This window comes from Sphingomonas sp. (assembly GCF_035998645.1).
In the GTDB taxonomy this organism is placed as follows: Bacteria; Pseudomonadota; Alphaproteobacteria; order Sphingomonadales; family Sphingomonadaceae; genus Sphingomonas.
The window spans coordinates 1-57186 of the sequence record NZ_DASYHL010000003.1 but is presented as its reverse complement, the minus strand read 5'-3'; the positions used below and the strand labels follow the sequence as shown (position 1 = coordinate 57186).

The 57186-nt window shown below is 66.1% G+C and carries 52 protein-coding genes (1 of these 52 only partly in view); 24 read left to right on the top strand and 28 right to left on the bottom strand.

The features are described 5' to 3' along the window. Nucleotides 1–581, bottom strand: the 5' portion of a protein-coding gene (gene fsa, locus VGN66_RS04285; RefSeq protein WP_327517625.1) for a fructose-6-phosphate aldolase. It extends 73 nt beyond the left edge of the window; only the first 581 of its 654 coding nucleotides appear in the window; its start codon is at nt 579–581; the stop codon falls past the left edge of the window. A gap of 89 nt (nt 582–670) precedes the next feature. Here fsa and VGN66_RS04280 point away from each other — a divergent pair, with 89 nt between their 5' ends. From VGN66_RS04280 to VGN66_RS04260, 5 genes are all read left to right on the top strand, one after another. After that, nucleotides 671–1339 carry a DUF2490 domain-containing protein gene (locus VGN66_RS04280; protein WP_327517624.1) on the top strand — a complete coding sequence of 223 codons (669 nt, stop codon included), beginning with the start codon at nt 671–673 and terminating at the stop codon, nt 1337–1339. 45 nt (nt 1340–1384) lie between these two features. Next, a complete protein-coding gene (locus tag VGN66_RS04275; protein WP_327517623.1) occupies nt 1385–3550 on the top strand; it encodes a primosomal protein N' in 2166 nt (721 codons plus the stop codon). Between the two features lie 63 nt (nt 3551–3613). Continuing rightward, complete coding sequence (locus VGN66_RS04270) at nt 3614–5188, top strand: hypothetical protein (RefSeq protein WP_327517622.1); 1575 nt, start codon at nt 3614–3616, stop codon at nt 5186–5188. Nucleotides 5189–5242: 54 nt separating this feature from the next. Then, the gene (locus tag VGN66_RS04265; protein WP_327517621.1) at nt 5243–6757 is read left to right on the top strand and encodes a trypsin-like peptidase domain-containing protein; all 1515 of its coding nucleotides are present in this window, start codon (nt 5243–5245) and stop codon (nt 6755–6757) included. 1 nt (nt 6758) lies between these two features. Further along, nucleotides 6759–7229 (top strand): GNAT family N-acetyltransferase, encoded by a 471-nt coding sequence (locus VGN66_RS04260; RefSeq protein WP_327517620.1) that lies wholly within the window; start codon nt 6759–6761, stop codon nt 7227–7229. Between the two features lie 6 nt (nt 7230–7235). On the opposite strand, the gene ada is transcribed toward VGN66_RS04260, so the two are convergent. Then, complete coding sequence (gene ada / locus VGN66_RS04255) at nt 7236–8273, bottom strand: bifunctional DNA-binding transcriptional regulator/O6-methylguanine-DNA methyltransferase Ada (RefSeq protein ID WP_327517619.1); 1038 nt, start codon at nt 8271–8273, stop codon at nt 7236–7238. Nucleotides 8274–8376: 103 nt separating this feature from the next. On the opposite strand from ada, the gene purE reads away from it, so the two are divergent. Next, on the top strand, nt 8377–8862 hold the full coding sequence (purE, locus tag VGN66_RS04250) for a 5-(carboxyamino)imidazole ribonucleotide mutase (protein ID WP_327517618.1): 486 nt from the start codon (nt 8377–8379) through the stop codon (nt 8860–8862). A 10-nt stretch (nt 8863–8872) separates the two neighbouring features. Further along, nucleotides 8873–9940 carry a 5-(carboxyamino)imidazole ribonucleotide synthase gene (locus VGN66_RS04245; RefSeq protein WP_327517617.1) on the top strand — a complete coding sequence of 356 codons (1068 nt, stop codon included), beginning with the start codon at nt 8873–8875 and terminating at the stop codon, nt 9938–9940. 1 nt (nt 9941) lies between these two features. Here the strand turns inward: VGN66_RS04245 and VGN66_RS04240 are convergent, their stop codons facing one another. From VGN66_RS04240 to VGN66_RS04230, 3 genes are all read right to left on the bottom strand, one after another. After that, a complete protein-coding gene (locus VGN66_RS04240) occupies nt 9942–10115 on the bottom strand; it encodes a DUF1328 domain-containing protein (RefSeq protein WP_082737790.1) in 174 nt (57 codons plus the stop codon). A gap of 118 nt (nt 10116–10233) precedes the next feature. Beyond that, nucleotides 10234–10533, bottom strand: coding sequence for a hypothetical protein (locus tag VGN66_RS04235; RefSeq protein ID WP_327517616.1), 300 nt, complete (start codon nt 10531–10533; stop codon nt 10234–10236). A gap of 28 nt (nt 10534–10561) precedes the next feature. Beyond that, on the bottom strand, nt 10562–13396 hold the full coding sequence (locus VGN66_RS04230) for a pitrilysin family protein (protein ID WP_327517615.1): 2835 nt from the start codon (nt 13394–13396) through the stop codon (nt 10562–10564). A 202-nt stretch (nt 13397–13598) separates the two neighbouring features. On the opposite strand from VGN66_RS04230, the gene clpB reads away from it, so the two are divergent. The 5 genes from clpB to VGN66_RS04205 are packed head-to-tail and all read left to right on the top strand — an operon-like array spanning nt 13599 to nt 19107. Beyond that, the gene (clpB, locus tag VGN66_RS04225) at nt 13599–16178 is read left to right on the top strand and encodes an ATP-dependent chaperone ClpB (RefSeq protein WP_327517614.1); all 2580 of its coding nucleotides are present in this window, start codon (nt 13599–13601) and stop codon (nt 16176–16178) included. Next, nucleotides 16175–16900, top strand: a complete 726-nt coding sequence (locus tag VGN66_RS04220) for a 2OG-Fe(II) oxygenase (protein ID WP_327517613.1) — start codon at nt 16175–16177, stop codon at nt 16898–16900. Before clpB ends, VGN66_RS04220 begins: the two co-directional genes overlap by 4 nt. Before the next feature lie 30 nt (nt 16901–16930). Further along, entirely contained in the window at nt 16931–17866 is a 936-nt protein-coding gene (locus VGN66_RS04215; protein ID WP_327517612.1) for an aspartyl/asparaginyl beta-hydroxylase domain-containing protein, read from the top strand. A gap of 4 nt (nt 17867–17870) precedes the next feature. Further along, entirely contained in the window at nt 17871–18494 is a 624-nt protein-coding gene (locus tag VGN66_RS04210) for a sulfotransferase family 2 domain-containing protein (RefSeq protein ID WP_327517611.1), read from the top strand. A gap of 10 nt (nt 18495–18504) precedes the next feature. Beyond that, nucleotides 18505–19107 carry an aspartyl/asparaginyl beta-hydroxylase domain-containing protein gene (locus VGN66_RS04205; protein ID WP_327517610.1) on the top strand — a complete coding sequence of 201 codons (603 nt, stop codon included), beginning with the start codon at nt 18505–18507 and terminating at the stop codon, nt 19105–19107. Between the two features lie 17 nt (nt 19108–19124). Here VGN66_RS04205 and VGN66_RS04200 read toward each other — a convergent pair whose 3' ends face one another. The 6 genes from VGN66_RS04200 to xseA form a co-directional block, all read right to left on the bottom strand. Then, nucleotides 19125–19349, bottom strand: coding sequence for a hypothetical protein (locus VGN66_RS04200; RefSeq protein WP_327517609.1), 225 nt, complete (start codon nt 19347–19349; stop codon nt 19125–19127). Between the two features lie 57 nt (nt 19350–19406). Next, nucleotides 19407–21416, bottom strand: a complete 2010-nt coding sequence (locus VGN66_RS04195) for a tetratricopeptide repeat-containing sulfotransferase family protein (protein WP_327517608.1) — start codon at nt 21414–21416, stop codon at nt 19407–19409. A 140-nt stretch (nt 21417–21556) separates the two neighbouring features. Beyond that, complete coding sequence (locus VGN66_RS04190; protein WP_327517607.1) at nt 21557–24610, bottom strand: TonB-dependent receptor domain-containing protein; 3054 nt, start codon at nt 24608–24610, stop codon at nt 21557–21559. A 186-nt stretch (nt 24611–24796) separates the two neighbouring features. Then, on the bottom strand, nt 24797–25645 hold the full coding sequence (locus tag VGN66_RS04185; protein WP_414713190.1) for a M23 family metallopeptidase: 849 nt from the start codon (nt 25643–25645) through the stop codon (nt 24797–24799). A gap of 44 nt (nt 25646–25689) precedes the next feature. After that, nucleotides 25690–25893 carry a DUF2093 domain-containing protein gene (locus tag VGN66_RS04180; RefSeq protein ID WP_414713189.1) on the bottom strand — a complete coding sequence of 68 codons (204 nt, stop codon included), beginning with the start codon at nt 25891–25893 and terminating at the stop codon, nt 25690–25692. A 31-nt stretch (nt 25894–25924) separates the two neighbouring features. Then, on the bottom strand, nt 25925–27316 hold the full coding sequence (gene xseA / locus VGN66_RS04175) for an exodeoxyribonuclease VII large subunit (protein ID WP_327517605.1): 1392 nt from the start codon (nt 27314–27316) through the stop codon (nt 25925–25927). On the opposite strand from xseA, the gene purD reads away from it, so the two are divergent. Together purD and VGN66_RS04165 are read left to right on the top strand one after the other, a co-directional pair. After that, nucleotides 27315–28583, top strand: a complete 1269-nt coding sequence (gene purD / locus VGN66_RS04170; protein ID WP_327517604.1) for a phosphoribosylamine--glycine ligase — start codon at nt 27315–27317, stop codon at nt 28581–28583. The genes xseA and purD overlap by 2 nt on opposite strands. Nucleotides 28584–28712: 129 nt before the next feature. Further along, nucleotides 28713–28844 carry a hypothetical protein gene (locus VGN66_RS04165; protein WP_327517603.1) on the top strand — a complete coding sequence of 44 codons (132 nt, stop codon included), beginning with the start codon at nt 28713–28715 and terminating at the stop codon, nt 28842–28844. On the opposite strand, the gene VGN66_RS04160 is transcribed toward VGN66_RS04165, so the two are convergent. Further along, nucleotides 28841–30148 carry a hemolysin family protein gene (locus VGN66_RS04160; protein ID WP_327517602.1) on the bottom strand — a complete coding sequence of 436 codons (1308 nt, stop codon included), beginning with the start codon at nt 30146–30148 and terminating at the stop codon, nt 28841–28843. The genes VGN66_RS04165 and VGN66_RS04160 overlap by 4 nt on opposite strands. 125 nt (nt 30149–30273) lie before the next feature. Here VGN66_RS04160 and VGN66_RS04155 point away from each other — a divergent pair, with 125 nt between their 5' ends. After that, on the top strand, nt 30274–30951 hold the full coding sequence (locus VGN66_RS04155; RefSeq protein WP_327517601.1) for an OmpA family protein: 678 nt from the start codon (nt 30274–30276) through the stop codon (nt 30949–30951). Between the two features lie 47 nt (nt 30952–30998). Here the strand turns inward: VGN66_RS04155 and VGN66_RS04150 are convergent, their stop codons facing one another. Together VGN66_RS04150 and VGN66_RS04145 are read right to left on the bottom strand one after the other, a co-directional pair. Further along, complete coding sequence (locus VGN66_RS04150; RefSeq protein ID WP_327518555.1) at nt 30999–31427, bottom strand: nucleoside deaminase; 429 nt, start codon at nt 31425–31427, stop codon at nt 30999–31001. Nucleotides 31428–31514: 87 nt separating this feature from the next. Then, entirely contained in the window at nt 31515–31790 is a 276-nt protein-coding gene (locus VGN66_RS04145) for a hypothetical protein (RefSeq protein ID WP_327517600.1), read from the bottom strand. A gap of 171 nt (nt 31791–31961) precedes the next feature. Here VGN66_RS04145 and rpmB point away from each other — a divergent pair, with 171 nt between their 5' ends. Continuing rightward, nucleotides 31962–32252, top strand: a complete 291-nt coding sequence (gene rpmB / locus VGN66_RS04140; RefSeq protein ID WP_224923758.1) for a 50S ribosomal protein L28 — start codon at nt 31962–31964, stop codon at nt 32250–32252. A gap of 95 nt (nt 32253–32347) precedes the next feature. Here the strand turns inward: rpmB and VGN66_RS04135 are convergent, their stop codons facing one another. Further along, the gene (locus VGN66_RS04135; protein WP_327517599.1) at nt 32348–33322 is read right to left on the bottom strand and encodes an esterase-like activity of phytase family protein; all 975 of its coding nucleotides are present in this window, start codon (nt 33320–33322) and stop codon (nt 32348–32350) included. A 348-nt stretch (nt 33323–33670) separates the two neighbouring features. Here VGN66_RS04135 and VGN66_RS04130 point away from each other — a divergent pair, with 348 nt between their 5' ends. The 3 genes from VGN66_RS04130 (at nt 33671) to VGN66_RS04120 (ending at nt 35401) form a co-directional block, all read left to right on the top strand. Further along, entirely contained in the window at nt 33671–34033 is a 363-nt protein-coding gene (locus VGN66_RS04130) for a glycine zipper 2TM domain-containing protein (protein WP_327517598.1), read from the top strand. Nucleotides 34034–34125: 92 nt separating this feature from the next. Then, complete coding sequence (gntA, locus tag VGN66_RS04125) at nt 34126–34821, top strand: guanitoxin biosynthesis heme-dependent pre-guanitoxin N-hydroxylase GntA (RefSeq protein WP_327517597.1); 696 nt, start codon at nt 34126–34128, stop codon at nt 34819–34821. Beyond that, on the top strand, nt 34811–35401 hold the full coding sequence (locus tag VGN66_RS04120) for an urea carboxylase-associated family protein (protein ID WP_327517596.1): 591 nt from the start codon (nt 34811–34813) through the stop codon (nt 35399–35401). Before gntA ends, VGN66_RS04120 begins: the two co-directional genes overlap by 11 nt. An 18-nt stretch (nt 35402–35419) precedes the next feature. On the opposite strand, the gene VGN66_RS04115 is transcribed toward VGN66_RS04120, so the two are convergent. After that, nucleotides 35420–37576 (bottom strand): M3 family metallopeptidase, encoded by a 2157-nt coding sequence (locus VGN66_RS04115; protein ID WP_327517595.1) that lies wholly within the window; start codon nt 37574–37576, stop codon nt 35420–35422. A 130-nt stretch (nt 37577–37706) separates the two neighbouring features. On the opposite strand from VGN66_RS04115, the gene VGN66_RS04110 reads away from it, so the two are divergent. Then, nucleotides 37707–38459, top strand: coding sequence for a protein ImuA (locus VGN66_RS04110; RefSeq protein ID WP_327517594.1), 753 nt, complete (start codon nt 37707–37709; stop codon nt 38457–38459). Then, nucleotides 38371–40377 carry a DUF6504 family protein gene (locus tag VGN66_RS04105; RefSeq protein ID WP_327517593.1) on the top strand — a complete coding sequence of 669 codons (2007 nt, stop codon included), beginning with the start codon at nt 38371–38373 and terminating at the stop codon, nt 40375–40377. The genes VGN66_RS04110 and VGN66_RS04105 overlap by 89 nt, the downstream gene beginning before the upstream one ends. Nucleotides 40378–40382: 5 nt before the next feature. Here the strand turns inward: VGN66_RS04105 and VGN66_RS04100 are convergent, their stop codons facing one another. Both VGN66_RS04100 and VGN66_RS04095 read right to left on the bottom strand, forming a co-directional pair. Continuing rightward, entirely contained in the window at nt 40383–40793 is a 411-nt protein-coding gene (locus tag VGN66_RS04100; protein WP_327517592.1) for a type II toxin-antitoxin system VapC family toxin, read from the bottom strand. Next, nucleotides 40793–41047, bottom strand: coding sequence for a type II toxin-antitoxin system prevent-host-death family antitoxin (locus VGN66_RS04095; protein ID WP_327517591.1), 255 nt, complete (start codon nt 41045–41047; stop codon nt 40793–40795). Before VGN66_RS04095 ends, VGN66_RS04100 begins: the two co-directional genes overlap by 1 nt. A gap of 57 nt (nt 41048–41104) precedes the next feature. Here VGN66_RS04095 and VGN66_RS04090 point away from each other — a divergent pair, with 57 nt between their 5' ends. Then, nucleotides 41105–44425, top strand: a complete 3321-nt coding sequence (locus VGN66_RS04090) for an error-prone DNA polymerase (RefSeq protein WP_327517590.1) — start codon at nt 41105–41107, stop codon at nt 44423–44425. A gap of 67 nt (nt 44426–44492) precedes the next feature. Here the strand turns inward: VGN66_RS04090 and VGN66_RS04085 are convergent, their stop codons facing one another. The 3 genes from VGN66_RS04085 to VGN66_RS04075 form a co-directional block, all read right to left on the bottom strand. After that, the gene (locus VGN66_RS04085; protein WP_327517589.1) at nt 44493–44921 is read right to left on the bottom strand and encodes a hypothetical protein; all 429 of its coding nucleotides are present in this window, start codon (nt 44919–44921) and stop codon (nt 44493–44495) included. A 97-nt stretch (nt 44922–45018) separates the two neighbouring features. Beyond that, complete coding sequence (locus VGN66_RS04080; RefSeq protein WP_327517588.1) at nt 45019–45630, bottom strand: SOS response-associated peptidase family protein; 612 nt, start codon at nt 45628–45630, stop codon at nt 45019–45021. 7 nt (nt 45631–45637) lie between these two features. After that, entirely contained in the window at nt 45638–46642 is a 1005-nt protein-coding gene (locus VGN66_RS04075) for a fumarylacetoacetate hydrolase family protein (protein WP_327517587.1), read from the bottom strand. Between the two features lie 105 nt (nt 46643–46747). Between VGN66_RS04075 and VGN66_RS04070 the strand changes: the two genes are divergently transcribed. Both VGN66_RS04070 and VGN66_RS04065 read left to right on the top strand, forming a co-directional pair. Further along, nucleotides 46748–50125 carry a PAS domain-containing protein gene (locus tag VGN66_RS04070; RefSeq protein WP_327517586.1) on the top strand — a complete coding sequence of 1126 codons (3378 nt, stop codon included), beginning with the start codon at nt 46748–46750 and terminating at the stop codon, nt 50123–50125. A gap of 186 nt (nt 50126–50311) precedes the next feature. Beyond that, on the top strand, nt 50312–51601 hold the full coding sequence (locus VGN66_RS04065; protein ID WP_327517585.1) for an adenylosuccinate synthase: 1290 nt from the start codon (nt 50312–50314) through the stop codon (nt 51599–51601). Between the two features lie 222 nt (nt 51602–51823). Here the strand turns inward: VGN66_RS04065 and VGN66_RS04060 are convergent, their stop codons facing one another. From VGN66_RS04060 to VGN66_RS04030, 7 genes are all read right to left on the bottom strand, one after another. Beyond that, nucleotides 51824–52069 (bottom strand): hypothetical protein, encoded by a 246-nt coding sequence (locus tag VGN66_RS04060; RefSeq protein ID WP_327517584.1) that lies wholly within the window; start codon nt 52067–52069, stop codon nt 51824–51826. 129 nt (nt 52070–52198) lie between these two features. Next, nucleotides 52199–53266, bottom strand: a complete 1068-nt coding sequence (aroC, locus tag VGN66_RS04055) for a chorismate synthase (RefSeq protein WP_327517583.1) — start codon at nt 53264–53266, stop codon at nt 52199–52201. After that, complete coding sequence (locus tag VGN66_RS04050) at nt 53263–53559, bottom strand: hypothetical protein (RefSeq protein WP_327517582.1); 297 nt, start codon at nt 53557–53559, stop codon at nt 53263–53265. Before VGN66_RS04050 ends, aroC begins: the two co-directional genes overlap by 4 nt. After that, nucleotides 53552–54079 (bottom strand): N-acetyltransferase, encoded by a 528-nt coding sequence (locus VGN66_RS04045; RefSeq protein WP_327517581.1) that lies wholly within the window; start codon nt 54077–54079, stop codon nt 53552–53554. The genes VGN66_RS04050 and VGN66_RS04045 overlap by 8 nt, the downstream gene beginning before the upstream one ends. Nucleotides 54080–54328: 249 nt before the next feature. Continuing rightward, complete coding sequence (gene fabI, locus VGN66_RS04040) at nt 54329–55132, bottom strand: enoyl-ACP reductase FabI (protein ID WP_327517580.1); 804 nt, start codon at nt 55130–55132, stop codon at nt 54329–54331. Continuing rightward, on the bottom strand, nt 55129–56070 hold the full coding sequence (locus VGN66_RS04035; RefSeq protein WP_327517579.1) for a YihY/virulence factor BrkB family protein: 942 nt from the start codon (nt 56068–56070) through the stop codon (nt 55129–55131). Before VGN66_RS04035 ends, fabI begins: the two co-directional genes overlap by 4 nt. 9 nt (nt 56071–56079) lie before the next feature. Further along, nucleotides 56080–57024 carry a DnaJ C-terminal domain-containing protein gene (locus tag VGN66_RS04030; RefSeq protein ID WP_327517578.1) on the bottom strand — a complete coding sequence of 315 codons (945 nt, stop codon included), beginning with the start codon at nt 57022–57024 and terminating at the stop codon, nt 56080–56082. Nucleotides 57025–57186: the final 162 nt, after the last annotated feature.

Below are 57186 nucleotides of genomic sequence, written 5' to 3'. Positions count from 1 at the left end.
TTGACCAGCTGACGGATCACCGACGGCGGCGCGGTCATCACGTCGGCACCGAGCTTCGCCGCCTCGAGGATGTGGATCGGGTGACGCACGCTGGCGACCAGAATCTCGGTCTCGAACGCGTAGTTATCGTAGATCAGGCGGATATCGCCGATCAGGTCCATCCCGTCGAACCCGATATCGTCGTGACGACCAACGAACGGCGAGATGAACGTCGCCCCAGCCTTCGCCGCCAGCAGCGCCTGATTGGCCGAGAAGCACAGGGTCACATTGACCATCGTTCCGTCGCTGGTCAGCGTCTTGCACGCCTTCAACCCCTCGATCGTCAGCGGCAGCTTGACCGCGACATTGTCGGCGATCTTCCGCACGATCTCCGCCTCGCGCATCATGCCCTCATAGTCGAGCGCGACCACTTCGGCCGACACCGGACCGTCGACGATGCCGCAGATTTCGGCGACGACCTCCAGGAAGTTGCGCCCCGCCTTGTGGATCAACGACGGGTTGGTGGTCACGCCATCCAGCAGCCCGGCATCCGCCAGCTCGCGAATATCGTTGGTGTCGGCGGTGTCGGCAAAGAACTTCATGCGGGAACTCCGGTGAAATGTGACAGTTGCGTTACGGCGCGCTAAGCGGTGCGCGACTCTTTCGAGCAGCCCTCTAACACTGGACTCCGATGCGCTCCATCCTCATCGCTCTGCCGATCGCTCTCAGCGCCGTGCCGGCATCGGCACAGGGTGCCGACAGCGAACTCTGGCTCACTGCCACCGGCGAGGTTGCGGTTGATGAGAATACCAGCATTGAGGTCGAATCGATCAACCGCTTCAGCGACGATTCCGGCGGGCTGTACGAGATCGAGCTGTCCGCAGGGGTGAAGCGCGAGATTGGCAAGGGCTGGTGGCTTGGTGGCGGTTATGTCCGCGTGGTCAGTTATTCGCGCGGCACGGTGACCCGCACTGAAGACCGCCTGCGCGTTCAGGGCGGCGTGTCCACCGATGCGGGTCCGTTCAAGCTGTCGGGTCGCCTGCGCCTGGAGCGGCGCGAAGCATCGACCGGTGACGAGATCGGCTATCGGCTGCGTCCGAACATCAAGGCCGCGCTCCCGCTGGGGAAGAGCGACTTCCGACTGTTTGCGAGCCATGAGAGCTTCTTCCCGCTCGACGACACCGACTGGGGCGAAAATGCCGGGCACGACCGGATGCGCAACGCGGTCGGCGTGAGCTGGAAGGCGAGCAAGGCGATCGGCGTCGAAGCGGGCTATCTCCACCAGTACCGCCTCCCCCGCAACGGCCGCGCCAGCGCGACCGACCACGCGCTGACACTGACGCTGGGCGTCAGCCTCTAACCAAAGGCTTTCCACACCGCACGGGAATGCCGATATGGGTCGCCCATGTCCCGCGCCCGTGTCATCGTCCTCAACTCCGCGCTCGGCCCGCTCGACTATCGCGTCCCGCGCGGGATGGAGGTCGCGCCGGGGTCGATCGTCATCGCGCCACTCGGGCCGCGCCAGCTGATCGGGGTGGTGTGGGAAGCCGAACGGCTGCCGACCGAGGAGATTGGCGACAACCGCCTGCGCAACCTGCTCGCCGTCGCCGACGCGCCGCCGATCCCCGCGCCGCTGCGCCGCCTGATCGAATGGACCGCCAACTATTATCTCGCCCCGCTCGCGTCGGTGCTGCGCATGGCGCTCAGCTCCACCTCGGCGCTGGAGGGTGGCAAGACCATCGTCGAATATCGCGCCACCGGCGAAGTCCCGCCGCGCATGACCGCGCAGCGCGAACAGGCGCTGGAACGGATCGGCGACCGGCAGGGACTGATCCGCGAGCTGGCGACCATCGCAGATGTTTCCGACGGCGTAATTCGCGGACTGGTCAAGAGTGGCGCGATCGAAGGGGTGACGGTCGCCCTCGACACGCCCTACCCCCTGCCCGACCCCGCATTCGGCGCGCCCGCCCTGTCCGCCGAACAGGCGGAGGTCGCAACGACGCTGCGCACGGCGGTCGATGCGCGCGCCTTCCAGCCCTTCCTGCTCGACGGCGTCACCGGGTCGGGCAAGACCGAAGTCTATTTCGAGGCGGTGGCCGAAGCGATCCGCGCCGGCCGCCAAAGCCTCGTCCTGCTCCCCGAAATCGCGCTGACCGAACCCTTCCTCAAGCGCTTTCACGCCCGCTTCGGCGTCGAGCCGATCGCCTGGCACTCCGGCCTGCGCCAGTCGCAGCGTCGCCGCGCCTGGCGCGCGATCGCCAATGGCGAGGCGCTGGTCACCGTCGGCGCCCGGTCCTCGCTCTTCCTCCCCTACCCCAATCTCGGCCTGATCGTCGTCGATGAAGCGCATGAGACCAGCTTCAAGCAGGAAGAGGGCGTTCACTATCACGCCCGCGACGTCGCGGTGATGCGCGGGCATTTCGAGGGGTGCCCGGTGATCCTCGCCAGCGCCACCCCGGCGATCGAGACGCGGCAACAGGTCGCACTCGGCCGCTACACCGAACTCAAGCTGCCCGGCCGCTATGGCGTCGCGGAAATGCCCGCGATCGAGGCGATCGACCTGCTCGCCGATCCGCCGATGCGCGGCCGCTGGCTCGCCCCGAAGCTGGTCCGCGCAATCGACGCGACGCTGGAGCGTAAGGAACAGGCGCTGCTGTTCCTCAACCGCCGCGGCTATGCCCCGCTGACGCTGTGCCGCACCTGCGGGCACCGCTTCCAATGCCCCAATTGCACCGCGTGGATGGTCGAGCACCGCCTGATCAATCGGCTCGCCTGCCACCATTGCGGCCACGCCATCCCGACCCCGCGCGCCTGCCCCGAATGCGACAGCGAGGACAGCCTGGTCGCGTGCGGCCCCGGCGTCGAACGCATTGCGGACGAAGTCGCCGCGCTGTTCCCCGACGCCAAGACCGCCATCGTCACCTCCGACACGATCTGGTCCCCGGCCAAGGCGGCGGAGTTCGTCGCGCGGATGGAGGCCGGCGACATCGATATCGTCGTCGGCACGCAGTTGGTGACCAAGGGCTATCACTTCCCCAATCTGACGCTCGTCGGGGTGGTCGACGCGGACCTCGGCCTTGAGGGCGGCGACCTGCGCGCAGCCGAACGCAGCTTCCAGCAAATCTGTCAGGTCGCCGGGCGCGCGGGGCGCGGCGAAAAGCCCGGCACCGTCCTGATCCAGACGCACAGCCCAAAGGCACCGGTGATGCGCGCTTTGGTCAATGGCGACGCCGAAGGGTTCTACGCCGCCGAGACGCAAGCGCGGCGCGAGGCCGGCGCGCCGCCGTTCGGTCGCTTCGCCGCGATCATCGTGTCGAGCGAGGACAAGGACTCCGCCCTCGACACCGCCCGCGCGATCGGCCGGAGCGCGCCAAAGGTGGAGGCGATGCAGGTGTTCGGCCCCGCCCCCGCCCCGCTCGCGATGCTGCGCGGCCGCCACCGCTTCCGCCTGCTCGTCCACGCCCGCCGCGCGCTCGATGTTCAGGACGTGATCCGCGACTGGCTCGGCGGCCTTGAATGGTCGGCCAAGGTGCGGGTCGTGGTGGATGTGGATCCGTATAATTTCCTGTGATCTTGCGCGGCGCCACAATCCTGGCCTAGCATCATCACATTGAAAAATGGGGGTTCATTGGGGATGTTCCGCAAATTATTGGTTCTGCTCGCCTTGTTGGTGCCGGTCGCGGCGCAGGCGCAGTGGACGCGCGCCGAATCGACCAACTTTATCGCCTACAGCAACGGCTCTGCCGAAGACTTGAAAGAGCGGGTCGAGGCACTCGAGAAATTCGGCCGCGTGCTTCAGACGATGACCGGAGCGCGGCGCCCCAAGGAAGTGCCGGTCAAGATCAAGGTCTATTTCCTCCCCAGCCAGACCGAGGTGGCAGATTCCCTGCCCTATCCGGCCGGAGGGGTTCTGGGCTATTATAATACGACGATGCGCGGGCCGTTCACGGTCATGCCACGGCAGGACCTCAAGGATGCCGCGACTCGTCGGACCCAGTTCAGCGCGGTCACGGTGCTGCAGCATGAACTGACGCACCATTTCATGTTTCAGTATTTTCCGGCTGCCTACCCCTCCTGGTATGTCGAGGGCTTCGCCGACTATGCCGGTGCGATCGAGATTACAGATGACAATATTGCCAAGATCGGCCTGTTCCTCCCGAATCGTGCCGCCACGCTCAGGCAGCTGGACTGGGTGCCGCTGAAGGAGTTGATGAACCCGATCCCGGGCAAGTCGCGCTTCCCCGGAATCGCCTTCTATTCGCAGGGCTGGATCACCGTTCACTATCTCAACAGTTCGGATGAGCGTCGCGCGCTGCTCACGGACTATCTGCGCCGGATCAATGCCGGTCAGTCGTTCGGTGATGCGCTGGCGGCATTTGGCGATATCGATGCATTCGACCGCGACGTGCGTCAGTACGCCAAACAGAACCGAATTCCCGCCGAAGGCGTGCACTATCCGCAGTTGACTGCCGGTCCGATCACGGTCGAAAAATTGTCGCCAGGCGACAGTGCCCTGGTGAACCTGGAAATGCGCATGAGCGCGGGCGTGCTCCAATCGGGTGCAAAGTCCTTCGCCAGCCGGGTCCGCTCGGCCACGCGGCCGTATCTGTCCGATCCCGATGCGCTGCGCGTACTCGCCGATGCTGAACGGATGGCGGGCAACCGAAATGAATCACTCGCCGCTGCCGATCGCCTGCTCGCGCTCAACCCGGCCAGCCCGTGGGGCAATTATTTCCGCAGCGTCAATGAGGTCGATGCACTGGTCGAGGCCCGATCGACCGATGAGGATGCATGGGACAGCACGAGAACGCGGTTGCGCGCCGCGATGAAGTCGCTGCCCAACGAACCGCGGTTCGCGCGCGCTTTCTACGAAAGCTATTCGCGACGCGGCATACTACCGCCCGCGACGGCGCAGAACGCGCTCGCGCGTGCGCTCGATCTGATCCCGCGCGAAAACTCGCTGCGCTTGCTGGTCGTGCGTGACTATGAAGCGCGCGGCATGATCCAGGACGCAATCGATACGCTCGCCCCGCTCGCCTATGGCCTTGAGGATGAAACGGAAAAGGCGAAGCGCCAGCGGGAGAAGCGCCAGGATCAGTATCGCGAAGCAGAGCAGGAAGACGAGGCGGAAACGCCCCGCGAAATGCTGGTTCGGCTTATCGCGAAGCGCGACGCGACTGCGGCCCCAGCGCCCGCAGCCGCCAAATAGCACGCTTGCGCCGCTCGCCCACTTTGGCGAAGGAGGGCGAGCGGAGGTAATGGCGTGACGCGACTGCTGCTGTTGTTGGCGACCCTTCTCGCCTGGAGCGTGCCCGCGCGCGCGGATGACGACATCTCCGCCGCCGGGCGCGGAGTGGTGCGGATCGTCACCATCGCCACCGTCGAGGGCGAAGTGGTCGGCTTCGGTCATGGCAGCGGCTTTGCCGTCGCGCCCAACCGTGTGCTCACCAACGCGCATGTCGTCGAATCGGCGGAACGCTATCCCGGCAATGTGATGATCGGCGTCGTCCCGTCGGAGGGCGACAAGTCTTTCCAGGGTCGCCTGATCGCGATCGACAGCGACCGCGATCTGGCGCTGATCGAATTCACCGGCATCCGCCTGCCCGCACTGACCTTCTACTCCGGCCCGATCAGCGAGGGAAATGCGATGATCGCGCTCGGCTATCCGGGCAATGTCGATCTTGCCACAGCGCGCACCGCCACGGACTTCATTACCCCGCTCACCCCGATCCGATCGCAGGGCGTGTTTTCAGGCCGCCGCGACCTTCAGGGGGTGAAGGTGCTGCTGCACACTGCGGGGATCGCGCGCGGCAATTCGGGCGGGCCGCTGCTCGATCCGTGCGGGCGGGTGCTCGGCGTCAACGCCGCGCTGACCCGCGCCGACGATGGCGATGCCAGCTTCGGCTTTGCGATCAGCAATGAGGAGGTCGCCGCGTTCCTGCGTGAGGCGAAGCAGCCGATGCCGTCGAACGGCGTCACCTGCACCAGCATCGCCGAGCGGCTGGCGCAGGATCGCACCGCCGCCGAACAGGCGCGCGCCGCCGACGAACAGCGGGCGCGCGAAGCTGCCGGAAAAGCCGCTGCCGACCGTGAGGATGCGATCCAGCAAGCGCGCAGCGAGAACATCGTCACCCGCGAAAACTATATGGCCGGGGCCGCTTTGCTGCTGGTGATGGGCGCCTTCGCGCTCGGCGTCGCCGGACTGCTGCTGACCCGCGAGCAAAAGCGTGAGGCGATGCTGACCGCAATCGGCGGCGGCGCGCTGATCGTCGCTTCGGTCACCACCTTCGTGCTGCGCCCCGCCTTCGATCCCGCCGCCGTCGATGGCGGTGCGCGCGTGGCGGTGCCGCCCCCGGTCGCGCAGCCCGGCGGTCTCGGCAAGATGGTCTGCACCATCGACCCCGTCCGCTCGCGCGTCACCGTGTCCGATACCAAGGATGTCGCGATCGACATCAACCCCGATGGCTGCGTTAACGGTCGCACCCAATATGCCGAGGTCGGACAGAACTGGCAGCGCATTCTGGTCCCGGACGATGAGGCGACCGTGTCGGTGCTCGAATATGCCCCGACGACGCGGACCTATTCGACGACGCGCTACCTGCTGTCGGCCGCGCAGATGGACACCGCCCGCAAGCGCCGCGCCGATGTGAAGGTCAAGGCTTGCTCGACCGACCCGGCCTCGCGCGCCGACCTTGCCACCCGCCAACAGTCGATCCGCACCGCTTTGCCGCAGATCTTCAACGAACGGCTGGTCTATAGCTGCAAGCCGGCGGGCTGAGATGAGCTGGCGCGCAATGACCGTCGCCGATCTTCCGGCGGTTACCGCGATCTCGGCGGCGGTCCATGGACGTTATGGCGAGCCGGTCGAGGTCTATGCTGAACGTCTGGCACTGTGGCCGACCGGATGTTTCGTCTGGCAGCAGGGCGATGCCATCGCCGGCCTGCTCGTCGCCCATCCCTGGCACCGTGCGACCTCGCCCGAACTCGGCGCATTGCTCGGCGCGATTCCGCAGGACGCCGACAGCTTCTACCTCCACGACATCGCCTTGCTCCCCGAAACGCGCGGGCAAGGCGCGGGCAAGGCGGCGACCGCGCTCGTGATCGATTGCGCGCGGGCAACGGGATATCGCGACATCACGCTGGTCGCGGTCAACGGCGCCGAGGCGTTCTGGACGACACAGGGCTTCGCGATCGTAGAAGCTGGCGGCTACGGCCCCGGCACCTACCGCATGCACCGCGCTGTCGACTGAGCGTCTTCAGTCCTCCACTCCCTCCCGCGCCCGCAGCACCTGCTTGCGGCCGATCCCATAGGCATAGCCGCCCATGCTCCCGTCACTGCGCTGGGCGCGGTGGCACGGGATAACGATTGCGACATTGTTCGCCCCGCACGCCGTCCCCGCCGCACGCACCGCACCGGGCCGCCCCACCGCAATCGCGAGTTGCGTGTAGCTCAGCGTCTCGCCCGGCGGGATCGCGCGCAGCGCCTGCCACACCGCCTCCTGAAACGCCGTGCCGCGCACATCGAGCGGCAGGTCGGTGTGCCGCCCGGGCTGCTCGACCTCACCCACTACCCGCGCCGCCAGATCGGCCAGCGCCGCACCGCCAGCAACGATCTCCGCGCGCGGGAAACGCGCGGCCAACCCGAGCGAATCCTCGTCAAACGCGACCCGGCACAGCCCCTTGTCGGTCGCCGCGATCAGCAGCGGCCCGAGGCTCGTCGGTGCGACCGTCCAGCGGATCGTCACCCCCGCCCCGCCATTGCGCCACGCACTCGGCGTCATTCCCAACCGATCGGCGGCGGTTTCGTAGAAGCGGCTGGGCGCGGAATAGCCCGCCTCGTAGATCGCATCGGTCACGCTTTCCTCCGTCTCCAGCGCCGCCGCAGCCCGGCGGGCGCGCACGCCACGTGCATAGGCAGCCGGAGTCACCCCGGTCGCGCGCTTGAACAATCGCTGGAAATGATGCGGGGCATAGCCGACCCGCTCCGCCAGCGCCTCCAGCCCGATCGCCTCCTCCGCCCCCTCGATCAGCGCCACCGCCTTCGCCACCGCCACCCGCTCGCGCCCGACCTCATCGGGCTTGCAGCGCAGACACGCGCGCAATCCCGTCGCCCGCGCACTCGCTGCATCGGGAAAGAAGCGGACATTGGCGCGCAACGGGTGCCGCGCCGGACAGCTGGGCTTGCAATAGATGCCGGTGGTCAGCACGCCTGCAATCACCCGCCCATCATAGGCGCGGTCGCGGCGCTGAAAGGCATCCCAGGCTTCATCGTCACAGAGCATCGCGTCGGTCATGCCCCCCGATATAGCGCATCGCACACACATCGCGTCCCGCGCATTGCGTCCAAAGCGCGACGCCTTTAGGGGGACGCTTTCCCGCAGCTTTCAGGGCAGGCGAATGGCGGACGCACCACTGGTCGGCATCATCATGGGCAGCACCTCCGACTGGGAGACGATGCGCCACGCGGCCGAGACGCTCGACGCGCTCGGCGTGCCGCATGAGACCAAGGTCGTCTCCGCGCACCGCACCCCCCAGCGGCTCTACGACTATGCGACCGGCGCGGCTAATCGTGGCCTCAAGGTCGTGATCGCGGGTGCGGGCGGCGCGGCGCATCTGCCCGGCATGGCGGCGGCGATGACCCACCTTCCTGTGCTCGGCGTGCCGGTCGAATCCAAGGCGCTGAAGGGCATGGATAGCCTGCTCTCGATCGTCCAGATGCCCGGCGGCATCCCGGTCGGCACACTGGCGATCGGCAAGGCGGGCGCGATCAACGCCGGCCTGCTCGCCGCCGCGATCCTCGCCACCAGCGATTCGGACCTCGCCGAGCGGCTCAAGGCATGGCGCGCGCGCCAGACCGAGAGCGTCGCAACTGATCCCGAGTGATTGGCCCCGAATGACCGCAATCCCGCCCGGCAGCACCCTCGGCATCCTTGGCAGCGGCCAGCTCGGCCGGATGATCGCGGTTGCCGCCGCGCAGCTCGGCTATCGCTGCCACATCTATGCGCCCGAAAGCGGCCCGGCGTGCGACGTCGCCGCCGCCTTCACCTGCGCCGCCTATGACGACGAAGCCGCACTCGCCGCCTTCGCGCGCGACTGCGCGGTCGTCACCTATGAGTTCGAGAATGTCGACGCGCACGCCGTCGCGACGATCTCCGCCCATGCCCCGGTCCGCCCCGGCCGCGCCTCGCTCGAAACCGCGGCGCACCGCTGGAACGAGAAGCGGCTGGCGGAGGAATGCGGCGGCCGCCCCGCGCCGTGGCACCCGGTCGCCTCGCGCGCCGATCTCGACGCCGCACTCGCCGCGATCGGCACCCCCGCGATCCTCAAGACCGCGACCGAGGGCTATGACGGCAAGGGCCAGATCCGCCTTGCGTCCGCCACCGAAGCCGATGCCGCATGGGCAGCGAGCGGCGAGCGCGAATGCGTGCTCGAGGGGCTGGTCGCCTTCACCCATGAATTCTCGGTGCTGCTGGTGCGCGGCGTCGATGGCGCCAGCATCGCCTATCCAACGCCGCATAACGAGCATGTCGGCGGGATCCTCGATCGCTCGACCGCGCCCGCCCCTGCCGCGATCCTCGACCAAGCCCCCGCCGCGATCGCACTCGCAACGCAGCTTGCGGATCGGCTCGACCATGTCGGCCTGCTGACCTGCGAATTCTTCGCCACGCCCGACGGCCCGGTATTCAACGAAATGGCCCCGCGCGTCCACAATAGCGGCCATTGGACGATCGAAGGCGCCGAAACCTCCCAGTTCGAGAACCATGCCCGCGCAGTACTCGGCCTCCCGCTCGGCCCGGTCACGCTGACCGGCACTTCGGTCGAGATGCGCAACCTGATCGGCGACGATGTCGACGCCTGGCACGACCTGCTCGCCGAGCCCGGCGCGCACCTTCACCTCTACGGCAAGCACGAGGCGCGCCCGGGTCGGAAGATGGGTCATGTCACCCGCGTGACCCGCTAATTCAGGTCACCTTCTTGTAGATCGTCACGCCCAGGATCAGGAACAGCGCGGCCACGGCCAGCGCGATGAAGAACAGGATCTTGGCGATATCCCAGGCGAACCCTGCGATCCCGCCAAAGCCGAGCAGGCCCAGAACCAGCGCGATAATCGCGAAAATGAATGCAGCACGCAGCATTTGAAGTCTCCCTCTGTCCAGGGGAGAACGCCCCAACCGCCGGGAGTTGCCCGCGCCCACGAAAAAGCCCGCCGCCCTCACGGGCAGCGGGCCATTTCATCTCACGACATCGCCCAAATCAGGCGCGCGTGCCCTCCATCGGGAAGCTGCCGAACGCGCCCGCAGTGACGGTGCCCGTCATCGCGTCGCCATCGACCGTGGCTTCGCAGGTCAGCGTCATCGGCATCGGCACGGTGATGTCGAGCGCCCACATCAGCTTGTCGCCATCGACCTTGCCGTCCTTGATGTCGGTCGTCCCCATCGCGCCGGCATAGCTGCCGGTGAAGCTGTCGCCATTGCTGGTGACGGTCAGAGTCGCCTTCTGGTCGCCCATCGGCGAGTGGGTTACGGTATCCCAGCTTCCATCGACATTCGCCATGTTCGTCTCTCCTATAATCCGTTGCGCCTCAGTTGCCGCCGGCGCCGGGGCCGACGGCTTCGGGCTTCACCACCTCGACAGGCAGGCCGAGGCTGTCAAGCTGTGCCCGAACCTTCGATGCATCGCCGACCACGACCCATACCAGCTTGCTCGGGTCGAGAGCCGCGCGTGCCGCAGCGTCAACCTGCGGGATCGTCAGCGCGCGATATTTTTTCGCGATCTGCTCCTGATAGTCGTCCGGACGGCGCAGAAAGTCGTTCGACTGCATCGCGCCGAGCACCGCACCGGCAGTCTCATACTGACCCGCCTGACGGCGAATCGCACTGACCACCGACCGGTCGAACTCCAGCTTGGTGATGCCCTTGTCGCTGAGATAGCCCTTCAGTTCCTTCTGGATCTCAAGGATCGCCGGGCCCGTCTTGTCGGCCTGCACCGGCGCGGAGACGATGAACGGCACCGCATGTTCCAAGCGGCTGAGGCCGCCGCGCGCGCCGTACGACCACGCCTTGTCCTCGCGCAGGTTCATGTTGATGCGCGACAGGAAGTCACCACCCAGCACTTCGGTCGCGGTGCCGAGCGCGATCGGATCGGCGAACGGATCGACCGAAGTCATCTGACCAGCGAGGATCAGCGACTGCGGCGAATCGGGCCGGTCGATCAACAGAATCTTCGGCGCGGCCTGTTGCGGCTTGGCGGCGAAATCCTTCGTCCCGGCGGCGCCTTCACCCTTCCAGTCACCGAACTTCGCGTCGAACGCGGCCTTCACTTCGCTCAACGGACGGTCCGACACGACGAAGATCTTCGCCTTGTCCGGACGAATCCACGCCTTGTAGTAATTGACCAGATCGTCGCGGGTCAGCTTCTTCACCGCCGCAGCGTCGCCGATGAGCGCGGCGGTCTTCGCATAGGGCGAATCCTTGCCATAGATCAGCGCGGGCATCGCCATCTGCGCCAGGCCGGCCGGATTCGAGCGGACCTGCGCGATCTGCGCGAGCATCTGGTTGCGCACCCGCTCAATCTCGGCCTGCGGGAAGCTCGGATTGCGCGCGATGTCGGCCATCAGATCGAGCGATCCGGTCAGGTTCGGACTTGGCGTGAACATCGAAATAGTCGCGCGGTCGGCACTACTGTCCGCACCCACGCCGGCGCCCAGCCGCTCTTGCGCCTCGGCGATCTGGACCGAATTGCGGGTCTTGGTTCCCTCCTCGATCAGCGCGAGCGTCATCCGCTCGGTGCCGAGCGCCGTCGGAACGTCGGAAGTGACACCCGCGTCGAAGGTGATAACCGCCTGCGTCACCGGCACCGCGTCGCGCTGGGCATAGACCAGCTCGATGCCGTTCGACAGCTTGGTGCGGGTTACCGCCGGGAAATCGATATCCTTGACCTCGGCAACATCGGGCAGCGCGCCGCGCGTGCCCTGGACCACCTCGTCCGCGACCTTGACCTTCTCCTTCGGAGCGCCCGCCGCTTCGGCATAGGCTTCACGCGCGCCGGGTTCGATCATCAGCGAGTAAGCGGGGCGCGACAGCCACTTGGCGGTCACCGCGCGCGCCTGTTCCGGCGTCACCGCCGCCAGCGTCGCGAGCTGCTTCTTATAATAGCCCGGATCGTTCATGTAGAGCGCGCCCGAAGCCAGCGTCACCGCCTTGCCGCCAAAGCCGCCAACCGATTCGAGGCCGCGGATGCGCGACGACGCGGTGCGCGTCTTGTAGCGCTCGAGTTCTTCGGCGGTCGGGCCGTTCTTGAGATAGTCGGCGACGATCTCGTCAAGCCGCTTGCCCACCGTCGCCGCATCGACGCCGGGACGGACATCGGCGGAGATCAGCACCATGCCGGCCTGCGCCATTGTCGAATTGAACGCGCCGACGCCGACCGCCAGCTTCTCCTGCTTGACCAGAATATTGTCGAGGCGCGAGCTGGCCAGGCCGCCGAGCACGCCGATCGACGCGTCGAGAACGGTCGACTCCGCGTCGCGCATGCCCGGCACCGCCCACATGCGATAGATGCGCGTCACCGCGACGCGGTCCTTCATCACCTCCATCTTCGCCTCGGCGAGTGTCGGTACGGTGATTTTCGGCTCCGCCGTCTTGGGGCCAGCCTTGATCGCGCCGAAATACTTCTCGACCAGCGGCTTGGCGGTGGCGGCGTCGATATCGCCGGCCAGCACCAGCACCGCATTGTTCGGACCATAATATTGGCGGAACCAGTTCTTCACATCGTCCAGGCTGGCGGCATCGAGGTCGGCCATCGATCCGATCGTCGAATGGCGATAGGGGTGCCCCTCCGGGAACAGTCCTTCGCTGATCTTGTAGCGCAGCAGGCCATAGGGCTGGGTATCGCCTTGGCGCTTCTCGTTCTGGACGACACCGCGCTGTTCATCGAGCTTGGCCTGCGTCACCGCGCCGAGCAGATAGCCCATGCGGTCGCTCTCCAGGAACAACGCGCGGTCGAGCGCCGCGCGCGGCACGGTCTGGAAATAGTTAGTGCGGTCGACATTGGTGGTGCCGTTGTAATCGGTCGCACCGACTTCCTTCAGCGGTTCGAAAAACTCGCCCGGCGAATTTTCGGAGCCATTGAACATCAGATGCTCGAACAGATGCGCAAAGCCGGTCTTGCCCTTGGGCTCATGCTTCGACCCGACATCATACCACACGGCGACGCCGACGATCGGCGCCTTGCGATCGGTATGGACGATGACGCGCAGGCCATTGGCGAGCACGAACTGCTCATAGGGAATGTCCACGCGCTTCACGAGATCGGCGACAGGCACCGCCGCGACTGCGGGGGCAGGTGCCTGCTGAGCATAAGCTGGGGCACTGAGCACGACCGCAAGTGCGGTCAGGCTGGAAAAAGCTGATTTCATGATGCGGAGCGTTCCCACAATGGAAGGTATCGACCGCAACAACATACCGGCCTGCCGACACCGCGCAACCCTGCGTGACTTTCCCAACTTGCCGCTGACCGATCCGCACGGCAGCATCGGCTCGCGCGAAATACTATTGCGGCGGGGCTTGTGTTGCCAAAATGCAACACCATCTCCCGAACGACAGAAGACAGGGACGATCATGAATCTCGAAAAGTTCACCGACCGCGCCAAGGGTTTCCTCCAGTCAGCCCAGACCGTCGCAATCCGCCTGAACCATCAGCGGATCAGCCCCGAACATCTGCTCAAGGCCCTGCTCGAAGACGAACAGGGCATGGCCGCCGGCCTGATCCAGGCGGCTGGCGGCGATGCCAAGCGCGCAGTCGCCGAAACCGATGCTGCGCTCGCCCGCGTTCCCGCCGTCACCGGCAGCGGCGCGCAACAGGCGCCGGGGCTCGACAATGACGCGGTGCGCGTGCTCGATCAGGCCGAACAAATCGCCGGCAAGGCAGGCGACAGCTTCGTCACGGTCGAACGCATGCTCCTCGCGTTGACCCTCGCCTCCACTACCAACGCCGGACGCGCGCTCGCCGCCGCCGGAGTGAAGGCCGAAGCGCTCAACGCCGCAATCGTGCAGTTGCGCGGCGGCCGCACCGCCGACACCGCCGGGGCCGAGGACCGCTACGACGCGCTCAAGAAATTCGCCCGCGACCTGACGCAGGCGGCGAAGGACGGCAAGCTCGACCCCGTAATCGGTCGCGACGAGGAAATCCGCCGCACCATCCAGATCCTCGCCCGTCGCACGAAGAACAATCCCGTGCTGATCGGCGACCCCGGCGTCGGCAAGACCGCGATCGCCGAGGGCCTGGCGCTGCGCATCGCCAATGGCGACGTCCCCGACACGCTCAAGAACCGCAAGCTGATGGCGCTCGACATGGGCAGCCTGATCGCAGGCGCGAAATATCGCGGCGAGTTCGAGGAGCGGCTCAAGGGCGTGCTCGATGAGGTCAAGGGTGCCGAGGGCGACATCGTGCTGTTCATCGACGAGATGCACACGCTGATCGGCGCGGGCAAATCCGAAGGCGCGATGGATGCCGGCAACCTACTCAAGCCCGCCCTCGCGCGCGGCGAGCTGCACTGCATCGGCGCGACCACGCTCGACGAATATCGCAAATATGTCGAAAAGGACCCCGCGCTCCAGCGGCGCTTCCAGCCCGTCTTCATCGGCGAGCCGACGGTCGAGGACACGATCAGCATTCTGCGCGGGCTCAAGGAAAAATACGAGCTGCATCATGGGGTTCGGATCACCGACGCGGCGATCGTCGCGGCGGCGACCCTGTCCAACCGCTACATCTCCGACCGCTTCCTGCCCGACAAGGCGATCGACCTGATGGACGAGGCCGCCTCGCGCATCCGCATGGAGGTGGAGAGCAAGCCCGAGGAGATCGAGAATCTCGACCGCCGCATCGTCCAGCTCAAGATCGAAGAGATGGCGCTGGCTAAGGAAACCGACGCCGCCTCGCACGATCGTCTGGGCAACCTTCGCCACGAACTCGCCAATCTCGAGCAGCAATCCGCCGAGCTGACCGGTCGCTGGCAGGCCGAGAAGGACAAGATCGCGGGCGAAGCCAAGATCAAGGAAGCGCTCGACGCCGCCCGGCTCGAACTCGAACAGGCCCAACGCGCTGGCGACCTCGCCAAGATGGCCGAGCTCAACTACGGCACGATCCCCGCGCTGACCAAACAGCTGGAGGCGGCGCAGGCCACCACTGGCGTCGCGATGCTGCGTGAGGAAGTGACCGCCGACGACATCGCCGGCGTCGTCAGCCGCTGGACCGGCATTCCCGTCGACCGGATGCTGGAGGGCGAGCGTGAGAAACTGCTCGCGATGGAGGAACAACTCGGCAAGCGAGTGATCGGTCAGGCGGCGGCGGTCAAGGCCGTCTCCACCGCCGTCCGCCGCAGCCGCGCCGGTCTTCAAGACCCGAACCGACCGCTCGGCAGCTTCCTGTTCCTCGGCCCAACCGGCGTCGGCAAGACCGAACTGACCAAGGCGCTCGCCGAATTCCTGTTCGACGATTCAAGCGCGATGGTGCGCATCGACATGAGCGAGTTCATGGAGAAGCACAGCGTCGCCCGCCTGATCGGCGCCCCTCCCGGCTATGTCGGCTATGAGGAAGGCGGCGTGCTGACCGAAGCCGTCCGCCGCCGCCCCTATCAGGTCATCCTGTTCGACGAGGTCGAAAAGGCGCATGGCGACGTCTTCAACATCCTGCTCCAGGTACTCGACGATGGTCGCCTCACCGATGGCCAAGGCCGCACGGTCGACTTCACCAACACGATCATCGTGCTGACCTCGAACCTCGGCAGCCAGTTCCTTACCCAGTTGGAGGACGGACAGGACGTGTCCGCCGTCGAGCCGCAAGTGATGGAAATCGTCCGCAGCCATTTCCGCCCCGAATTCCTCAACCGCCTCGACGAGATCGTGCTGTTCCACCGCCTTGGCCGCAGCGAGATGGCGCCGATCGTCGACATCCAGGTCGTGCGGCTCGGCAAGCTGCTCAAGGATCGCAAGATCACGCTCGACCTGACGCCAGAGGCACGCGACTGGCTCGGCCGTGTCGGTTACGACCCGGTCTATGGCGCGCGTCCGCTCAAGCGCGCGGTGCAGCGCTATCTTCAGGACCCTCTCGCCGACGCGATCCTGCGCGGCGAGGTCAAGGACGGCGCCACCGTCAAGGTAAGCGAGGGCGATGGCGGCTTGGTGCTGACCCCGGCATGAGCGACACCGGCTTCACCCTCGCGCCATCGATCAATGTCGAAGCCCTGGCCGACCGCTTCGCGCGCACCGGCCGCGTGCAGATCGCGCCGTTTCTGGATGAGGCGGACGCGACTGCGCTCGCCGCGCATCTGCTCGCCCGCGATGATTGGCGGCAGGTGATGAACGCGGGCGAGAAGGTGTATGAGTCGGTTCCCGCGGTCCTCGCGACGCTGACCGATGCGCAGCGCGCGCGGTTGGAGGAGGTCATGAACGCGGCCGCGCGCGATGGCTTCCAATATCGCTATCAATCGATCCGGGTGCCCGACGAGGCGGCCGCGCGCGCCGCGCTCGACGATCCACTGACGGGATTTGCGCGCTTCATGGCAAGCGCGCCGCTGCTCGATCTGCTGGCGCGAGTCACCGGCGCTACGGACATCAATTTCGCGGACGCGCAGGCGACGATCTATGACAGGGGCGATTTCCTGACAGGGCATGACGATGGCGTGGCAGGCAAGAATCGGCGGGCGGCCTATGTCTTCGGCCTGACCCCCAAATGGCGCGCCGAGTGGGGCGGGCTGCTGCTGTTCCACGGTGGCAGCGGCGGCATTGCGGAGGGCTATGTCCCGGCGTTCAACACGCTCAGCCTGTTTGCGGTACCGCAACCCCATAGCGTCAGCCAGGTGACGCCCTGGGCCGGCGGGCCCCGGCTGTCGATCACCGGCTGGCTGCGCGCACTCCCTTGATTCACCGCGCCCAATGACGGAACATGCGCCATGCGCCTGAAGCAGCCTTTCCTGAAGCTCCACAAATCCTTCGATTCCGAGCGGCTCGCCGCCGAAATCCGTGCGCTCCCCGCCACGGCATGGCTGCCCCATCCGGGCAATTATCCCGGCAACGATGCAGTCCTGCTGGTCACGCCGGAGGGGCAGATGACCAATGGCTTCACCGGGCAGATGGGGGCGACCGACCATCTGCGCGCTAGCCCCTACATCATGGAGGTGATGGTGGACATCGGCGCGGTCTGGGGCCGCAGCCGGTTGATGGGCCTTGGCCCCGGCGCCAGCGTGCCACCGCATGTCGATGTGAATTATCACTGGCGCACGCATATGCGCATCCACATCCCGGTAATTACCAACCCGCGCGTGCTGTTCACCTGTGGCGACGAGAGCGTTCATATGGAGGCGGGCAGCTGCTGGCTGTTCGACTCCTTCCGCATGCACAATGTCCACAATGGCGGCAGCGAGAAGCGGGTGCATCTCGTCCTCGACACGGTGGATGGCGAAGAGATGTGGGACCTGATCGATGCGGCGCAGAATGGCGCGCCGTCGCCTGCACCGCGAACGCCACGCCCGCTGCGGTTCGAAAAGGTCGACATGAACAAGATCATGTCGCCATGGGAAGTGCGCTGTCATATCGCCTTCCTCGCCGAATATGCGGTGCCCGACCTGCGGCTCGACGGCGTGCTCAACCGGCTTGAGCGGTTTACGGCGGCTTGGACATCGGCCTGGTGCGAATTTGAGACCGACCCCGCCGGACTTCCGGAGTATCGCCGCCTGATCGCAGGGCTGCGCCAGGATCTGATGGCCAGCGGCGGCGGCAGCCTGCCGTTGCGCAATCAGGTTCCCCTGATCCGCGCGCTGACCGAACTGATCTTTGACGTCGCGGCGCCCAACCCGGCGCCGATCGCAACTGTCGCGCTGGCCTCCTGATCCGATGATCATCTCGCACCGCCACCGCTTCGTGTTCACGGCCATTCCCAAGACCGGCACGCACTCGATCCGTCAGGCGCTGCGCGAGCATCTGGCCGAGGGTGACGAGGAACAGGTGCGGCTGTTCGTCGAAAAACGCATGGCCGCGCCCGAACTTGCCCGACTGGGCCATGGCCATATCAGCCTTGCCGAACTGCGCCCGGCGCTGGGCGAAGAGCGGTTCGCCGACTATTTCAAATTCGCGTTCGTCCGCAATCCGTTCGAGCGCTTCGTATCCTATTGCGCGTTCGCTACCAGTCAGCAGGGGACGTTCCAGCACGATCCCCAGGGCGTCATGCGCCATTTCCTGTTCACCGCCCCGCCCCATCATCATGTCGTGTTCCGCCCGCAGCACAGCTTCGTGACGGCGCCGGACGGAACGCTGCTCGCCGATCAGCTCGGGCGGGTCGAAGACATGCAGGGCAGCTACGACGCAATTTGCGCACGCATTGGCATCCCGTCGGTCCCGCTGGGTCGCGCCAACAGCTCCGAGCACCGGGAGTATCGCAGCTATTACGATCAGACGCTGATCGACGGGGTCGCGCGGCTGTATGCGCGCGACATCGAACTGTTCGGCTACGAGTTTTAGGGGCGCCGCGATGTATCCCAACCCCCGCAAGGCCCAATCCATCCGCCGCCTGGGGCCAGTCGATGTGTCCGCGCTGCGCACTGCCGTCGCGTCGATATCAGAGGTGATGTGGGACGCAGAAAATGCGGGAAAGCCGAACCGATTCGAAGCGCTCGATTCGACCCGCCACATCGTGTTTCGCTTTGTCGACGGGATGGACGACTGGCGTCGCAGCCATGACCGGCCGTTATGGGCGGAATGGCGTCCGGTGATCGAACCGGTGCTGAACGCCGCGACCGCGCCTTATGGCTATGCGCGCGGCGCCTTCCCGCGCGTCATGCTCGCGCGGATGCGCCCGGGTGGCGTGATCCGCCCGCATCGCGATGCCAATCCCGCCGCGAAATGGCCGCACAAGATCCACGTCCCGCTCGAAACCAACGACGGCGTGAGCTTCTTCACCGGCGACATCGGACACCATCTCCCGATCGGTGAGGCGGCAGAGGTCGACAATATGGGGGTGCATTCGGTGACGAACGCCGGCGCCACCGATCGAATCCACCTGATTTTTGAATATTATGACATCGACCAGCCCGACCCGGATTGGATCGGCAGGAGCGCCGCACCGCTACCCTGATCGCCCCGCGATGGCGATCAGCTGCCCTTTTCGATGCTGATGACCGGCTTGTTGAACGACTCCTCGGCCGTTCGGCGTGCCGCTTCGGCAATCGCTTCCCACTCCGCGCGCGTGCGGCACGTCGTCTTGGCAAAGCGGGTGCCGGTCTGTTTCTGCTGCTTGCACACGCGCTTCTGAGCGTCCGGCTTGGCCGGATCGTCCGACAGGCCGACGGTGAACAAGGCGATTGTGGCGAGGATCATCGGTCGACTCCGTAACAGTCTGAAAACGCTGACAGGCTAGTCAGTTCACATGCAAGTTCAACCGGCAGCGCCCGGCTCGAGCACCGCCGTGCTGCCATAACCGAATTCGGCCACCCACGGCTCCAGGATCGGCAGAATCTGCGCCAGCTGCGGGCGATAGCGTTCCCACCGCCCCGTCGCACGCGTGTAAATCGGTTCGGTCACCTGCCCATAGCTCGGCGTACGAATGAAGCCGCGCGCCTGTGCCGTGCGCTGATGGTCCAGCACCGCCGGATCCCAGTCCAGTGCCAGAAAGTCGAAGACCGGGCGGACCACGCCCTCGACATCCGCGATCATCGCTTCGTAGCGCACTTCGTGCACGTCGAGCGGGAAGATCCCCCTGCACTGGCGCCAATAGGCCATCACCCGGTCGTACAGCAGGCTCCCGCTCGTCAGATCGAGGAAGCTTGCCATCGCCTGGGTCAGCTTGAAGTTCTGCATGAAGCAGCTCAGCACCACGTCGCACGGATGCCGCATCGCAAAGATGATCTTCGCATCCGGAAACAGGCGATGGATCAGCGGCGCGCGCAGCATCGACAGCGGATTCTTGTCGACGATCAGCTTGCCGCCCGCATCCGGTGCGACGCGCGCCAATTCTTCGAAATAGCGTCCACGCAGCCGCGCGACGTCGCCTTCCCCAATCTCCCCGATGCGGTGGAACGCGCCCAATTCATCGGCGACCTGCGCCAGGATCGGCACTTCTTCCAGAACATGCACCGATTTGTGCCCGAGCAGGATTGTGTCGAGCAGCGTCGTGCCGGAGCGCGGGAAGCCGACCATGAACGCGGGCGATGCCGGTTCGCGCGGCAGGGTGACGGCGGGCCAGCGCTCGAACCATTCCGGGGTGGTTTGCGCCGCGAGCTGCTCGACGTCTGCCTGATAGGCACGGCGATCGACGCCCTGCCCCAGCGGCGACTGCGCCATCGCCCAATGCATCTCTTCGAACGCGGCGAACGCAAGGCCGGTCTCGCCCAGCTGATCGGCGACCTGCCCGACGAAATGGGATCGCACCGCCGGATTGATCGAGGCCGAGCGCGCATCGCGGGCGAGCGGCAGCGCCGCCTCGAGATCGCCCTTGCGCCGCAGCACCATCGCCTTGAGATAGTCGAGATCAGCGCCCTTCGCGCCGCGTGACTCGGCCTGGCGCAACAGCGCCTCAAGCTCCGAAATGCGGTTGCCCTGTTCGAGCAAGATGCCCAGGTTCAGCGATGCCGCACCGAAATCGGGCTTCGCATTCAGCGCGAAACGATAGGATTGCTCGGCGCGCGCGCGATCCTCCAGATCCATGAACGCCAGTCCCATGGCAACGAAGATCTCGGGATTGGTCGCGTCGATCCGCGCCGCGTCGGCATAGGCGACCAGCGCCTCGCGCGACCGGTCGAGCCGGGTCAGCGCGTGGCCGAATTCGAGCAGGACGGCGGGATTGCGCGGATCGAGCCGCACTGCCTCCTGAAACACCACCGCGCTATCCTCATAGCGCGACATGGACGCGAGGACGCGGCCCATATTGGTGTGAATGATCGCGGAGTCCGGGCGCAGAACCCGCGCTTGCTGCAAGGCGGCCAGGGCGGTCTCGAGCTCGCCGAGCTCGTGCCGGACATTGCCAAGGTTGTTCCAGCTGTCCGCATCCTGCGGGTTGGCGTCGACAATCTGCTGATACGCCATCGCCGCCTCCCACAGGCGCCCCAGCGCCTTGAGAATGTCGGCGTGCAGGCGGCGCATCGCGTCCGGCTGACCTTCCGCAGCCGCAAGCGCTTCGGCCTCGACCAGTTCGCCGGCATCAAACAGCGCGCGCGCCAGATTGAAGCGTGATCCGGGATTGTCGCCCCCCGCCTTGAGCGCCCGGCGCAGCAGCGGCACGCCCATTTTTGGTGCGCCCAGCTGGCAATGGGCAATGCCGACGATCTGCAACGCGCCTGGATTGTTGGGCGCGACCTTGAGCACCTGTTCGCCCAGTTGCCGTGCCCCCTGTGGGTCGCCGCGACCGAAAAGGGCCGCTGCCTGTTGCAGAGTCTGCTGGATGTTCATGCTGTTATCCGAACCCGCGCATCGCGATCATGCCAGCGGCTGCGCGCGTGCTGTGTGTCAAACCGATTATGCGCACTCTGCCCCAAAAAAGAAGGGCGAGGCAATCGCCTCGCCCTTCAAAAGGTGTTGGTTCGGTCGGATCAGAACTTGAGCCGTGCCGAGACATAGGCGCGACGCCCGATCACGTCGTAGGTCGACGGATCGGTACCCGACTGCACGTTCGGTGCGTAGGTCGGCGGCTTGCGGTCGAAGGCGTTGTTGAGGCCCAGACGCAGGGTCATGTTCTCGACCTGGCCCTGCACCGCGAAGTCGAAGTACCAGACCGAGCCCGGACCGGTGAACGTCTCGCCGATATACTGGCGCGCCGCCCGGTTTTCCATCGCATCGATGTACCGCACGCGGCTCTGCAGCGAGAGGCCCTTGTTCAGGTTGAAGCCGACATTCATCGTCCCCTTCCACTCCGGGAAGCTGGTGCCGAGACCAGCGCCGAAGTAAGAAGCGGTACCCGCATAGTCGGTCTGCAGACCGCCAAGGCCGGTAACCTTGAAGTCGAACAGATAGTTGAGGAGCAGGTTGAAGTTGATCGACGATTCCGGCCCGACAAACTCGGTCGGCAGGTTGTAACCAAGCTGGAAGTCGATGCCCGAGGTTTTGACCGACCCCTGGTTGATTGCCTGGAAATAACCGGTCGTCGGATCGCCGCCCAGTGCTTCCGGAAGGAAGATCGCGGCGATGTTGTTGTTCGAACGGAACAGACCACCGCAATAGGGATTCGCTGCGTTCAGATTGGGATTGATCTCATTGTAGCCATAGCACGACGCGATGATCTCATTAACATCCGGCGAGAAGATCGTGTCGTTGACCTTGATGTTGTAATAATCGATCGACCCGGTGAAGCCAAGCGCGTTGAACACGAACCCTGCGGTGAAGGCGTCCGACTTTTCAGGCTTCAGGTTCGGGTTGCCCGTCACCGTGATGAATGCCTGTGCGCCCGGCGTCGCGACGAAGGAGTTGATCGTCGCCCCCGACACACCGGTCGCCTGACAGATGGTCGCCGCTGCCGCGCCACGCGTCGCACGGAAGTTCGAGTTGTTCGAGCACGGATCGAAGATCTGCGGGAAGCTGCCACCGCCCGAGAACAGTTCACCAAAGTTCGGCGCGCGCACCGAATGCTGGTAGCTGGCGCGGAAACGCAGTTCGCGCACCGGCGACCAGGTCAGCGTGCCGCCATAGGACCAGTCGTTCGACGGCGATCCGTCGACGCCATTCTGGATGTCATTGAAGTCGCTCTTCGAATGACGCGCTGACAGGGTCAGCTCCAGATTTTCGGCCCAAGGGCTGTCCTTGAGGATCGGAATCGATGCTTCACCGAAGAAGTCGAGGAAGCTGTTGGTACCAAGGTCGGGCGTGCCGGTGTTGAACCCGGCAATCGGACCGAACAGCGCGCCGGGATCGAACTCGTAACGGAAATCGCGCTTTTCGGCGCCGAACACGACCGAGAGAGGACCCGCCGGCAGCTCGGCGAGCTGACCGGTAATGTACGCCTGCGCGATCTTCTGGGTGAAGGTCGTCTTGGTCACGCCCACTTCATCGACGAAATCGACGCACGCCTGCGAGAAGGGCTGGATACCGAACGGGTTGAACCCGCCGGCGCACAGGCTGACGCCACCATCGGGCGCTTCCAGCAGTTCCTGAACGCGCTGAACGTTGACGTTACCCGTGGCGCGCTGGTCGATGACCGTCTTGCCCCACGAGTAATAGGCTTCGTAACGCCAGTTGGGCGCGAACTCGCCACGCAGGCCGGCCATGCCCTGGATGACCTCGTTCTCCGTCTGCTGCTCACGCAGGCCGGTACCGAGGAAACGATAGCCGATGCGCACACCTTCGGCTGCGCCCGAGCCCGTCAGGAGCGGATCGTCACCGGTACGCGAGTTGACCAGCGCACGGAGATCCGCCGACGCCTGCAGGAACGGGTTGGTGACCGGCACGACGAAGCCGGTAATACGCTGGCCCGGAGCAACCAGCGCCGAACGCGCGTTCAGACCCGAGGCAGTGCTAGTGGTGTTGACGATACCGGTGCTGACCGGGGTCGGCGCCAGCGCGGTTGCCGAGTTGTAGTTGGTGTATGCGCCTTGGACGAAGAACTCGAACGCGTCGTTGACCTTGTAGTTGCCGCGCGTGAACGCCGAATAGCGCTCGAGCGGCAGCACGAGGATGTTCACGATGTCAAAGTTGTACGAGTAGAAGTCCGGGAAATAGTTCAGGTTCGGGTTCGCCGGCGAACTCAGGCTGTAGCGGAAGTTCGTGACGTCGACGGGCGAGTTGAACGTGCCGACACCGAACAGGGTACCGTCCGAGTTGAACGCCAGCTGGTTGGTGCGCGGAAGCTGCGCGGTGGGAACGCCATATGCGGTGAAGATCGAGTTGACCGTCGCTTGGCTGTACGGGTTGCTGGCGCTGTTCACCAGCGAGCCGGTCGGGAACGACCCGGTGGTCGAGGTCGCCTGCGCCGCGAACGCGCGCTGTGCTTTGATCAGGCCCTGACGCTCGGCATATTCAACCGACAGCGCGAAGTTGCCGCGGTTGTCCGCGAAATTGCCGCCGATCGTGCCGCTGATCTGATATTCGCGTGCATCCGTCTCGGGAATCGAGTTCGAATAGTTGGCGCGCAGATCGACGCCCTCGAAATCGTCCTTCAGGATGATGTTGACGACACCCGCGATTGCGTCGGCACCATAGGCTGCGCCAGCACCGCCGGTCAGAACGTCGATGCGCTCGATCAGACCCTGCGGAATCGTGTTCAGATCGACCGTCTGGTTCGACGCCGACACCATCGGGCGGCGACCATCGACCAGCACGAGGTTGCGGTTGGCGCCGAGGCCGCGAAGATCGATGTTCGACTGACCGCCATTGCCGGGGTTGTTCGACGTGGTCGTGCCGGCCGGATTGACCTGCGGCAGCGTGTTCAGGAACGTGTCGAGCGTGACGTCGGCGTTCTGAGTGGTCTCAAGGCCGGTGACGCTGGTAACCGGGCTGTTTGCCTCAAGGTTCGGGCGCACGATGCGCGAACCGGTGATGACGATCGCCTCACCCTCGGCCGGAGCCTCTTCAGTCTGAGCGAAGGCCGGACTTGCGACAATGCCGCCGATCAGCAAGGTCGAGGTAAGCAGGCGCCTACGAACATTCGATACCATATGAAGCTCCCCGTTTTTCGGAACACCGCGTTGGATGCCCCGGATTTCACGCGCAACAAAAGCAGCGCAGATCGGGTATCGATACGTCTGTAACGATCCGCCGCACAAGACTCTGTCAAACAGACTGTCGTAAAGTCGCCATGCCGTGACAAAAACGTCACATAGTGGGTGTAGGTCGCCCGCCCCTCAGTCTGCCGTCATCGGCATCGACCCCGCGATGAGCAGCGGATCGATCCGCGCGCTGCCCCATTTCATCCCCCAATGGAGATGCGGCCCGGTCGAGCGGCCGGTGGTGCCGATCGCGCCGATCGTCTCCCCGCGGCGCACCACGTCGCCGACCTTCACGTCGATCCGCGACAAATGCAGAAACGCGCTGTTGAGCGTCATGCCATGGTCGAGCATCAGCAGCTTGCCCTCCAGCGTGAAGTCCTGCTGCGCGGCGAGGATCACGACGCCATCGGCAGGGGCGATCACCGGAGTTCCGCGCGGCCGCGCCACATCGACGCCGGAGTGATAGGAGCCGGGTTCGCCCTTGTAGATGCGCTGCGACCCGAACAGGCCAGAGATGCGCCCGGTCACCGGCCACATGAACTCCTGCCGCCAGCCCTGAACGGTGTTCGACTTGGCGCGCGCGGCATTGATCTGCGCCAGTTCGGCAGGACGGCGGCGCTGGAACTCGGCACTTGGCTGGGCAAAGCGCGGAAGCGTGTTCAGCCGTTCGATCCGCCAGGCGCGCGGCTGGACCGTCAGCGTCTGGCGCAGGCTGCTGCCATCGACGCGGGTCGCGACCAGTTCGGCGCGCGCGGCCGCGTCGCGGTCGAACGCGATCAGAAACCGGCCATCGGGCGCGACGGGGACAGAACGTCCATCAAGTGTCACGCGGCTGGTCAACGCGGGGGCCGTGCCGAGCACGGTGCCACCCTGAATCATCGGGCCATCGAAACGAAAGGCATTACGTGCCTGCGCGGATTGCGACGCGGCGGGCGCGGCAACCGCGCGCGCGATCGGATCGGGCGCCATGTTGCCTGCACCCATCAGCGCGAGCGTCGTGCCGGCGATGATCGTCCCCGCGATCGCCCTCACGTCGTGGCCATCGCCTTCGTCGCGATCTGGGCGGAAGCGTAAGCCTCCTGATCCGCGACACTCCAGTAGCGCAGCGCGTCGAGCGGGATCTTCTCCCCGCTCACCGCGCACACGACATGATCGCCCGACGACAGCACGCGAAAACCGTTCGCCATATAATGAAGCCGCGCCGGACGGGCGGAATTGGACGACATCAGCATGGCAACGCTCACTCTTCGCTTCGGGGTCGGGTCAGAACAGGCCAGGCTGTTCGGGCTTGTCTTCAGCATAGGGCTTGCCGCCGCCACGCTCAACCCGCGCGTCCACAGGGCCGTCGCGGAAGTGGAGCGTCAGCGCCCCGGCGGCGCGTGCGTCGGCCGCGCTGGCGATCACCTTGCCGGTCGCCTTGGCACCGACCCGGACATAGCCGCGCTGCAACAGATTGTCGGGATTGACCGCATCGAGCAGCTTGCTCGTGCCCTCAAGCCGGTGGCGCAGCCCCTCCAGCTTGCGTTCCAGAACGGCAGGGCGCAGCGCCCCGGCAGCGCGGTCGAGCACGCCGCGCGCCACCGTCACCCGTCGCTCCAGCCCGCGATCGAGCCGCGCGCCGATATCGTCCGCCTTTTGCCGCTGCGGTCCCAGCAACGCGTCGCGGCGCGGAAGTACGCGGACCAGCGCCTGCAGCTGCTCGCCGCCGCGTGAATGGTATCGGCGCACGCAACGCTCGGTCCGCAGCGCCAGCGTGGCGATGGCGTTGGCGAGATCGGCGCGCACCGGCACCGCCATTTCCGCCGCAGCGGTGGGGGTCGGCGCACGCACGTCCGCCGCGAAATCGCACAAGGTGGTATCGGTCTCATGCCCGACCGCCGAGATCACCGGGATGCGGCACGCCGCAACCGCGCGCACCACCGGCTCCTCATTGAACGCCCACAAATCCTCGATCGACCCGCCGCCGCGCGCGACGATGACCAGATCCGGGCGCGGCACCGGGCCGTCGAGCGGCATCGCATCGAACCCGCGCACCGCCGCCGCGACCTCCGCCGCCGCACCATCGCCCTGCACCTTGACCGGCCAGACCAGCACGCGCGTCGGGAAGCGATCGGCGAGGCGGTGGAGGATGTCGCGGATCACCGCGCCGGTGGGCGAGGTGACGACGCCGATCACCTTCGGCGCAAAGGGAAGTGGCTGCTTGCGCGACACGTCGAACAGCCCTTCGCCAGCCAGCTGCGCCTTCAGCTTCTCGAACAGCGCCATCAGCGCGCCTTCACCCGCCAGCTCCATCCGGTCGATCACGATCTGGTATTTGGATCGCCCCGGATAGGTGGTGAGCTTGCCTGTCGCGACCACTTCGATCCCGTCCTGCGGGCGGAAGGGCAGCCGGTCCGCCGCGCCGCGCCACATCACGCCGTCGATCACCGCATCGGCGTCCTTCAGCGCCAGATAGACATGGCCCGACGCCGCGCGCTTATATCCCGAAATCTCCCCGCGCAGCCGGACATGGCCGAACTCGCTTTCGACCATCCGCTTCAGCTTTTGCGACAATTCGCCGACACTGAGCGGCGCATCATTGTCCCCCTCCCGCCCCTCGGCTACGAGCCGCCCAGAGATTGAACCGCCATCGATATCGTCGAAGGGATCTGACATGAATGTCCTGTTGCTTGGGTCGGGTGGCCGCGAACATGCGCTCGCCTGGAAGCTCGCGCAATCGCCCCGGCTCGATAGCCTGCATGCGATCCCCGGCAACCCCGGAATCGCCGATCATGCGACCTGCCACGACGTAAGGCTGACCGATCACGCCGCAGTGATCGAATTCTGCCGCGCGCATGCGATCGGCTTCGTCGTGGTCGGCCCCGAAGCGCCTCTGGTCGATGGCCTCAGCGACGCACTGCGTGCCGCTGGCCTGCCGGTGTTCGGCCCGAGCCAGGCGGCAGCCCAGCTGGAGGGGTCAAAGGGCTTCACCAAGGACCTGTGCGCGCGCGAGAATATCCCGACCGCAGGCTATGTCCGCGTCCGCGACCTCGACACCGCGCGGGCGGTGCTGGCGCGCGATTTCGGACGACCGGTCGTCATCAAGGCCGACGGCCTCGCTGCGGGCAAGGGCGTCACCGTCGCGATGAGCGAGGACGAGGCGCAGACTGCCATCGCAGCGATCTTCGAAAAACCCGGCGGCGAAGCGGTGATCGAGGAATTTCTGGATGGCGAGGAGGCGAGCTTCTTCGTCATCACCGACGGCACGAACTTCGTCACCTTCGGATCGGCGCAGGACCACAAGCGCGTCGGCGATGGCGACGTTGGGCCGAATACCGGCGGCATGGGCGCCTACAGCCCCGCACCGGTGCTGACCCCCGTGCTGGAAGCCGAGGCGATCGAAACGATCATCAAGCCGACGATTCTCGGCATGGCCAAGGCGGGCACTCCCTATTCGGGCGTACTCTATGCCGGGCTGATGCTCACGCGCACCGGCCCCAAGCTGATCGAATACAACGCCCGCTTCGGCGACCCCGAATGCCAGGTGCTGATGATGCGGCTGGAGGACGACCTGCTCGAGCTGATGCTGGCGACTGAGGCGGGGACACTCGCCGACCGCGCAGCGCCGCGCTTCAGCGCCGACACCGCGCTAACCGTGGTGATGGCCGCGAACGGCTATCCCGGCACGCCCGAAACCGGCGGCGCGATCGGCGGGATCGCTGCGGCCGAAGCAACCGGCGCGAAGGTATTTCAGGCGGGTACCAAGCTGGACGGCGACACGCTCGTTGCAGCGGGTGGCCGCGTGCTGACCGTCACCGCCACCGGCGCGACCGTCACCGACGCGCAGGCCTCCGCCTATCGCGCGGTCGATGCGATCGATTTCCCCACCGGCTTCGCCCGCCGCGACATCGGCTGGCGCGAAGTGGCGCGGGAGCAGGGCTGACGGGCCCGATCGGCCTTCTCGCGCATTCTGACTTCGGACGTGCGCGGGGAGGCCTGACCGATGGACGAAAAACCTTATGTTCCGCCGGCGGGGATTGCCGAGACATTCGCCTGGGTGACGGTCTCGCACATGGCCCTGATCGCGATCCTCGCCGCGGGTGCAATCACGATACTCTGGTGGGGAAATCGCCTGCGTCGTCAGCGGAAGCAGGCGCGAGAGGAAGCAGAACGCGCGGCTGAGGAACGCGAAGCGGAGAGTTAGTCCGCGACTTCGCTCACCAGCAGCTTGTCGATCTTGTGCCCGTCCATGTCGACGATCTCGAACCGCCAGCCCTGCTCGACAAAGCTCTCGCCCTCATTGGGCAGCCGCTTGAGCACCGCCAGCGCGAGTCCGGCGACGGTCGCATAGTCGCGATCCTCGGGCAGCTCGATCTTGATCCGGTCGGCCAGCGCGTCGGCAGCCAGCTGGCCCGACACTAGCAGCGACCCGTCATCGCGCACGGTAATCGACGGGTTGTCGCCCGCATCGACATCGGACAGGAACTCACCCGCAATCGCCGCGAGCAGGTTGGCGGGGGTCACGATCCCCTCGAAATGCCCATATTCGTCATGGACGAAGCCCATCGGCACCACCGCGCGGCGGAGCGCGCCGAGCGCGTCCATCGCATCGACCTGATCGGGCAGCACCGGCGCCGGTTGCGCCAGCGCGCGCAGGTCGAGCGGACGTCCTTCGATCAGCGCAGTCACGACATCGCGCGCCTGCACCACGCCGATGACCGCATCGACCGAGCCGTCTGCAACCGGCAGGCGCGTGTGCGGGGTTGCGGCCAGCGCCACGCGGATCGCGGTCTCGTCAAGATTGACGTCGATCCAGTCGACATCGGTACGCGGCGTCATCACCTCGCGCACTGGCCGGTCGGCGAGGCGGACGACGCCGGAGATGATCGAGCGCTCATGCTCTTCGATCACGCCCGAATGCGTCGCTTCGGCAAAGATCATGTGCAGCTCTTCGGCCGTCACGCGATTCTCGGATTCGCGGTTGAGCCCCAGCACGCGGAAGACCAGCGCGCTGCTCTTGTCGAGCACCCACACGATCGGCGCGGTGATCCACGCCAGCCACAGCATCGGCGTCGCGACCAGCGCCGCGATCGGCTCGGGCGAGCGCAGCGCGAACTGCTTGGGCACCAGCTCGCCCATGATCAGCGAAGCATAGGTGGTAAAGGCGATGACGATGGCGAAGCCGATTGTCTCCGCCAACTGGGTCTCCACCCCCAGCGCCTCGATTCGTGCGGCCATCGGCATGCCGAGGCTCGCGCCGGAATAGGCGCCGTTGATGATGCCGATCAGGGTGATGCCGATCTGGACGGTCGACAGGAACTTGCCGGGGTCGGACGCCAGGTCGAGCGCGGTCTGCACGCCGCGACGACCGCTGCGCAGCATCGCTTCCAGCCGCGCCTTGCGCGCCGACACGATCGCAAGCTCGGACATGGCGAACACGCCGTTGAGCGCGACCAGTGCGAGAATGATCGCGACATCGATCCAGGGTATGGGGGGAAGTGGGTCCATTGGCCTGCCTCCCCATAGTCGCATTCAGCCCCGTTTCACAACCGGCGATTCAAAACACATCGGTGCGCAGGCGGAACAAGGGCGTTTCCGGGCCGTTTGTCGCGCGAAAGTTCAAGGAGGTTTAAATGCGTATTCCCACCAACTGGGCCGTAATCCCCGCCGTCGCCGCGCTGGCGCTGACCGGTGCCTGCGTGACCGATCCGGTCACCGGCCAGCAGCGGATTTCAAAGGCCGGAATCGGCGCGATCGGCGGCGCGCTCGGCGGCTATCTGCTCGGTGACATCGTCGGTGGCCGCCGTGACCGGACCGAGAAGATCGTCGGCGCGGGCATCGGCGCAGTCGCGGGCGCCGCGATCGGCAACTATATGGACCGTCAGGAGCGCGAGATTCGCGAGCGTACCGCCGGCACCGATGTCGAAGTGATCCGCCGCGGCGACGACCTTATCCTGTCGATGCCATCGGGCATTACCTTTGCGACCGACAGCGCAACGGTACAGGCGCAGTTCCGCCCGACGCTCGACAAGGTCGCTGACGTGCTCGACCGCTACAACCAGACGTACGTCGATGTGTACGGCCACACCGATTCGACCGGGTCGGACAGCTATAACCAGGGCCTGTCCGAACGCCGCGCGGGCGCGGTCGCCGACTATCTGGTGTCGCGCGGCGTCGAGGCCGCCCGCCTCGAAACGCTCGGCTATGGCGAAACCCAGCCGATCGCATCGAACGACTCGGTCGAAGGCCGCGCGCAGAACCGTCGCGTCGAAATCAAGATCGTCCCGATTCGGGAAAGCGACATGCGCTGAACTTGAGAGCAGCTTACCCTCTCTCCGCATTGCGGGGAGAGGGAGACTTACCGGCGCGCGGCGAAGAACTCGCGCAGCAGCGCCGCCGCCTCGCCCTCACCGATCCCCGGATACACGTCCGGGCGGTGATGGCAGGTTGGCTGAGTAAAGAAGCGCGGGCCATGCTCCACCGCGCCGCCCTTAGGGTCACTGGCACCATAATAGAGGCGGGCGATGCGGGCATGGGCAATGGCCCCGGCGCACATCGCGCACGGCTCCAGCGTCACCCACAGATCGCAATCCTCCAGCCGATCGCGGCCCAGCGCCTGCGCTGCGGCGCGAATCGCCAAAATCTCGGCATGGGCGGTCGGATCGTGCAGCGTGCGCGGCGCATTGGCCGCAACCGCGATGACGCGTTCGCCCTGCATCACTACCGCGCCGACCGGCACTTCGCTCGTCTCGGCGGCGGCACGGGCAGCGTCGAGCGCGGCGCGCATGGGTTCGGGCAGCGGGAACATGCGGCCGCTATGCCCGAAGCGGCGGCGGCCCGCCACTGCGCGCCGCCGCCGCTTGGGATATGCAGATCAGTTGGCGACCGGAGTCGGCTGAGCCTTCTCGACCTCGACGGTCGGTACCTGAATCGTTTTGTTCTCCATGGTGATGGTCGGCACCTGGATCGTCTTGTTGGTGGTCCCCATGCCGACATCGCCGACATCGGCAGCGACGCTCGGCGCCTTGCCGCCTTCGAACTTGATCGTCGGGAGCGCACCCGATTGCATGTTGATGTTGAGCATGCCGAGTGACATCAGCACCACGATTACCACGGCCGCGAGGCCCAGAATTGCTAGAAGTCCACGCATCGAGTCCGATCTCCCTGTTCGAATCGTTTGCGAAATAACGCATCATCGACCAAAGGGGTTGCGTGCACGATACGATATGAGGCGATGCACGGTTGACGAAATCGCCCTGCCCCGTTATCGGGCCGCTCTTTCCCGGCATTGCCGGACAGGCCAGAAACCTAGGATCGAACCATGTCGCGCATCTGCGAACTGACCGGCAAGGGCCGGCAGGTGGGACACAATGTTTCCCACGCCAATAACAAGACCAAGCGTACCTTTCTGCCGAACTTGCAGAATGTGACGCTGATGTCCGAAGCGCTTGAGCGCTCGATTCGTCTGCGCGTTTCGACGCACGGCCTGCGCTCGGTCGAGCATAATGGCGGCCTCGACAACTGGCTGCTCAAGACCGGCGACGACAAGCTGTCGCTGCGCGCGCGTCGCCTGAAGCGCGAGATCGTCAAGAAGGCGGTCGCCGCGGCCTGATCCCTTCGGGGTTCGCCGTTACTGATCGGCCCGCTCCCACCCGGGATGCGGGCCGTCCGGCGTTTTTGCGGATCGTGTAGGCGGACCCTTTCGCGCTAGATATCCAGCCGGAACTTGAGCAGCAGTGAGCGTTGCACCGGCCATTGGTTGTCGTCCGACGCGATCCACAGAATCGTGTCCCTTCCCTCTCGCACCACTGCCAGCGCCTCGAAATTATCGTGCCGCACCGGCGGTTCGAATCGCGCGACCTCACGCCCGGTGACGACCGCGCGGGGCCGGATCGCGGCGCGCGGGACCAATGTCAGCGCCGCCGTGAAGGCACTCGAAACGGCAAATCGGCGGTTGACGATCGCGATTCGGCCATCGGGAAGCTCGGCCATATCGGTTGGCTTGAAACCGCGCGGGGGGCGATAGCTGAAGGTGAAGCCGTGGCGCGGCGCCTTCACGGGATCGCCGTTGAACGCGAGCCCCCGCACAGTGCCCTTCGCGCTTCCCTTCCGATCCTCGGCCAGCACGACGAATCGGCCATCCCGCAAGCGGACCATGGCCTCGGCACCGCCATTGCTCGACCATTTCGCCATCGCCGGGGGTGCGGCATGCGCCTGAGCCGCAGCGAAACCGGGGGCATAGCGCCAGATTTCGTTCGCGCGCTCAAACCCCACCCAGAGCTGCCCGGTGGCAGGATCGCGCGTCAGCGATTCGCTGTCGCGCTCGCGCTTGTGCCACCCGCGCCCCGGGCCGGCGGGAACCGCGGCGAAGCGCACGGTGCGCGGAGTCCAGTCTCCGCCCATCGCGAACGACACGATATTTCCGCCGTCGCTGAGCAGGGTGAACCACTCCCCCTCCACCATCATCGCCGAAAAGCCCCCGAACGCTGGCCCCGGCCCGTGCAGCGCGACACCGCCCAGATAGGTCAGCCCACCCAGCTTAATGCGCGCGGGGTCGCGTCCGACGAGCGCGACCTGCTCCACCCGAAACGCCGCAGCGTCGGGTAGCAGCGGCAGCCGGGGTTCGCCCGACCAGTCGGGGACGAACAGCAGCACCAACAGGATCGACAGGAGGATGCGCATCGCGGCCCCTTCATAACGGCCGCAATCGTGCCGCAAAGCTGAACCTCAGATAACAGGATCGTTCAGCCAGCGCTCAACGCCGTTCATCTAAATGACAGCCAAGCTGTTCCGCGGCGTATTTCGCGGACCTGCCCGACATGCCGGTGCGATTCGAACGCCCTGCCCGATTCCCGTGTTGCGTACCGGGACAGGGCACTCCCCCCTTGGGCGCTACGGCCGCACCGGCACCCCCTTTCTTGACGATGTTGCAACGACCCTGAACCGCGGATAACGAACGCATTCAGGCATCGCTCAACGCGACTGTGCGAATCCCTTGTTCAACGAATTGCTCGAACAAGGAGACACGACATGTTCAAGACGCTTTCCCTGATCGGCGCCGCGCTGGCGATGACCGGTACCGCGCTTGTTCCCGCGACCGAAGCAGCGACACAGAGCCGTTACGAGTATCGCGACGGTCGCGGCTATCAGCGCGACGGGTATCGCGAATATCGTCGGAGCGACCGCCGCTACAATTATCGCTCGCGTGCGGCCGAAAAGTGCCGTGACGGCGATGGCGGCACGGTGGTCGGCGCAATCGCCGGTGGCCTTGCCGGCAACGCGATCGCGGGTCGCGGCGACAAGACTCTTGGCACGATCCTGGGTGGCGTGGTCGGCGCGCTCGCCGGACGCGAGATCGACCGGTCCGACCGTCCCGGCTATTGCCGCCGCTAAGGCCTAAACATGCGTGACTGAATTGGGCTGGCCTCCATCCGGGGCCGGCCCTTTTGGTGTGAACCACTTGGCGGTTGGCGCGTTGAGCGGCGATGCTGAAACCTTGCAACGATTCTGCGCATCCGCTGGCGGAACGCTTTCGCGCGTTCGTCAAATCGACCGAATTCCCCTGCGTAGGCGCAAAGTCCGCGCTCAGCCGCGACCGGATGCGGTTCGTGGTGAGCAATGATATCGCGTCCGCATGGGACGATCTGCGCATCCTGCCCAATCTGCACGACCTCGCCGCGAGCTATCGCGCCGAGCCCGAGCTGTTCCAGTCGCTCGTCGTGCTGTTCGAGCAGGACCGCGACCTCGACGAATCGGCATTCGAGACCAATTTGTGGGCGCGCCTGCAATCGCTGACCGACAAGGACGAATGGCTGGGGCAGGAGGCAGATCCGCGCGTCAGCCATGATCCGGACGATCCGCATTTCTCGCTGAGCTTTGGCGGCGAGGCCTTTTTCGTCGTTGGCCTGCACCCGCAGGCGAGCCGCCCGGCGCGCCGATTCGAGCGCCCCGCTCTGGTGTTCAACCTGCACGACCAGTTCGAACAGCTGCGCGCGCAGGGCCGCTATCAGAAGTTACGTGACTCGATCATCGCCCGCGACGTTGCGCTGGCGGGCGAAGCCAATCCGATGCTTGCGCAGCACGGGACGGTTTCGGAGGCGCGCCAGTATAGCGGGCGGATGGTCGACCCCGAATGGCAATGCCCGTTCCGTGGGCGGGAGGGCGCACAGGATGCCGCATAGAATCGAACCGCGCTCCGGCGTCGCCTTCGAACTGCCCAGGGGTGCGTTGCTGACCGTGACCGACCCGACCGGCGAACAGGTCGCTGACCTGCTCGCCTATCGCAAGGACGATGTCGGTGAGGTGATCTCGTCGGGCCGGACGCTCGATTATGCCAGCCGCATCTATCTGACGACCGGCGACAAACTCTATTCGAACCGCAGCAATGTGCTGCTCGAGATCGTTGAGGACGATGTCGGGCGGCATGATTTCCTGCTGACGCCCTGCTCGAAGGACACGTTCCGGATCATTTATGGCGACACCGATCCGCATCGCGGCTGCTTCGGCAACCTCGCCGCCGCGCTCGCGCCTTATGGCGTCGCGGAGGACATGATCCCAACCGCGTTCAATTGTTTTATGAACGTGCCGGTCGATGGCACCACCGGCGAACTGCGCGTCGATCCGCCGCTCAGCAAGGCGGGGGACCGGATCGTGTTTCGGGCGATGGAGGATCTGGTGATTGGGCTGACCGCCTGTTCGGCGCTGCAGTCCAACAACGGGTCGTTCAAGCCGATCGACTGGGAAATAACGCCGCCGGAGTGACCCGGCGGCGCTTTTAACTCAGTTTCCGGTCGGGAAGCCGCGGCGCTTGAACAGCGCATTGACGTCCGGATCGCGGCCGCGGAATGCCTTGTACGCTTCCTTGCGGTCGGTTTCGTTGCCTGTTTCCAACAGGATAGTCCGGAACTTGTCCGCCGTGGCCTTGTCCCAGACATTGCCCGTTTCCTCGAACGCGGCCCAGGTGTCGGCGTCCATCGTCTCCGACCAGAGGTAGGAATAATAGCCCGCCGAATAGGCGTCGGAGGAGAAGAGGTGGTTGAATTGGGGTAGGCGGTGCCGCATCACGATCTCGCGCGGCATGTTCAAAGAAGCGAGCATGTCGCGTTCGAACGCGTCAGGATCGGTTACCGGCGTTTCGCGATTGTGGAGTTGCATGTCCACAATGGCGGATGAGAGATATTCGACCGTGTCGAAGCCCTGATTGAACGTTGACGCCTTTTCGATCTTCTCGACCAGTGCCGCCGGAATCACCTCGCCGGTCTTGTAGTGCTTGGCGAAGCGGTTGAGCACGTCGGGGGTCAGCAGCCAGTTTTCGTTCACCTGGCTCGGATATTCGACGAAGTCGCGCGGCGTGCCGGCGAGGCCCGGATAATAGACATTGCCGAGCAGGCTGTGCAGCGCATGGCCGAATTCGTGGAACAGTGTCGAGGCGTCATCGATGCTGATCAGCGTCGGCTCGCCGCCGCCACCCTTGGTGAAGTTGTTGTTGTTCGACGCCAGCACGATGTCGTCGCCGCGCAGCCCCGAACGGCTCCGATAGCTGGTCGCCCACGCCCCCGAACGCTTCCCCGCGCGCGCGAAATTGTCGAGGTAGAAGACGCCGACCGTCTTGCCGAGGCGCTTGACCTCGAACGTGCGGACATCGGCCTGGAACACCGGAATCGTGCCGGTATTTTCCTTGAACTCGAGATCGTAGAGCCGCCCGGCGGCGTAGAACATGGCGTTGACCATGTTGTTGAGCTCAAGATACGGCTTCACCTCGCTCTCATCGAGGTCGTACTTCGCCTTGCGGACCTTCTCCGCATAATAGCGATAGTCCCAGCCCGCGATCGTGATCTTCGGCCCCTTGCCCGCCGCCGCTTCGGCATCGGCGAGCGCCTGCATGTCGGCGACTTCCTGCTTCACCCGACCGACCGCGGCGGGCCAGACCGACATCATCAGCTTGGTCGCGTTTTCCGGCGTTTCGGCCATGGTGTCGTCCATGCGGTAGTGCGCATGGGTCTTGAAGCCGAGCACCTTGGCGCGCTCCTGACGCAGCTTCAGGATATTGGCGATGATCGCGTTGGTATCATTCGCGCCGCCATTATCGCCGCGGTTGATATAGGCGTTGTAGACCTTCTCGCGCAGCGCGCGGTTGGTGGCGTACATCAGGAAGGGCTGCATCGACGAGCGCGTGTTCTTGACCGCCCATTTGCCCGCCGCTCCGCGCGCCTTGGCTTCTTCGGCAAGGCTCGCCTTGAAGCTGTCGGGCAGGCCGGCCAGGTCCGCCTCATTATCGATGATAATCGCGGTTTCTTCGTCCGCCAGCACGCGGCGGCTGAATTCGGTGAAGGCGACCGACAGCTCGCCGTTGATCCGCTTGATCTCCGTCTTCTGCGCCTCGTTCAGCAGCGCGCCCGAGGTGACGTAATCGCGATAGGTCCGCTCGAGCAGGCGCATCTGCTGGGCATTGAGGCCGAGCGTCTGGCGCTTGTCGTAGAGCGTCTTCACGCGCGCGAACATCTTGGGGTCGAGGCTGAGTTCGGTCGAGAAGGCCGACAGCTTCGGGCTCCATTCGCGCGCGATCTTCTGCACCTCGGGGCTGGCGAGGTTGCTGGTATAGACGCCCCACACCGGGAAGACCCGCGACAGCGACGTGGTCGCCTTGGCCGGTGCCTCGATCGTGTTGGCGAAGGTCGGCGCCTCGGGATTATCGCGCACCTTGGCGAACGCGGCGCGCGCCTCGGCCATGCCCTTTTCGAAGGCGGCGGGGAACATCGCAGGGGTCACCTTGTCCCACTGCGGAACGCCGTCGAACGGGCCGGGCCAGGTGTCGATCATCGGCGCGGGATCCACGGTTGCGGTGGCGGGGGCAGCGGTCGGCGTCTGGGCCGCAGCGGGCAGAATCGAGAGGAACGAGGCGGTGGCGAGCAGGATCGCGCCGGAAACGGGCTTCATGAACTTCCCCTGGGAAATGGTGTGATAGGCCGATGATACGGCCCGATCATCGCTTGGCAAGCTTGACTCGACGAACGGTTAGAACAAAATAGGAACAGTTTTCCCCGAGTCGGAGTTTGAAGGCCGGACCATGGCCGATCCCGCGATCATCAACCAGCTGCGCGAAACGCTCGGCGCGATCGAAGGCACCGGCTTTCGCCGTCGCCCGGTGCTGCCCTTTGGCATGCAGCGGCTCGACGCGCGACTGGCCGATGGCGGATTGCGGCTCGATGCGCTGCACGAGGTGGCGGGGGCGAGCGCCGATCTGACCGACGATGCCGCCGCGACGCTGTTCGTGGCGGGGATCGCCGCGCGCGCATGGGGACCGGTGCTGTGGGTGGTGCGGCGACGCGACCTGTTCGCGCCGGGCCTGTATCAGGTCGGCCTCGCGCCCAAGCGCGTCCTCTATGCCGAAGCATCGGACGATGACGAATTGCTCGCGATCATGGAGGAAGGACTGCGCCATCGCGGTCTGGGTGCCGTGGTCGGCGAAGCGCGGCGCGTGGCGATGCCCGCGACCCGGCGGCTGCAGCTGGCGGCGGAGGGCGGGCGCACCATCGCGCTGCTGATGAAGCGCCACCCGCGTCAGGGCGGCGATCCGCTGGCCGCACCATCGGCGGCGGTGACACGCTGGCGCGTCGGCTGCGCGCCCTCCTCGCCCCTGCCGGTCGAGGGGGTCGGGCGCGCGCGCTGGGAACTGAGCCTCGCCCGGCAAAAGGGGGGCGATCCTTTCAACATCCAAGTGGAGGCGTGCGATGAAACGGGTCGCTGCGCTCTACCTGCCCGACTGGCCCATCGAACGGCTGCGGCAGGCGGAGCGGACCGCACAGTCGTCGCCGCCTGAGGCCACGCCCGGCGCGCAGCTGGACGCGCTGCGCACCGCGGCGGCGGCGGAACAGGAACAGGCATGCTCGGTCCCGCGCGGCGGCGGCTGGCGCCCCGGCGCGCGCTGGGCGCGGGAGGAACGCGCCCGCCAGATCGCGGAATTGCCGGCGCACCAGCGGCCGTCACCGCGCGAACTGGGGCGGCGCGAGGAAGCGGCGGGGAATCCGTTTCGGCCGATGCAGTCGGATGAGGTGCGCAGTCAGGTTCCGGCGGGGGAGGTGCCCGCAAAAATCCTCCCCGGAACGGGGAGGGGGACCGTCGGCGAAGCCGGGGGTGGAGGGGGCCCCGAGGCAAGGGAATCGATTGCCTCGGGCCCCCTCCACCAAGCCGCTTCGCGTCTTGGTCCCCCTCCCCGTTCCGGGGAGGATTTTTCAGTATCCCCCCTCCTCACCTCCACCCGCACCGGCAATCGCGTGCTGGTCGCCGCCGCCTGCCCGGCCGCGCGCGCGCTGGGCGTCCGGCCGGGCATGGCGGTGACGGAGGCGCGGGCTTATGGCTCCGGGCTGGATATCCGCCCTGCCGATCCGGCAGGCGACCTTGCCGCGCTCCATCGCCTTGCGTTGATGGCGGCGCGGCGCTGGGCGCCGAGCGTCGCGGTCGAGGACGCCGATACGTTGCTGATCGACCTGACCGGAGTCGCGCATCTCCATGGTGGCGAGGCGCGAATGGCGCGGCGCATCGTGCGGCTGCTGGCGCGGCGCGGCTATAGCGCGCGGATCGCGATTGCCGACACGCCGGGCGCGGCGTGGGCGCTGGCGCATTTCGTCGCGCGCGATGCCGTGCTGATCTGCCCCCCCGGCCAGCACGCCGCCGCCCTCGCCCCGCTGCCCATCCCGGCGTTGCGCGTCGATCCGGCAGCAGTCGAGCTGCTGCGCCGGCTGGGCGTCGAGCAGATCGGGCCGCTCGCCGCGATGCCGCGCGCGCCGCTCGCCCGGCGGTTCGGCGGGGCGCTCGTCACCCGGCTCGAACAGGCGCTGGGCACTCTGCCCGAGCCGCTCTCCCCGGTTGTGCCGCGCGAAGCGATCAGCGTGCAGCGCCGCTTTGTCGAGCCGGTCGCGACCGCCGAGGGGATCGCGCACTGGATCGGTGCCCTCGTCCCCGAACTGTGCGCCGCGCTCGAGGCGGCGGGGCTGGGCGCGCGCGCGGTCGAGCTGGTCGCCGACCGGGTCGATGGCGTGCCGCAACGCATCCGCATCGGCCTGGCACGCGCCAGCCGCGATTGCCTGCACCTGATCCGCCTGATCGCGCGGCGGATCGAGGATGTCGAGCCGGGCTATGGCATCGACGCCATCACGCTGCACGTTCGCCGCGCCGAGCCGCTGGCCGCCCAGCCGTTCGACGAGCGGCTGGACGAGGAAGCCAAGCCCGACCTCGCCCCGCTCGCCGACACGCTCGCCACCCGCATCGGGTCGCGGCGGCTATGGCGCAGCCGCCCGGTCGAAAGCGATGTGCCCGAACGCAGCGTCGGGCGCGACGGTGTGCTCGACCCGCCCGAACGCAGCGGGCCAAAGATCCGGCCCGGCGATGTCCGCCAGCTGCTCCGCGCCGCGCCGCCCGATCCCTGGCGCCCCGACTGGCCACGCCCGGCGCGGCTGCTCGCGCGGCCCGAACGGCTCGACCATGTCCTCGCCGAACTGCCCGACCAGCCGCCGCGCCGCTTCACCTGGCGCGGGCGCACGATTCGCGTGGTGCGCGCCGACGGGCCCGAGCGCATCGCCGGCGAATGGTGGCGGCGTTCGGTCGAGACGCATGCCGTGCGCGACTATTTCCGGGTCGAGGATGAGGGCGGCCATCGGTACTGGCTGTTCCGCCGCGGCGATGGCGAGCGCGGGGTGACCGGGGACCTGAGCTGGTATCTGCACGGACTGTTCGGGTGAGCGGGTCAGACCCGCGCGTCGATCGCCCGCACATGCCCCGCCGCGGCGTAATCGAGGATCGCGCGATCGGCGGTGATGACGGGCATCTCCATTGCACGTGCCGTCGCCACGACCAGACGGTCGGCCGGGTCGCCATGGATAGTGCCGGGGAGGCAGCCGGCATCGACCCCGATCCCGATATTGATCGGAAGCACGGCAATTCCCGTTTCCGTCAGAACCGCTTCAAGCCATTCGCGCGGCGGGCGCCCGAGCTTCAACCGGTTCTTGCAAACCAGCATCCCGATTTCCCAGTGGGTGATCGCAGAAATGGACGCATCGCCGGATGCGATCGCCTGGCTGATCCGTTCATGCGATGTCGTGCCGATCCGTTCAGGCTCCTGCGCGAGCCAGACCAGGACGTGGGTGTCGAGCAGCATCAGCCTTGCCGCGTATCGCCATCCAACTCAGCGTCCCATGGGCCATCGAAAGCTGGGCTGAACGGATCTTCGAAACGATACTCCGGATGCCGCAGCATCCCGAACACATCCTTGCGTGCCTCGCGCTGCGGCTTCAGCTCAGCGACCGGCTTGCCGCGCCGGGTGATGGTGACCGCGATCCCGTCCTTTTGCATCTCGTCGATGATCCGCAGGCATTTGGCCTTGAACTCGGTTGCGCTGACGATCTTGTTCATGGCCGCTGCTCCGCTCGACATGTACATTTCATATAGTCATTTCGGCGCGGTTTGACCATGCGCTACACCGAGTTGCAGGTCACCAGCCATTTCTCGTTCCTGCGCGGGGCGTCTTCTCCGCTGGAGCTATTTTCTGCCGCCGCGCTGATGGGGCATGCGGCGCTCGGTATCACCGACCGCAATTCGCTGGGTGGCGTGGTGCAGGCGCTGTTCGCGTGCGACGAACTGGGCAAGCAGGGGGTTGCGATCCGCCCGGTCTATGGCTGTCGCCTGGACCTCGCCGATGGTGCGTCGTTGCTGGTGTGGCCGGAAGATCGCGCGGCGTGGAGCCGGCTGACCCGCCTGCTGACGCTGGGCAAATCGCGGGTCGATGCGCAGCGCGGGGAAAAGGGGCAGTGCATCCTGCATTGGGAGGACGTCGCCGGATATTGCGACGGGCTGGTCGGCGCGCTGATACCGCGCGATGTCGAGGGCGATCTGGCGTGGATGGCCGATCTGTTCGGCGCGTCCGGCCATGTCTGCATGACCGCAATGCGCCGCCCGAACGAGGCGGTACGGCTGAATGCGGTGCATGAGGATGCGCGGCGCTTTGGGCTGACGCCGCTCGCGACCGGGGACGTGCTCTACCATCACCCCGACCGGCGGATGCTGCAGGATGTGGTGACGGCGATCCGTGAGGGCTGCACGATCGACGCGCTGGGGCTGAAGCGCGAGCGGAGCGTCGACCGGCAGCTCAAATCGCCCGAGGCGATGGCGCGGCGGTTCGCACGCTGGCCCGACGCGGTCGATGCGAGCGCGGCGATCGCCGAGCGCTGCAGCTTCAGCCTGCGCGAATTGCGCCACCAATATCCGCAGGAGGAAGTGCTGGCGGGACAGACGCCGCAGCAGGCGCTGCGCATCCTCGCCACGAACGGCTTGCGCCAGCGCTTTGGCGGGCGGCCGTCACAGGCGCATCTCGACCTGCTCGAGCATGAGCTCGGGCTGGTCGAGCAGATGGGCTATGCGCCCTATTTCCTCACCGTCAATTCGATCGTCCAGTTCGCGATCAGCCAGCAGATCCTGTGCCAGGGGCGCGGGAGTGCGGCCAATTCGGTGATCTGCTTTGCGCTCGGCATCACCTCGATCGATCCGGTGAAACATCAATTGCTGTTCGAACGGTTCATCAGCACCGAGCGGCGCGAACCGCCCGACATCGATGTCGATTTCGAGCATGAGCGGCGCGAGGAAGTGATCCAGTGGATCTATGACAGCTATGGCCGCGACCATGCCGCGCTGACTGCGGTGGTCAGCCGGTTTCGCACGCGCGGCGCGGTGCGTGAGGTGGGCAAGGTGCTGGGGCTGCCCGAGGATCTGACCGGGGCGCTGTCGAGCCAAGTATGGGGCTGGTCGAGCGACGGGGTGCCGGAGGCGCATGTCGCGGCGCTGGGGCTGGACCCCGGCGATCATCGGCTTGCGCTGACCCTGTCCCTTGCGCGCGAGTTGATCGGGACGCCGCGGCATTTGTCGCAGCATCCCGGCGGGTTCGTGTTGACGCGCGATCGGTTGCACGATCTGGTTCCGGTCGAACCGGCGGCGATGGTCGATCGCCAGGTGATCGAATGGGAGAAGGTGGACCTTGAATATCTCGGCTTCATGAAGGTCGACATATTGGGCCTTGGCATGCTGGGATGCATGCGGCGCAGCTTCGACCTGCTCGCCGCGCACAAGGGCGTGAGCCTGACGATGGCGTCGCCGGTGATGCAGGACGATGATCCGGCGACCTTCCGCATGATCCGTCAGGCCGATACGCTGGGCGTGTTCCAGATCGAAAGCCGCGCGCAGATGTCGATGCTGCCGCGGATGAAGCCGGTCGATTTCTATGACATCGCGATCCAGGTCGCGATCGTGCGGCCGGGACCGATTCAGGGGAATATGGTCCACCCCTATTTGAAGCGGCGGCAGAATCCGGCGCTGGTCGACTATCCCTCGCCCGCGCTGGAAACGGTGTTGAAGAAGACGCTGGGCGTGCCGCTGTTTCAGGAACAGGCGATGCAGGTGGCGATCGTCGGTGCGGGGTTCAGCCCGAGCGAGGCAGATCGGCTGCGCCGCGCGATGGCGACGTTCAAGTCGACCGGGGGGATCGGCCCGTTCGAGACGAAGCTGATCGAGGGCATGCTGGCCAACGGCATTGCCAGCAGCTTTGCCGAACGGCTGGTCGAACAGATCAAGGGGTTCAGCAATTACGGCTTTCCCGAGAGCCATGCGGCGAGCTTTGCCAAGATCGCGGTCGCGTCATGCTGGATGAAGTGCCACCACCCGGACATCTTCTGCGCGGCGTTGCTCAATTCCCAGCCGATGGGGTTTTATGCCCCGGCGCAGATCGTGCGCGATGCGCGCGCGCATGGGGTGGAGGTGCAGGCGGTGTGCATCAACGCCAGCGGCTGGGACACCGCGATGATCACGGACCAGCCCAATCGCCGCCCGCGCCACGCCGCCTATTGGGGCGATGATTCAGGCTGGGCGGGGTTGATGCCGCTGCGGCTGGGGATGCGCGTGGTGCACGGACTGGCGCAAGGGGATGCCGAGGCGATCCTGGCGGCGCGGCGGGCGGGGCCGTTTACGGGGATCGAAGAGCTGTGGCGGCGATCGGGGGTGAAGCCCGCCGCGCTCGAACGGCTGGCGCGCGCCGATGCATTTCAGGCACTGGGGCTCAACCGGCGGCAGGCGTTGTGGGCGATCAAGGGGCTGGCGAACAAGCCGCTCGACCTGTTCGCCGCCGCCGATCTGCGCGAGGGGCGGACGCGGGCGGAGAGTATCGAGGCGCCGGTCGCGCTGGTGCCGCTGACCGCGGGGCGCGAGGTGGTGGAGGATTATCGCGCGACGCAATTGTCGCTGCGCGCCCACCCCCTGTCCTTCCTGCGAGCAAAGCTGGCGGCGCGCGGCATCCGGCCGTGCGGCGACCTGACCGGCATGAAGGACGGTGCGCGGGTCGAGGTGGCGGGGCTGGTGCTGGTGCGCCAGCGGCCGGGCAGCGCCAAGGGCGTGGTGTTCGTGACGCTGGAGGATGAAAGCGGCATCGCCAATGCGGTGTTGTGGTCCGACCGGTTCGAGCACTATCGCCGCACCGTGATGACCGCGACGATGCTGGGCATTCGCGGCCGGGTGCAGCGCGAGGGGATCGTCATCCATGTCGTCGCCGACACGATCACCGACCTGTCGCCGATGCTGCGCGAAATCGGCGAGATCGACCTGCCGCGCATGACCATGCCCGGCGACGGCGCCACCCACGGCGGCGCCCCCGACCCGCGCGAGGCGAAACCGCGCTGGCCCGGCCCGTATGACAGCAGCCATTGGCGCGGCGGTGAGGCGATCCCGGTCAAGTCACGGGATTTTCACTAGGTCGTAGCTTGATCAAGCGGACGGGCTGCTAGCGACCCAAGTGGCGACACTCACTCCAGGTCATCGTTTAAGCAATGAGCGGCATGCCGGACAATTCATACCAACCCGAGCCTTCACCGCACCTGCCCGTTTTACAATCCAGCTTTGCATCGATCTCGGCTCTTATCGCCTCAACATCGCCGCAAGACGCCTTGGGAGCAGGCTTCAATATAACAATTGGCTCAGGTAGCATTGCGGGGATGCGCTGTATGAGTTGACGTAGGGCTTGTCGGCTGGTTTTCTCAACCGCAGACATTCGATAGCCGTTCCATAGGCTCGTCAATATCTCTCCGTTGCTCTCAATCGTCACGAAGTAAGCAGGAACTTGGTGACCAATCTCGCCCGGGGTTCTCCATCCCGATAGGGTGTTAGGACATGAACCGGATGCAAACTCTTGCGGAGCGCAGCCACTCAAGATGAAGGCACCAGTAAACAGGGCGATGCGAAGAGATTTCATTTCCTACTTTTGCGCTAGCATACGGCTATCTGCAACGTCCGCTTCCCACCCAATTCAGACCCTCCACCCATCGCGCTGAACGCAGTCGTTTACAGGTTCACTGCCCAACCGGAGCCACCACCTCACTGACATCGAAGCTGCCCGGCGCGGGCGGCTGTAGCAGATGTTCGGGTCGGGCGTCGGGGTCGAGCCACTCCTCGAAATCGCGCCGCTCGATCACCGCCACCTGGCGATCATGATAGGGCGCGACATCGGCGCCCGGCGGGATGGTGAGCATCGTATAGGCCTCGCCAACCTCCGGGTGTGCGCGCCAGATGCCGGCGATGGCGAACCATGGCTCGCCCCGCTTTTCGAAGCGCCATCTGCGCTTGCGCCGCGGTCGCCGCCCAGCGGCGTCCGGCGCGGGATCGCTGAATTCGAAGAACGCATCCGCCACGATCAGGCAGCGCCCCCGGTCGAAGCGCCGCCCGTCCGAGCGGAGATTGTACACCGGCTTGCCATGCGTTCCCGGCCAGCTCCACCGCCGGACCACCAGCTCTGCCCCACCGACCGGCGACGCGCGCAGGATGACGTTCCGGTCGGTGATGCGGATGCTGTCGGTCGGCTCCAGATTGGGCAGGCCTTCGGGGAAATGGACCGGGATGCGCAGGTCGTTGATGTCGTCCCGCAACAGACCCAACGCCACCCGTCGTGCCTGTTCGTTGCACATCGCCGGCCTATCCCCCGACGGTCTGTTCGATCACACCGAAGATCGGGTGGTGCTTGTCGTCCTCGGCCCAGATGCGGACGGTGTCGCCGGCCTTCAGGAACGGGGTTTCGGCCTTGCCGGTCACGATCGTTTCGACGGTGCGCACCTCGGCGAGGCAGGAATAGCCGACGCCACCCTGCGCGATCGGCTTGCCCGGACCACCATCGGCATCGCGGTTCGACACCGTGCCCGATCCGATGATCGTGCCGGCGCCGAGTGCGCGCGTCTTGGCAGCATGCGCGATCAGCGTGCCGAAGTCGAAGGTCATGTCCTCGCCCGCTTCAGCGCGGCCGAAGGGCTGGCCGTTCAGGTCGACCATCAGCTTGCGGTGCAGCTTTCCGTCCTGCCACCAGTCACCCAGCGCATCCGGGGTGACGAACACCGGCGAGAAGGCGCTGGCCGGCTTGGACTGGAAGAAGCCGAAGCCCTTGGCCAGCTCGCCGGGAATCAAATTGCGCAGCGACACGTCGTTGGTGAGGCCGACCAGCCGCACCGCCGCCAGCGCTTCCTCACGGCTCGCGCCCAGCGGCACGTCGCCGGTGACGACCACCACTTCGGCCTCGAGGTCGCAGCCCCAGCTTTCATCGGCGAGCGGGATCGGGTCGCGGGCCCCGAGAAACCCGTCGCTGCCGCCCTGATACATCAGCGGATCGTGCCAGAAGGTTTCGGGCATCTCGGCATTGCGCGCCTGCCGCACCAACGCGACATGGTTCACATAAGCCGAGCCATCGGCCCATTGATAGGCGCGCGGCAACGGCGCGGCGGCATCGCGCTCATGGAAGCGCTCACGCGGGATCACTTCATGGTCGAGATCGGTGGCGAGGTTGCGCAACGCGCCCTCATATTGGTCCCAATCGTCGAGCGCGGCCTGCAACGTCCCGACGATATGGCCCGCATCGGCATACCAGGCGAGATCGCTCGACACGACGACGAGGCGACCATCGCGACCCTGTTTCAGACTGGCGAGTTTCACGCTGCTTCTCCTGCTCCTGGCCCGCCTCTCTAACCGTCTGGTTTTCGGCGAGTCCTTGCCCAACCCGCATTGACAGGCGCGGACGCAACCCGCAACGCTGAACACATGTATTCCGAGCTTCGATTCCTGGAGCAAGGCGGCGATATGGGTCGTCGCATTCGGGAGCATGACTGGTCCGCGAACCCGCTCGGCGCGCCTGACAGCTGGCCGCAGACGCTCCGTTTCGCGCTTGGCATCTGCCTTGGTTCGGAAATGCCGACCGCGATCTATTGGGGTCCGGAGCTGCGGCTGTTCTACAACGACACCTGGGCACCGATCCCGGCGGAGCGGCATCCCGGCGCGCTGGGGCAACGCGGGCAGGATGTCTGGCCCGAAATCTGGGACGTGGTCGGCCCGCAATTCGCGCAGGTGATCGCGACGGGACGGGGCTTTGCGACCTACGACCAGCGGCTCGACATGGAGCGCGACGGCGTTCCGCGCGAAACCTATTGGAATTACAGCTTCACCCCGATCCGCGACGAATTCGGCCAGGTGTGCGGCATTCTCAACCAGGGCAATGAGACGACCGCGACCGTGCTGGCGCAACGCGAGCGCCGCGCGGAGATCGAACGGCTACACGAGCTGTTCCAGCAAGCGCCAGGCGCGGTCGCGTTGCTGGAGGGGCCGGATCATGTCTTCGCTCTAGCCAATCCTGCCTATCACGCGCTGACCGGACGCGGCGGTCTGATTGGGAAGACGGTGGCAGAGGCTCTGCCCGAGGTCGTTGAACAGGGCTTTGTCGAGCTGCTCGACACCGTGTTCACGACGGGCACCGCGTTCCGCGCGACTGGCCAGCCCGTCGAGCTGATCCGCAGCGGCGTCGCCGAAACGCGCATGCTCGACTTCGTCTATCAGCCGATCAAGGACGGGGTCGGCGCAACCACGGCGATCTTCGTCGAGGTCAACGACGTCACCGAACGGGTCGTCGCCGAAACGCAGTTGCGTGCGAGCGAGGAACGGCTGCAACTCGCCCTGCAGGCTACGAACATCGTCGGCGTGTGGGACTGGGACCTGACCACCGACCAGCTGCGCACCGATGCGCGTCTGGCCGGGCTCTACGGGGTCGATCCGGCGCTGGCCGAGCGCGGCGGGCCCAGCGAAACGTTCATCAACCAGGTTCACCCCGATGACGTGCAGCGCTTGCTGGCCGAAGTCGGTCAGGCAATCCGCAGCGGCGACCGCTTTTCGAGCGAGTATCGGCTGGTCGCTGCCGATGGCCGGGTGCGCTGGGTCACCGCGCAGGGTCGCTGCACCTATAATGCCGAGGGTCGCGCGGTGCGCTTCCCCGGGGTCATTTTCGAGATCACCGAGCGGCGCGAGGCGGAGGACGCCGCGCGCAAGGCGGCCGCCGACCTTGAGGCAGCGACGCAGGATCAGGCGTTCCTGTTCGATCTGGCGGGTCGCCAGCGCGCGCTCGATTCGCCCGATGCGATCATGCGGTTGAGCGCCGGGGCGATCGCCGAGCGGCTGGGGCTGGATCGGGTAGGCTTCTACCGGGTTGCCGACGAAGGAAGGGTCCAGTTCGGCCCCTGCGCCACCACCGGCAAGCTGCCCTCGCTTGAAGGAACGCAGCGGCTCGATATGGGCGCGGCCAATGCGATGTATCGGCAGGGCCTGACACTGGTCACGCACGATGCCGCCAATGATCCGCGCTTCGTCGGCAGCGACCTGTCGCGCTATTCTCCCGCCGCGGTCGGCGTTCCGCTTATGCGTGGCGGGGTTTGGGTCGCCAGCCTCTATGCCAATCAGGCGGAACCACGCCAGTGGCGGCCGGAAGAGGTCGCGCTGATCGAGGCAGTGGCGGAATCGGCCTGGGACGCAGTCGAACGCGCCGCTGCCGTGATCGCGCTGCGCGAAAGCGAGACCAAGTTTCGCGCCATCGCCAATTCGATCGACCCGATGGTGTGGTCGACCCTGCCCGACGGCTATCACGATTATTTCAACGACCGCTGGTACGAGTTCACCGGCGTTCCCTATGGATCGACCGACGGCGAAGCGTGGAGCGGGATTTTCCATCCCGACGATCAGGAGCGGGCGTGGGAGATGTGGTCGCAGTGCCTCGCCAGCGGTGACCCCTATCACATCGAATATCGGCTGCGGCATCACAGCGGCGTGTATCGCTGGGTGCTGGGGCGCGCGCAGCCGGTACGCGACGAAAGCGGGGCGATCACGCGGTGGTTCGGCACCTGCACCGACATTCAGGACATCGTCGATGCGCGCGAGGTGCTGACGCGGTCGCGCGAGGAACTGGAGCGGGCGGTGGCGGAGCGCTCCGGCCAGTTGATGGCGGCCGAAGAGCGGCTGCGTCAGGCGCACAAGATGGAGGCGGTCGGCCAGCTGACCGGCGGCATCGCGCATGATTTCAACAATATGCTGGCGGTGATCATCGGATCGCTCGACATGCTCGAACGCCGGATCGCGCAGGGGACGACCGACCTCGACCGCTATATCGTCGCCGCCAAGGATGGCGCGACCCGCGCTGCGGCACTGACCCAGCGCCTGCTTGGCTTTGCGAGGCAGCAGCCGCTGGCGCCGGTGCCGCTCGACATCAACGCGCTCGTTTCGGGCATGATCGACCTGCTGATGCGGACGCTGGGCGAGAAGGTGACGGTCGAGACGCGGCTACAGGGCCAGCTTGCGACCGCGCTCGCCGACCCCAATCTGCTCGAGAATGTGATCCTCAACCTGTCGGTCAACGCGCGCGACGCGATGGCCGATGGCGGGCGGCTGACGATCGAGACCGCCAACCGCACGCTCGACGCAGGCCAAGCGGGCGAGCTGGGGCTGGAAGCGGGCGATTATGTCGCGCTGACCGTCGCCGACACGGGCTCCGGCATGTCGGAGGAGGTCGCGGCGCGCGCGTTCGACCCGTTCTTCACCACCAAGGGCGTGGGCAAGGGCACCGGCCTTGGCCTGAGCCAGGTGTTCGGCTTTGCCCGCCAGTCGGGCGGGCATGTCGCGATCGACACTGCGCCGGGCCGGGGCACGCGCGTCACGCTGCTGCTGCCGCGTCATGACAAGGCGCCCGACGCGGTTGCGTCGGCGAGCGGCGATGCGGGCCTGAGCGTCGGGTCGGCGCACGAGGTGGTGCTGGTGGTCGAGGATGAGGAGCGGGTGCGCAACCATTCGGTCGAGGCGCTACGTGAGCTGGGCTATACCGTCCTTCAGGCGCCCGACGGGATCGAGGCGCTGCGCATCATGGCGCGCGGGCAGCAGCCGATTTCGCTGTTGTTCACCGATGTCGTGATGCCGGAGATGACCGGCGACGAGCTGGCCCGCCGTGCGCGCGAGCGCCAGCCGGGGCTCAAGGTGCTCTACACCAGCGGCTATACCCCCGATGAGAATGCGATCACCACCGACGCCGGGATCGCCGCCGCGCTGATCGCCAAGCCGTTCGGCGTGGCCCAGCTCGCCGCAAAGGTCCGCGCTGCGCTCGACAGCTGACCGCGCGATGCTGGACGTAGCGGCGCGCGCGCTCTAGGGGAGCCGCGATTTGAATCGTGTTCGGCTTGCGCCGAACCGGCACCGGCCCGCTCCCCCACCCGGCCACCCATAGAATACACTGCCGTTGGGTGGCCGGGTGGGGGAGCGGGCCGGTGCCGCCTGATTGAAGCTGAAAGGATCGGGAATTTGGCGAACGTCGCGGTGATCGGCGCCCAATGGGGCGATGAGGGCAAGGGCAAGATCGTCGACTGGCTCGCCAGCCGCGCTGATCTGGTGGTCCGCTTTCAGGGCGGGCACAACGCGGGCCACACGCTGGTCGTCGGCGACAAGGTGTACAAGCTGTCGCTGCTCCCGTCCGGACTGGTGCGCGGGACACTGTCGCTGATCGGCAATGGGGTGGTGTTCGACCCATGGCATTTCCGCGACGAGATCGAAAAGCTGCGCGCGCAGGGCGTCGAGATCACGCCCGAGACGCTGCAGGTCGCCGAGACCGCGCCGCTGATCCTGCCCTTCCACCGCGACCTCGACGCGCTGCGCGAGGATGCCAGCGGTTCGGGTAAGATCGGCACCACGCGACGCGGCATCGGCCCGGCCTATGAGGACAAGGTCGGCCGCCGCGCGATCCGGGTGTGCGACCTTGCGCATCTCGACGATCTCGGGCCGCAGCTCGATCGGCTGTGCGCGCATCACGATGCGCTGCGTGCCGGGTTCGGCCAGCCGCCGATCGACCGCGATCGCCTGCTTGAAGAACTGCGCGAGATCGCGCCGTCGGTGCTGCCCTATGCCGCGCCGGTGTGGCTGACGCTGAAGGGCGCCAAGGAAGCGGGCAAGCGCATCCTGTTCGAGGGCGCACAGGGCGCGCTGCTCGACATCGATCATGGCACCTACCCGTTCGTGACCTCGTCCAACACGGTGAGCGGCGCGGCGGCGTCGGGCTCCGGCCTTGGCCCGGGGTCGGTCGGCTTCGTGCTGGGAATCGTCAAGGCGTACACGACCCGCGTCGGCTCCGGCCCGTTCCCGAGCGAGCAGGATAACGAGATCGGCGAGCTGCTCGGCACGCGCGGGCGCGAATTCGGTGTGGTCACCGGCCGCAAGCGGCGCTGTGGCTGGTTCGACGCAGTGCTGGTGCGCCAGTCGGTCGCGCTGAGCGGCGTCACCGGTATCGCGCTGACCAAGCTCGACATTCTCGACGGGATGGAGACGCTGAAAATCTGCACCGGCTATACCGTCGGCGACAAGCATTACGACTATCTGCCCCCCAGCCCGCAGGATCAGGCGCGCGCCGTCGCGGTCTATGAAGAGATCGAGGGCTGGAGCGAATCGACCGCGGGTGCGCGCAGCTGGGCGCAGCTGCCGGCGCAGGCGATCAAGTATATCCGGCGGATCGAAGAGCTGATCGGCTGCCCAGTCGCGCTGGTTTCGACCAGCCCGGAGCGCGAGGACACGATCCTGGTCCGCGATCCGTTCGCGGACTGATCGTCGGGTCGAAACAACCGTTTCCCCTCCCTTTCAGGGAGGGGCCAGGGGAGGGTGTAGCGGCGGACGAGGCTCGATGCCTCGACCGCCGCTTTTTTGTCGCGCCGGGTTTTAGAGTCTTTGAAGCGCGCAGACGCGCGCCCCTCCCCCAACCCCTCCCGTTCCGGGAGGGGAGCGAAACCCGCCCGGACGCGGCTTGGCCACGCCCGGGGGACGAACGTCTCAATAGTAGGTCGAATTGGGCTCCGGCGTCGTCTCGGTCCCATCCTGCGTCGGATCGGCCGGCTGCGCGCTCGGCTCGACATCGGTCGCGTTCGACAGCGTTTCGGGCGCGGTGGTGTCGTCGGGCGCGACCTGGTTGGTCATGTCGTTCTGGAGCGGCGGTTCGATCTGCGGCGTTCCGATTGCGGCGAGGGCAGCGGACGATCCGCACAGGGCGATGAGGCTGAACAGCGTCTTGTGGCGCATGGGATACTCCTGGTTACACGGCGCAAATTGAACGCGCGCCAATGCACCCCGGTCGCAATCCGGTTCCTCGCCCCGTCCCTCCGCGCGCTCGCTTTGGCCGTCAGCCGTAGCGCGCGTCAGGCAAAGCGTTCAGCCGCACTGCGCGCGGTGGAGCAGTTTCTGGTCGGCGAGGACCAGCGCCATCATCGCCTCGACCACCGGCACGCCGCGAATGCCGACGCAGGGGTCGTGGCGACCCTTGGTACGGATTTCGGTCGCCGCGCCGTCGCGGTTGATCGTTTCTACGGGCGTGAGGATCGAACTGGTCGGCTTGAACGCGACGCGCACGCGCACTGGCTGACCGGTCGAGATGCCGCCCGCGATGCCGCCGGCATGGTTGGCGAGGAATTCGGGGCCATTCGCGCCCGGCCGCATCGCGTCGGCATTGGCCTCACCCGACAGCGCAGCCGCCGCAAAGCCGTCGCCGATCTCGACGCCCTTGACCGCATTGATGCTCATCATCGCCGCCGCCAGCTCGCTGTCGAGCTTGGCGTAGAGCGGCGCGCCCCAGCCCGCCGGAACGCCGGTCGCCTCGCACGCGATCACTGCGCCGAGCGACGAGCCGGCCTTGCGCGCATCGTCCACCAGCTGTTCCCAGCGCGCCGCCGCATCGGGATCGGGACAGAAGAACGGGTTGTTGCCAATCTGCGCGGCATCGAACTTGGCATAGTCGATCGCCTCGCCGCCAATCGCTTCGACCCAGGCGGTGATGGTGACTTCCGGGATCACCTTGCGCGCGACCGCCCCCGCCGCGACGCGCATCGCTGTCTCGCGTGCCGAAGAGCGCCCGCCGCCGCGATAGTCGCGAAAGCCGTATTTGGCGTCATAGGCATAGTCGGCATGGCCGGGGCGATAGGCGCTCGCGACCTCCGAATAATCCTTTGAGCGCTGGTCGACATTGTCGATCAACAGGCCAATCGGCGTGCCGGTCGTCCGCCCCTCGAACACGCCCGACAGGATGCGCACCTGATCCGGCTCCTGCCGCTGGGTGGTGAAGCGGGACTGGCCGGGGCGGCGCTTGTCGAGGAAGGGCTGGATATCGGCTTCGCTGAGGTCGAGGCGCGGCGGACAGCCATCGACCACGGCGCCGATTGCGGGGCCATGGCTTTCGCCAAAGGTAGTGAAGCGCAGCACGCGGCCGAAGGTGTTGAAGCTCATTTCCAGTGCCTTCGCCGATGCCGAAGAGATTGGGAAGCAAGAAGCACTACAAGCGCTGCAAGCCCCACAAGGATACCGACACCAATTCCCGCGAGCGACGCCCAATATAAACCAAGGGCATTGAGCGCTAACAACCAGACAAAGCTAGCCGCGACATGCCAAGCAGTCATGGATGCCGTCCGGCCCAGGGCGCGTTGAACCGGCAGGCCATTTTTCCGAGCGATACCAAAATGCGAGAGGCCGCTGAAAAAGCCGAGCAGCAACACCGCCCAGTTGGCGTTGACCTCAAACATTCTCACTAAGCGCCGCAAACGCCGCCGCATGGCTGGCAACACCCCGCACGCCGCACGGCAGCTTTCCGTCCTGCAGTGCCAGCGCCATCAGATAGTCCCCGGCATAGGGCGAGTCGAACCCGCGCGCGAGGTCGGCGGCATAGCCGAAGCGGCCATAATAAGACGGATCGCCGAGCACGAAGCTGAGCAGATAGCCGGCATCGCCAAGATGCTGGTGCCCGGCGGCGATCAGTGCCTCGGCCACGCCCTGCTGGCGATACGCCGCCTCGACCGCGACCGGCGCGAGCGCGACGGCGGCAAGGGGCACGTCGTTGACGGCGACCGCCATGCGGCTGAACGCGACCATGCCCGCGAGCGCGCCGGTTTCATCGTCATCCGCGACCAGGGTCAGCACCATGTCGCCATCGATGCACAACTGGCGAACGAGGTTCGCCTCATCCGCCGCAGGAAAGCTGCGCCGGAGCAGCGCATCGATCGCGGCGACGTCACCGCCGGTCGCGGGGCGGATGGCGATGGTCATTTGGTCCTCACCGGTCGATCCCAAACCAACGTCTGCGAGCAGCGTTCTCCTGACTCTTGTTTGGCCTTATCCAGCGGTCCGTCACGAAAAGCACAAGACATCCGCCCAGCATCACCCCCAAAAACCAGTTTCCGTTCCGGGTCAGGAATGTGGCAACAACCGCCACGATGAGAAGCCCCGTCACGATGCAGCCCGACCGAACGATCGGTCGCCCGATGCCGTCGTGAAAGTCGTCGGAGCGACTCACCGCTAGGCCAGCGCGATATCCGGGGCGTCTTCGGCCTTCATGCCGATGACGTGGTAGCCGGCGTCGACATGATGCGTCTCGCCGGTCACGCCCGAGGCGAGGTCGGAGAGGAGGTAGAGGCCAGCGCCGCCGACATCCTCGATCGTCACGTTGCGCTTGAGCGGCGCGTTCAGCTCGTTCCACTTGAGGATCAGGCGGAAGTCGCCGATGCCCGATGCGGCGAGCGTCTTGATCGGCCCGGCGCTGATCGCGTTGACGCGGATATTGTCGCGACCGAGATCGACCGCGAGATACTGGACGCTGGTTTCCAGCGCCGCCTTGGCCACGCCCATCACGTTATAGTGCGGGATGACCTTTTCGGCGCCGTAATAGCTGAGCGTCAGCAGCGATCCGCCGTTCGGCATCATCGCGCTCGCGCGCTTGGCCACAGCGACGAACGAATAGACGCTGATGTTCATCGTCATCAGGAAATTGTCGAGGCTGGTGTCGACATAGCCACCGCGCAGCTCGTTCTTGTCCGAAAAGCCGATCGCGTGGACGACGAAGTCGATCGTCGGCCAGCGCTCCGCCAGCGTGTCGAAGGTCTTGTCGAGTTCGGCCATGTCGCTGACGTCGCATTCGATCAGGAAATCGCTGCCCAGCTCGGTAGCGAGCGGGCGCACGCGCCGCTCCAGCGCTTCGCCCTGATAGCTGAACGCCAGTTCCGCGCCCTGTTCGCGCAGCTTCTTGGCGATGCCCCAGGCGAGCGAACGATCATTGGCGAGCCCCATGATGAGCCCGCGTTTACCCTGCATCAATCCGGTCACGTCTTACCCTCCGGTCCCTCTTGCGGCTTCTCTAACCCGTTATCGGGCGTTTCTGCCAGCGCGGCGTTGAGCTCGGCGCCGATAACGACGCCAAAGCCAATGAGAAAGAAGAAGATGAGCGCGACCATCACGCCAGCGAGGCTGCCATAGGTCAGGCCATAGCCGCCAAAGGTGCCGATCACGAAGGGAAGCGCAGTCGTGCAGCCCATCCACCACGCGGTGACGAAGGCAGGGCCGGGCCATTTCGGACAGCCCGATTTGCGGTAGCGCGACGGGGTCAGCGTGTAGAACAGGATATACATCGCAGCGAACAGCGCGATCGCGGGCGCGATCCGCGAAATCGACAGGATCTGTGCGGTGCCCGATGCGAATGGGAGGAAGCGCCAGATGAACTGCTCCACGCCGAGCAAGATGACCTGAAAGCTGAATGCCATCATCGCCAGCACGACCGACGCGATCACCATGCCGATCGCCGCCAGCTTGAGCCGCCAGAAGGGTGTCACCGACGGGATGCCGTAAGCCTGACGCAGGATCGAGCGGATCGTTTCGATGAACCCCGATGTGGTCCACAGCCCGACCAGCGCGCCGAGCCACAGCAGCGAGCCCGAACGCCCCTCCAGCACCTCGATAATTGCCGGGCGCAGCAGATTGGCGACCTCGGGCGGGACCGTCTGCAGGAATGCGCTGACCGCCTGAAGCCCGTCGCCGGTGCGACCGAACAGCCGCGCGATCGCCGCCGCGACGATGAAGAAGGGGAAGAGGGTGACGAGGCTGAGATAGGCGAGGTTGCCGGCGTGGGTGAAGCCTTCGTTGAAGGCACCCACCGCCACCCGCTTGGTCACCACGATCATCCGATCGGTGACGCCGAGGTCCGACAGCTTTTTGTGAAAGCCGTGCCGCCGCGCTTCAGGCGATTCGGGGGAGATGGGTTCGGTCACGCTATCCGTTCAGACGCCCAGCCGTGCGCGCGGGTTCCCCTGATCGGTCCAGTCGGCGACGAACTCGGCGAGCTTCGGGTCGGCGCCGGGGATTTCGATCATCAGCGTGACGAGCAGGTCGCCTCGCGCCGTCTTGCCGTGGAAGCCGCGATCCTTGAGCCGCAGCGTCTTGCCCGAGCTCGACCCCGCCGGAACCTTGAGGTTCACGGCGCCTTCAGGCGTCGGTACGCGCACCGCCGCGCCCGCGACTGCTTCCTTGAGCGTAATTGGCAGATCGAGACGGATATGGTCGCCGTCGCGGGTGAAGAAGCGGTGCGGCTCCACCTCGATCGTGACGATTGCGTCGCCATTGCCGCCCGGCCCCACATCACCCTTGCCGGCGAGGCGCATCTGGGTGCCGGTTTCGACGCCCTTCGGCAGTTTCAGGTCGATGGTCGATCCGTCACGCAACTGAATCCGCTGTTGCTTGAGCGCGGCGGCATCCTCGAACGGGACACGCAGGCGATAGGCGACGTTCGCGCCCTTGGCTGGCGGGGGGCGGCGGCCGAAGCCGCTGGAAAAGCCTCCGCCGGGCTGTCCGCCGCCGGCACGGCCGCCGAACAGCCCCTCAAGAATATCCTCGAACCCGGCATCGCCGCCGCCGCCGAAGTCGAACTGCGCGCCGCCGGGACGAAACCCGCCCTGTGGCCCGCCGCGCGCTCCGCCAAAGCCGGCTCCGAACGGCGAGGTCGGGTTGCCGTCGCCGTCGATCTCACCCCGGTCGAAGCGCGCGCGCTTGTCCTTGTCCATCAGCAGGTCATAGGCCTGCGTCACCGTGCCGAACTTCTCCGCGGCCTTGGGATTGTCGCGGTTGCGGTCGGGATGCAGCTCTTTCGCGAGCTTGCGATACGCCTTTTTCACCTCATCCTCGCTGGCCCCGCGCGAGACTCCCAAGGTTGCGTAAGGATCGGCCACGTGTTTCCCCGGTTGATTGATGTTCAGCGTATTAGCCCGCTACATCGGCGCGACAGGGAGAGAGTGCAAGGGTTTGGGGGCTAGAGTCGTTTTCAGTTAGGCGGCACCGGCCCGCTCCCCCACCCGGCCACCCAACGACAGTGTATTCTATGGGTGGCCGGG

Bases quoted from the DNA above. Each gene is read 5' to 3' on its own strand.
- VGN66_RS04280 (WP_327517624.1), top strand. From the start codon at position 671: ATGCGCTCCATCCTCATCGCTCTGCCGATCGCTCTCAGCGCCGTGCCG.
- VGN66_RS04275 (WP_327517623.1), top strand. From the start codon at position 1,385: ATGTCCCGCGCCCGTGTCATCGTCCTCAACTCCGCGCTCGGCCCGCTC.
- VGN66_RS04270 (WP_327517622.1), top strand. From the start codon at position 3,614: ATGTTCCGCAAATTATTGGTTCTGCTCGCCTTGTTGGTGCCGGTCGCG.
- VGN66_RS04260 (WP_327517620.1), top strand. From the start codon at position 6,759: ATGAGCTGGCGCGCAATGACCGTCGCCGATCTTCCGGCGGTTACCGCG.
- ada (WP_327517619.1), bottom strand. From the start codon at position 8,273: ATGACCGACGCGATGCTCTGTGACGATGAAGCCTGGGATGCCTTTCAG.
- purE (WP_327517618.1), top strand. From the start codon at position 8,377: ATGGCGGACGCACCACTGGTCGGCATCATCATGGGCAGCACCTCCGAC.
- VGN66_RS04245 (WP_327517617.1), top strand. From the start codon at position 8,873: ATGACCGCAATCCCGCCCGGCAGCACCCTCGGCATCCTTGGCAGCGGC.
- VGN66_RS04240 (WP_082737790.1), bottom strand. From the start codon at position 10,115: ATGCTGCGTGCTGCATTCATTTTCGCGATTATCGCGCTGGTTCTGGGC.
- VGN66_RS04235 (WP_327517616.1), bottom strand. From the start codon at position 10,533: ATGGCGAATGTCGATGGAAGCTGGGATACCGTAACCCACTCGCCGATG.
- VGN66_RS04230 (WP_327517615.1), bottom strand. From the start codon at position 13,396: ATGAAATCAGCTTTTTCCAGCCTGACCGCACTTGCGGTCGTGCTCAGT.
- clpB (WP_327517614.1), top strand. From the start codon at position 13,599: ATGAATCTCGAAAAGTTCACCGACCGCGCCAAGGGTTTCCTCCAGTCA.
- VGN66_RS04220 (WP_327517613.1), top strand. From the start codon at position 16,175: ATGAGCGACACCGGCTTCACCCTCGCGCCATCGATCAATGTCGAAGCC.
- VGN66_RS04215 (WP_327517612.1), top strand. From the start codon at position 16,931: ATGCGCCTGAAGCAGCCTTTCCTGAAGCTCCACAAATCCTTCGATTCC.
- VGN66_RS04210 (WP_327517611.1), top strand. From the start codon at position 17,871: ATGATCATCTCGCACCGCCACCGCTTCGTGTTCACGGCCATTCCCAAG.
- VGN66_RS04205 (WP_327517610.1), top strand. From the start codon at position 18,505: ATGTATCCCAACCCCCGCAAGGCCCAATCCATCCGCCGCCTGGGGCCA.
- VGN66_RS04200 (WP_327517609.1), bottom strand. From the start codon at position 19,349: ATGATCCTCGCCACAATCGCCTTGTTCACCGTCGGCCTGTCGGACGAT.
- VGN66_RS04195 (WP_327517608.1), bottom strand. From the start codon at position 21,416: ATGAACATCCAGCAGACTCTGCAACAGGCAGCGGCCCTTTTCGGTCGC.
- VGN66_RS04190 (WP_327517607.1), bottom strand. From the start codon at position 24,610: ATGGTATCGAATGTTCGTAGGCGCCTGCTTACCTCGACCTTGCTGATC.
- VGN66_RS04185 (WP_414713190.1), bottom strand. From the start codon at position 25,645: ATGGGTGCAGGCAACATGGCGCCCGATCCGATCGCGCGCGCGGTTGCC.
- VGN66_RS04180 (WP_414713189.1), bottom strand. From the start codon at position 25,893: ATGCTGATGTCGTCCAATTCCGCCCGTCCGGCGCGGCTTCATTATATG.
- purD (WP_327517604.1), top strand. From the start codon at position 27,315: ATGAATGTCCTGTTGCTTGGGTCGGGTGGCCGCGAACATGCGCTCGCC.
- xseA (WP_327517605.1), bottom strand. From the start codon at position 27,316: ATGTCAGATCCCTTCGACGATATCGATGGCGGTTCAATCTCTGGGCGG.
- VGN66_RS04165 (WP_327517603.1), top strand. From the start codon at position 28,713: ATGGCCCTGATCGCGATCCTCGCCGCGGGTGCAATCACGATACTCTGG.
- VGN66_RS04160 (WP_327517602.1), bottom strand. From the start codon at position 30,148: ATGGACCCACTTCCCCCCATACCCTGGATCGATGTCGCGATCATTCTC.
- VGN66_RS04155 (WP_327517601.1), top strand. From the start codon at position 30,274: ATGCGTATTCCCACCAACTGGGCCGTAATCCCCGCCGTCGCCGCGCTG.
- VGN66_RS04150 (WP_327518555.1), bottom strand. From the start codon at position 31,427: ATGCGCGCCGCGCTCGACGCTGCCCGTGCCGCCGCCGAGACGAGCGAA.
- VGN66_RS04145 (WP_327517600.1), bottom strand. From the start codon at position 31,790: ATGCGTGGACTTCTAGCAATTCTGGGCCTCGCGGCCGTGGTAATCGTG.
- rpmB (WP_224923758.1), top strand. From the start codon at position 31,962: ATGTCGCGCATCTGCGAACTGACCGGCAAGGGCCGGCAGGTGGGACAC.
- VGN66_RS04135 (WP_327517599.1), bottom strand. From the start codon at position 33,322: ATGCGCATCCTCCTGTCGATCCTGTTGGTGCTGCTGTTCGTCCCCGAC.
- VGN66_RS04130 (WP_327517598.1), top strand. From the start codon at position 33,671: ATGTTCAAGACGCTTTCCCTGATCGGCGCCGCGCTGGCGATGACCGGT.
- gntA (WP_327517597.1), top strand. From the start codon at position 34,126: ATGCTGAAACCTTGCAACGATTCTGCGCATCCGCTGGCGGAACGCTTT.
- VGN66_RS04120 (WP_327517596.1), top strand. From the start codon at position 34,811: ATGCCGCATAGAATCGAACCGCGCTCCGGCGTCGCCTTCGAACTGCCC.
- VGN66_RS04115 (WP_327517595.1), bottom strand. From the start codon at position 37,576: ATGAAGCCCGTTTCCGGCGCGATCCTGCTCGCCACCGCCTCGTTCCTC.
- VGN66_RS04110 (WP_327517594.1), top strand. From the start codon at position 37,707: ATGGCCGATCCCGCGATCATCAACCAGCTGCGCGAAACGCTCGGCGCG.
- VGN66_RS04105 (WP_327517593.1), top strand. From the start codon at position 38,371: ATGAAACGGGTCGCTGCGCTCTACCTGCCCGACTGGCCCATCGAACGG.
- VGN66_RS04100 (WP_327517592.1), bottom strand. From the start codon at position 40,793: ATGCTGCTCGACACCCACGTCCTGGTCTGGCTCGCGCAGGAGCCTGAA.
- VGN66_RS04095 (WP_327517591.1), bottom strand. From the start codon at position 41,047: ATGAACAAGATCGTCAGCGCAACCGAGTTCAAGGCCAAATGCCTGCGG.
- VGN66_RS04090 (WP_327517590.1), top strand. From the start codon at position 41,105: ATGCGCTACACCGAGTTGCAGGTCACCAGCCATTTCTCGTTCCTGCGC.
- VGN66_RS04085 (WP_327517589.1), bottom strand. From the start codon at position 44,921: ATGAAATCTCTTCGCATCGCCCTGTTTACTGGTGCCTTCATCTTGAGT.
- VGN66_RS04080 (WP_327517588.1), bottom strand. From the start codon at position 45,630: ATGTGCAACGAACAGGCACGACGGGTGGCGTTGGGTCTGTTGCGGGAC.
- VGN66_RS04070 (WP_327517586.1), top strand. From the start codon at position 46,748: ATGTATTCCGAGCTTCGATTCCTGGAGCAAGGCGGCGATATGGGTCGT.
- VGN66_RS04060 (WP_327517584.1), bottom strand. From the start codon at position 52,069: ATGCGCCACAAGACGCTGTTCAGCCTCATCGCCCTGTGCGGATCGTCC.
- aroC (WP_327517583.1), bottom strand. From the start codon at position 53,266: ATGAGCTTCAACACCTTCGGCCGCGTGCTGCGCTTCACTACCTTTGGC.
- VGN66_RS04050 (WP_327517582.1), bottom strand. From the start codon at position 53,559: ATGTTTGAGGTCAACGCCAACTGGGCGGTGTTGCTGCTCGGCTTTTTC.
- VGN66_RS04045 (WP_327517581.1), bottom strand. From the start codon at position 54,079: ATGACCATCGCCATCCGCCCCGCGACCGGCGGTGACGTCGCCGCGATC.